Origin of the sequence: Pseudomonas sp. 2(2015), from assembly GCF_000955865.1 — a bacterium.
Classification (GTDB): domain Bacteria; phylum Pseudomonadota; class Gammaproteobacteria; order Pseudomonadales; family Pseudomonadaceae; genus Aquipseudomonas.
This window is the reverse complement of record NZ_JYOF01000021.1, coordinates 1-57,007: the sequence shown is the minus strand read 5'-3', so window position 1 is coordinate 57,007 and position 57,007 is coordinate 1. Positions and strand designations below refer to the sequence as shown.

General features: G+C 63.9%; 49 protein-coding genes and 1 pseudogene. 26 read left to right on the top strand and 24 right to left on the bottom strand.

Translation table 11 applies throughout. From position 1 onward, the window contains the following. Window positions 1-12 precede the first annotated feature (12 nt). The 3 genes from UB48_RS23665 to UB48_RS23655 are packed head-to-tail and all read right to left on the bottom strand — an operon-like array spanning window position 13 to window position 6,143. A complete protein-coding gene (locus UB48_RS23665; protein ID WP_045201380.1) occupies window positions 13-3,687 on the bottom strand; it encodes a translocation/assembly module TamB domain-containing protein in 3,675 nt (1,224 codons plus the stop codon). Beyond that, window positions 3,684-5,426: an autotransporter assembly complex family protein gene (locus UB48_RS23660; protein ID WP_045201379.1), complete on the bottom strand. Its 1,743-nt coding sequence runs from the start codon at window positions 5,424-5,426 to the stop codon at window positions 3,684-3,686. Before UB48_RS23660 ends, UB48_RS23665 begins: the two co-directional genes overlap by 4 nt. Window positions 5,427-5,483: 57 nt before the next feature. After that, window positions 5,484-6,143, bottom strand: coding sequence for an N-acetyltransferase (locus UB48_RS23655; RefSeq protein ID WP_045201378.1), 660 nt, complete (start codon window positions 6,141-6,143; stop codon window positions 5,484-5,486). A 162-nt stretch (window positions 6,144-6,305) separates the two neighbouring features. Between UB48_RS23655 and xthA the strand changes: the two genes are divergently transcribed. From xthA to UB48_RS23640, 3 genes are all read left to right on the top strand, one after another. Further along, entirely contained in the window at window positions 6,306-7,118 is an 813-nt protein-coding gene (gene xthA / locus UB48_RS23650; RefSeq protein WP_045201377.1) for an exodeoxyribonuclease III, read from the top strand. Window positions 7,119-7,283: 165 nt separating this feature from the next. Beyond that, complete coding sequence (locus UB48_RS23645; RefSeq protein WP_045201376.1) at window positions 7,284-8,600, top strand: substrate-binding domain-containing protein; 1,317 nt, start codon at window positions 7,284-7,286, stop codon at window positions 8,598-8,600. A 165-nt stretch (window positions 8,601-8,765) separates the two neighbouring features. Further along, the gene (locus UB48_RS23640) at window positions 8,766-9,788 is read left to right on the top strand and encodes a TerC family protein (RefSeq protein ID WP_045201375.1); all 1,023 of its coding nucleotides are present in this window, start codon (window positions 8,766-8,768) and stop codon (window positions 9,786-9,788) included. Here the strand turns inward: UB48_RS23640 and UB48_RS23635 are convergent. Further along, window positions 9,782-11,011 carry an acyl-CoA dehydrogenase gene (locus tag UB48_RS23635; RefSeq protein ID WP_045201374.1) on the bottom strand — a complete coding sequence of 410 codons (1,230 nt, stop codon included), beginning with the start codon at window positions 11,009-11,011 and terminating at the stop codon, window positions 9,782-9,784. The two genes, UB48_RS23640 and UB48_RS23635, sit on opposite strands and share 7 nt — an antisense overlap. 138 nt (window positions 11,012-11,149) lie before the next feature. On the opposite strand from UB48_RS23635, the gene UB48_RS23630 reads away from it, so the two are divergent. From UB48_RS23630 to UB48_RS23620, 3 genes are all read left to right on the top strand, one after another. Beyond that, a complete protein-coding gene (locus tag UB48_RS23630; protein WP_045201373.1) occupies window positions 11,150-12,079 on the top strand; it encodes a LysR family transcriptional regulator in 930 nt (309 codons plus the stop codon). A 94-nt stretch (window positions 12,080-12,173) separates the two neighbouring features. After that, complete coding sequence (locus tag UB48_RS23625) at window positions 12,174-12,575, top strand: MerR family DNA-binding transcriptional regulator (protein WP_010226535.1); 402 nt, start codon at window positions 12,174-12,176, stop codon at window positions 12,573-12,575. Window positions 12,576-12,594: 19 nt separating this feature from the next. Continuing rightward, entirely contained in the window at window positions 12,595-13,494 is a 900-nt protein-coding gene (locus tag UB48_RS23620) for a hydroxymethylglutaryl-CoA lyase (protein WP_045201372.1), read from the top strand. A 537-nt stretch (window positions 13,495-14,031) separates the two neighbouring features. Here the strand turns inward: UB48_RS23620 and UB48_RS23615 are convergent. Then, the gene (locus UB48_RS23615; RefSeq protein ID WP_045201371.1) at window positions 14,032-14,556 is read right to left on the bottom strand and encodes an MgtC/SapB family protein; all 525 of its coding nucleotides are present in this window, start codon (window positions 14,554-14,556) and stop codon (window positions 14,032-14,034) included. 142 nt (window positions 14,557-14,698) lie between these two features. On the opposite strand from UB48_RS23615, the gene UB48_RS23610 reads away from it, so the two are divergent. From UB48_RS23610 to UB48_RS23585, 5 genes are all read left to right on the top strand, one after another. Continuing rightward, entirely contained in the window at window positions 14,699-14,938 is a 240-nt protein-coding gene (locus UB48_RS23610; protein ID WP_045201370.1) for a DUF3203 family protein, read from the top strand. Between the two features lie 121 nt (window positions 14,939-15,059). Further along, the gene (gene ccoG / locus UB48_RS23605) at window positions 15,060-16,472 is read left to right on the top strand and encodes a cytochrome c oxidase accessory protein CcoG (protein WP_045201369.1); all 1,413 of its coding nucleotides are present in this window, start codon (window positions 15,060-15,062) and stop codon (window positions 16,470-16,472) included. 41 nt (window positions 16,473-16,513) lie between these two features. Next, a complete protein-coding gene (mapR, locus tag UB48_RS23600) occupies window positions 16,514-17,923 on the top strand; it encodes a GntR family transcriptional regulator MpaR (protein WP_045201498.1) in 1,410 nt (469 codons plus the stop codon). A 66-nt stretch (window positions 17,924-17,989) separates the two neighbouring features. Next, window positions 17,990-19,948, top strand: a complete 1,959-nt coding sequence (locus tag UB48_RS28245) for a PoNe immunity protein domain-containing protein (protein WP_275560650.1) — start codon at window positions 17,990-17,992, stop codon at window positions 19,946-19,948. A gap of 82 nt (window positions 19,949-20,030) precedes the next feature. Next, the gene (locus tag UB48_RS23585) at window positions 20,031-22,124 is read left to right on the top strand and encodes a PAS domain-containing sensor histidine kinase (RefSeq protein ID WP_045201368.1); all 2,094 of its coding nucleotides are present in this window, start codon (window positions 20,031-20,033) and stop codon (window positions 22,122-22,124) included. Here the strand turns inward: UB48_RS23585 and UB48_RS23580 are convergent, their stop codons facing one another. Both UB48_RS23580 and UB48_RS23575 read right to left on the bottom strand, forming a co-directional pair. Beyond that, window positions 22,125-22,871, bottom strand: coding sequence for an SDR family oxidoreductase (locus UB48_RS23580; RefSeq protein ID WP_045201367.1), 747 nt, complete (start codon window positions 22,869-22,871; stop codon window positions 22,125-22,127). A 71-nt stretch (window positions 22,872-22,942) separates the two neighbouring features. Further along, entirely contained in the window at window positions 22,943-24,118 is a 1,176-nt protein-coding gene (locus UB48_RS23575; RefSeq protein ID WP_256326750.1) for a sterol desaturase family protein, read from the bottom strand. Between the two features lie 156 nt (window positions 24,119-24,274). Here UB48_RS23575 and UB48_RS23570 point away from each other — a divergent pair, with 156 nt between their 5' ends. The 4 genes from UB48_RS23570 to UB48_RS23555 are packed head-to-tail and all read left to right on the top strand — an operon-like array spanning window position 24,275 to window position 27,731. Then, window positions 24,275-25,984, top strand: coding sequence for a copper resistance system multicopper oxidase (locus UB48_RS23570; protein WP_045201365.1), 1,710 nt, complete (start codon window positions 24,275-24,277; stop codon window positions 25,982-25,984). Continuing rightward, entirely contained in the window at window positions 25,977-26,843 is an 867-nt protein-coding gene (locus tag UB48_RS23565) for a copper resistance protein B (RefSeq protein WP_045201364.1), read from the top strand. Before UB48_RS23570 ends, UB48_RS23565 begins: the two co-directional genes overlap by 8 nt. 14 nt (window positions 26,844-26,857) lie before the next feature. Next, a complete protein-coding gene (locus UB48_RS23560; protein WP_045201363.1) occupies window positions 26,858-27,286 on the top strand; it encodes a DUF411 domain-containing protein in 429 nt (142 codons plus the stop codon). A gap of 10 nt (window positions 27,287-27,296) precedes the next feature. Beyond that, window positions 27,297-27,731 carry a YqaA family protein gene (locus tag UB48_RS23555; protein WP_045201362.1) on the top strand — a complete coding sequence of 145 codons (435 nt, stop codon included), beginning with the start codon at window positions 27,297-27,299 and terminating at the stop codon, window positions 27,729-27,731. On the opposite strand, the gene UB48_RS23550 is transcribed toward UB48_RS23555, so the two are convergent. The 6 genes from UB48_RS23550 to UB48_RS23525 all read right to left on the bottom strand — a co-directional run bounded on the left by UB48_RS23550 (window position 27,728) and on the right by UB48_RS23525 (window position 33,289). After that, the gene (locus tag UB48_RS23550; protein WP_045201361.1) at window positions 27,728-28,312 is read right to left on the bottom strand and encodes a DinB family protein; all 585 of its coding nucleotides are present in this window, start codon (window positions 28,310-28,312) and stop codon (window positions 27,728-27,730) included. The two genes, UB48_RS23555 and UB48_RS23550, sit on opposite strands and share 4 nt — an antisense overlap. A 10-nt stretch (window positions 28,313-28,322) precedes the next feature. Beyond that, window positions 28,323-29,441, bottom strand: coding sequence for a cell division protein ZapE (zapE, locus tag UB48_RS23545; protein WP_045201360.1), 1,119 nt, complete (start codon window positions 29,439-29,441; stop codon window positions 28,323-28,325). Between the two features lie 168 nt (window positions 29,442-29,609). Then, window positions 29,610-30,758, bottom strand: a complete 1,149-nt coding sequence (locus UB48_RS23540) for a PQQ-dependent sugar dehydrogenase (RefSeq protein WP_045201359.1) — start codon at window positions 30,756-30,758, stop codon at window positions 29,610-29,612. A gap of 30 nt (window positions 30,759-30,788) precedes the next feature. After that, the gene (locus UB48_RS23535) at window positions 30,789-31,103 is read right to left on the bottom strand and encodes a hypothetical protein (RefSeq protein WP_082075502.1); all 315 of its coding nucleotides are present in this window, start codon (window positions 31,101-31,103) and stop codon (window positions 30,789-30,791) included. A 125-nt stretch (window positions 31,104-31,228) separates the two neighbouring features. Continuing rightward, window positions 31,229-32,188, bottom strand: a complete 960-nt coding sequence (speB, locus tag UB48_RS23530; protein ID WP_045201358.1) for an agmatinase — start codon at window positions 32,186-32,188, stop codon at window positions 31,229-31,231. 21 nt (window positions 32,189-32,209) lie between these two features. After that, window positions 32,210-33,289, bottom strand: a complete 1,080-nt coding sequence (locus UB48_RS23525) for an extracellular solute-binding protein (protein WP_045201357.1) — start codon at window positions 33,287-33,289, stop codon at window positions 32,210-32,212. 100 nt (window positions 33,290-33,389) lie between these two features. On the opposite strand from UB48_RS23525, the gene UB48_RS23520 reads away from it, so the two are divergent. Then, on the top strand, window positions 33,390-34,280 hold the full coding sequence (locus tag UB48_RS23520; protein WP_045201356.1) for a LysR family transcriptional regulator: 891 nt from the start codon (window positions 33,390-33,392) through the stop codon (window positions 34,278-34,280). Between the two features lies 1 nt (window position 34,281). Here UB48_RS23520 and UB48_RS23515 read toward each other — a convergent pair whose 3' ends face one another. The 3 genes and pseudogenes from UB48_RS23515 to UB48_RS23505 all read right to left on the bottom strand — a co-directional run. After that, the gene (locus tag UB48_RS23515) at window positions 34,282-36,717 is read right to left on the bottom strand and encodes a TonB-dependent receptor (protein WP_045201355.1); all 2,436 of its coding nucleotides are present in this window, start codon (window positions 36,715-36,717) and stop codon (window positions 34,282-34,284) included. Window positions 36,718-36,916: 199 nt separating this feature from the next. Continuing rightward, window positions 36,917-37,795: a FecR domain-containing protein gene (locus UB48_RS23510; protein ID WP_045201354.1), complete on the bottom strand. Its 879-nt coding sequence runs from the start codon at window positions 37,793-37,795 to the stop codon at window positions 36,917-36,919. 7 nt (window positions 37,796-37,802) lie between these two features. Further along, window positions 37,803-38,306 (bottom strand): annotated as a pseudogene (locus tag UB48_RS23505) (RNA polymerase sigma factor); the annotation flags it as partial. Between the two features lie 129 nt (window positions 38,307-38,435). Between UB48_RS23505 and UB48_RS23500 the strand changes: the two are divergent. Beyond that, a complete protein-coding gene (locus UB48_RS23500) occupies window positions 38,436-38,912 on the top strand; it encodes an LEA type 2 family protein (RefSeq protein ID WP_045201353.1) in 477 nt (158 codons plus the stop codon). Between the two features lie 21 nt (window positions 38,913-38,933). Here UB48_RS23500 and UB48_RS23495 read toward each other — a convergent pair whose 3' ends face one another. Then, entirely contained in the window at window positions 38,934-39,188 is a 255-nt protein-coding gene (locus UB48_RS23495; protein WP_045201352.1) for a hypothetical protein, read from the bottom strand. Between the two features lie 131 nt (window positions 39,189-39,319). Here UB48_RS23495 and UB48_RS23490 point away from each other — a divergent pair, with 131 nt between their 5' ends. Continuing rightward, complete coding sequence (locus tag UB48_RS23490) at window positions 39,320-39,640, top strand: YqjD family protein (RefSeq protein ID WP_045201351.1); 321 nt, start codon at window positions 39,320-39,322, stop codon at window positions 39,638-39,640. A 54-nt stretch (window positions 39,641-39,694) separates the two neighbouring features. Here the strand turns inward: UB48_RS23490 and UB48_RS23485 are convergent, their stop codons facing one another. Next, entirely contained in the window at window positions 39,695-40,309 is a 615-nt protein-coding gene (locus UB48_RS23485) for a response regulator transcription factor (RefSeq protein ID WP_045201350.1), read from the bottom strand. A 1-nt stretch (window position 40,310) separates the two neighbouring features. Further along, window positions 40,311-42,110 (bottom strand): PAS domain S-box protein, encoded by a 1,800-nt coding sequence (locus tag UB48_RS23480; RefSeq protein ID WP_052676561.1) that lies wholly within the window; start codon window positions 42,108-42,110, stop codon window positions 40,311-40,313. A 193-nt stretch (window positions 42,111-42,303) separates the two neighbouring features. Here UB48_RS23480 and UB48_RS23475 point away from each other — a divergent pair, with 193 nt between their 5' ends. The 3 genes from UB48_RS23475 (at window position 42,304) to UB48_RS23465 (ending at window position 46,915) form a co-directional block, all read left to right on the top strand. Next, the gene (locus UB48_RS23475) at window positions 42,304-43,926 is read left to right on the top strand and encodes an acyl-CoA synthetase (RefSeq protein ID WP_045201348.1); all 1,623 of its coding nucleotides are present in this window, start codon (window positions 42,304-42,306) and stop codon (window positions 43,924-43,926) included. 24 nt (window positions 43,927-43,950) lie between these two features. After that, window positions 43,951-45,720, top strand: coding sequence for an acyl-CoA dehydrogenase C-terminal domain-containing protein (locus UB48_RS23470; RefSeq protein WP_045201347.1), 1,770 nt, complete (start codon window positions 43,951-43,953; stop codon window positions 45,718-45,720). Between the two features lie 190 nt (window positions 45,721-45,910). Next, entirely contained in the window at window positions 45,911-46,915 is a 1,005-nt protein-coding gene (locus tag UB48_RS23465; protein WP_045201346.1) for a FecR family protein, read from the top strand. Window positions 46,916-46,941: 26 nt separating this feature from the next. On the opposite strand, the gene UB48_RS23460 is transcribed toward UB48_RS23465, so the two are convergent. After that, complete coding sequence (locus tag UB48_RS23460) at window positions 46,942-48,261, bottom strand: Na+/H+ antiporter family protein (RefSeq protein WP_045201345.1); 1,320 nt, start codon at window positions 48,259-48,261, stop codon at window positions 46,942-46,944. A 269-nt stretch (window positions 48,262-48,530) separates the two neighbouring features. Here UB48_RS23460 and UB48_RS23455 point away from each other — a divergent pair, with 269 nt between their 5' ends. The 3 genes from UB48_RS23455 (at window position 48,531) to UB48_RS23445 (ending at window position 52,650) form a co-directional block, all read left to right on the top strand. Continuing rightward, window positions 48,531-50,678, top strand: a complete 2,148-nt coding sequence (locus UB48_RS23455; protein ID WP_045201344.1) for a methyl-accepting chemotaxis protein — start codon at window positions 48,531-48,533, stop codon at window positions 50,676-50,678. 137 nt (window positions 50,679-50,815) lie between these two features. Beyond that, the gene (locus tag UB48_RS23450; protein ID WP_045201343.1) at window positions 50,816-51,802 is read left to right on the top strand and encodes an ABC transporter substrate-binding protein; all 987 of its coding nucleotides are present in this window, start codon (window positions 50,816-50,818) and stop codon (window positions 51,800-51,802) included. Next, window positions 51,799-52,650, top strand: a complete 852-nt coding sequence (locus tag UB48_RS23445; protein ID WP_045201342.1) for a proline/glycine betaine ABC transporter permease — start codon at window positions 51,799-51,801, stop codon at window positions 52,648-52,650. Before UB48_RS23450 ends, UB48_RS23445 begins: the two co-directional genes overlap by 4 nt. Before the next feature lie 5 nt (window positions 52,651-52,655). Here UB48_RS23445 and UB48_RS23440 read toward each other — a convergent pair whose 3' ends face one another. Genes UB48_RS23440 through UB48_RS23425 form a run of 4 tightly spaced genes read right to left on the bottom strand, consistent with a single transcriptional unit; the run spans window position 52,656 to window position 55,262 of the window. Next, entirely contained in the window at window positions 52,656-53,975 is a 1,320-nt protein-coding gene (locus UB48_RS23440; RefSeq protein WP_045201341.1) for a sensor histidine kinase, read from the bottom strand. Next, window positions 53,972-54,640 carry a response regulator transcription factor gene (locus tag UB48_RS23435; RefSeq protein ID WP_045201340.1) on the bottom strand — a complete coding sequence of 223 codons (669 nt, stop codon included), beginning with the start codon at window positions 54,638-54,640 and terminating at the stop codon, window positions 53,972-53,974. The genes UB48_RS23440 and UB48_RS23435 overlap by 4 nt, the downstream gene beginning before the upstream one ends. Then, window positions 54,640-54,954 carry a PepSY domain-containing protein gene (locus tag UB48_RS23430; protein ID WP_045201339.1) on the bottom strand — a complete coding sequence of 105 codons (315 nt, stop codon included), beginning with the start codon at window positions 54,952-54,954 and terminating at the stop codon, window positions 54,640-54,642. Before UB48_RS23430 ends, UB48_RS23435 begins: the two co-directional genes overlap by 1 nt. Next, a complete protein-coding gene (locus UB48_RS23425; protein WP_045201338.1) occupies window positions 54,954-55,262 on the bottom strand; it encodes a PepSY domain-containing protein in 309 nt (102 codons plus the stop codon). Before UB48_RS23425 ends, UB48_RS23430 begins: the two co-directional genes overlap by 1 nt. Before the next feature lie 159 nt (window positions 55,263-55,421). On the opposite strand from UB48_RS23425, the gene UB48_RS23420 reads away from it, so the two are divergent. After that, window positions 55,422-56,504: a patatin-like phospholipase family protein gene (locus UB48_RS23420; protein ID WP_045201337.1), complete on the top strand. Its 1,083-nt coding sequence runs from the start codon at window positions 55,422-55,424 to the stop codon at window positions 56,502-56,504. A gap of 49 nt (window positions 56,505-56,553) precedes the next feature. Beyond that, window positions 56,554-56,910 (top strand): 6-carboxytetrahydropterin synthase QueD, encoded by a 357-nt coding sequence (gene queD, locus UB48_RS23415; protein WP_010226613.1) that lies wholly within the window; start codon window positions 56,554-56,556, stop codon window positions 56,908-56,910. Window positions 56,911-57,007: the final 97 nt, after the last annotated feature.

The following is a 57,007-nucleotide window of genomic DNA, read 5'->3' as shown; positions in this document are numbered from 1 at the left end:
TCATTGGCGCCTCTAGAAATCACGTTTGTAAAAGATATCCAGGGAACTGGCCAGGCCACTGGCCGCCTCCAGGTAAACCTTCTTGCTGAGCTTGTAGCGCAAGGCGATGGTGTTGGCCGGCTCGAACACACCCACCCCGTAACGCAGGCTCAAGCGCTCGGTCAGGTTGCCGCTGGCGACCACCGCCGTGTTGTTGCCGCTGCCCTGGGTGTCGAGCTGGAAGTCATCGATGCCCAGGCTCGAGGCCAGGCTGCCGGTGATCCCGGCACTGCCCGCCAGGCCCAGGCCGAGCGCCGCTTCGGCGAGCATGTTGTTATCTTCGCCAGTGGTGCCCAGCGGCCGGCCGAGCACCAGGTAGGACAAGGCCTGCTCCTGGCTCATGGCCGGCTCCGAGAACACCTGGGTGGTGGGCTGCTCGGCGCTGCCGCTCAAGCGGATGCCGGCAATCACGTCATCGGTCTTGCGAATTGCCTCGATGTCCAGGTACGGCTGATCGATAGGGCCGGCAAACAGCAAGCGCGCACGGCGGATGGTCAGGCGCTGGCCATAGGCACGGTAGCGACCATCGGCCAGGCTCAGTTCGCCGCGGGTATCGAGGTTGTCGCCGATATGCACGTGCCCGAGCAGGTTGGCGGTAAGGCCAAAGCCGCTGAACGAGAGCTTGTCCTGGCCCACCTGCACGTCGATATCCATGGCCATGGCCATCGGCGCTTTGCCCTCCTCGGTCTGGTGACCGAGGATCACCGTGTCATCGGAGACCTTGACCGTCGACGGCGGCAGTTCACGCACGGTGATCTTGCCCTTGGGCACCAGCACCTTGCCAGTCACCGCAAGCTTGTCGTCAATCAGGCTGATTTTCAGGTCCGGGGCCACTTCGAGGGCCGCATAGGGTTCGACGTTGACCGGCAGGCGCTGGCCCTGCAGCGCCAGGTTTACAGCCAGGGCCTGGCCCCAGCCGATCTGCCCGTTCAGGCTGCCCTGGCCGCTTTCGCCGCTTTTCCAGCTGCCGTTGAGCTGGACCTGTTCGCCGGCGATCAACGCTTGCAGTTGCAGGTCCTGAAGGCTGATCGGCAGCTCGGCACCGCTGATTTCGCCATGTACAAGGTTCAGGCTGCCATTGACCTGAGGCGCCAGCAAAGTGCCAGACAGGCGCCCGCTGCCATTGAGCTGGCCATTCAAACGCTCGACCATCGGCGCAAACGGACGGCCGATGGCCAGGTCCAGGCCGCTGAGGCGGAAGTCACCGCTCAACGGTTTGTTCTTTGCCAACGGGTCAAGCCGGGTATTGACCGCCAGCTCGCCGAGCTTGTCACCGTGAAAGTCCAGGCGGGTATCGATGCGCCGCGGGCCCAGGGTGCTTTGCAGGCGCAGGGTCTGGTAGGGGAAGTCCAGCCATTGGTCCTTTTCACGCACGCGCAAGGTGCCGCCGCTGGCATCGATGAGGATGGTGCCCTTGGGCCCGCTGGCCGGCACATCGAGGTTGATGTCGGCATTGAGCAGGCCCTGCCAGGCAAAATCCTTGGGCAGCCACTGCGCCAGGCTCTGCAGCGGGAACTGCTTGAGGTGATAGCGCAGGCGTGGCTCGGGCGCCAGGCGCTGGTCTTCGCCGCACAGGCTGGCCTGGCCGGAACGCCAGCAATGGGCGCCGAACTCCACCTGGCCGCTGGCCAGGCGCTGCAGTTTTGCCGGCGCCTGCAGGCGCCAGTCCTGGCCACCGGCCTGGATTTCGCCGCTTGCCAGGCGCCCGCGCCAGTTGCCCTTGTCCAGTTGCCCATCCAGGCCCAGGTCAAGCTTGAGCTGCGGCCCGTCCAGGGCCAGTTGCAGCTTTTGCTGACGAACATCACCGCTGCCCTTGGCCGTGAGCATCCCCAGGCTGGTATCGCCCAGGCGAATACTGCCGGCCTCAAGGTCGATGAGTGCACGTTGGGCGTTGTCCAGACGTGCATCCAGGCTCAGTCGCTGCACGCGATTGTCAGCCTGGGCCAGTTGCTGGCCCTGCAGAACGAAGCTGCCTTGGGGGGCCTGCAAGGTACCGGCAACCTCCAGGCGGCCCTTGACCTGGCCTTGCAGCTGCGGCCAGAGCTGGCCCAGGCGTGGCAGGTTGATATCGATCTGACCGGCCAGACGCTGTTGCAGGCTGCCACTGCCATTGATGTGGTTGTCGCCCAGGCGGATGTCCAGGGTGCCCAGGGTCCATTGCTGCCCTGCCCCTTGCGCCAGCGCTTTGAGCACAGCGGGCTGGCCACGCAGTCGACCCTTGAGGTCAAGCTCGGCATCCAGACGCAACTCGCCGTTTTTCATCTCGCCCTTGCTGCGCAAGGGGCCAGCCAGGGTGCCGGGCAACTCGGCCAGCCAGTACGCCGGGTTCAGCGCCGACAGCTCCAGCGCGGCATCCCAGGCCACGCCATCGGCAAACTGCACGCCGACACTGCCGGTGGCCTTGCCTTGGCCCGCGCTCAGTTGAAGCTGCGCCAGGCTGACTTGCTTGAGGTCGCCCTTGAACGGGCTACTGAGGCTGAAGGTGCCTGCCGGGCCGTCCAGGTCGCCGTTGAATTCGCCCTGGTAGTTGCCATCGCGGTATTGCACCTGGCCGGTGAAGCGGCGCAGGGAAACTTCCGGTGCCGGGTTCATGGGATACAGGCGCAGCCAGGGAAAATCCAGCCAGTCGATGCTGGCGTCTGCGCTCAGGCCTTGCTGCCAGTCGGCCTTGGCCTTGAGCTTGAGCGCCTGCTCGGCGCTGGCACTGAGGTCCAGGGCGCTGACTTCTGCACCCTTGGCATCAACCCGGCCTTGCAGCTTGAGCGCCACCGGGCCCTGTTCGGCAGGCAGGCTGGCTGAACCGAGCAGTTGATAGCCGTTTTGCAGGTTGCCCTTGGCGCTCAGTTGCAACTGGTTCAGTTGCAAGGTGTCGGGCAGCGCGGCCGAAGGTTTGAACGCCTCGCTGCTGATCTGCAGTTGCGCTGGCAGATTCTGCGCCAGTGCCTGCAGCTCGCCGCTCAGGCGCGCTTGCAGATAACCGCTGCTGTCAGCCGTGAGCTTGAGGGTTTTCTGCAGGTCGCCGTCGACCTGCAACGCCAGTTGCCAGGGTTGCCCGTCGACACTGGGCAACTGCAGTTGCCCCTGGGCCTGCAACGGCCAATCGGCTTCGGGCTTGAGCAGGCCCTGCAGGTTCAGCTTGAGATCATCGCGTTGCAGTTGCAGGCTGTCGATCTGTAGCCCGCCGGTGGTCCAGTGCGCGGCCAGTTGCAACTGGCTGAGCTGTTCGTTGCCATCCAGGCGTAGCTGGCCGATGCGCACACTGCCAAGCTCAATGGCCAGCGGCAGCTTGAGTTGCGGCAGTTGCAACGGCCCGCTGTCGGGCTTCGGCTCGCCGGGAGTAAAGGCCAGGTTGACCTGATCGGTTTCCAGCCGCTCGATGCACAGGGTCATACGCAGCAGGCAGGCCGGCGACCAGGCCAATGCCGGCGCGACCAGCTCGACGCGATCGCCGCCTTGTTCCCACAGCAAGCGCTCGGCCTGCCACTGCCCGGCCAGGCGGCCCTGAAAGTTATCCAGTTGCAGCCCCGGCACCAGCCCCAGTGCCCAGCGGCTGCCGGCCTGAGTACCGAGCACCAGGCCGACACCCAGCACCAGCAACAGCAGCAAGGCCAGCAGGCCAAGAACGATGAATTTGATAACCCGACTCACAGTTCCGGCCCCATGGAGAAGTGCAAACGCAAACCGCCGTCGTCGTCCAGCGCGCGGGCCAGATCCAGACGCAGCGGCCCGACCGGAGACACCCAGCGCACACCAATACCGACACCGGTCTTGAGGCTGGGAAGCTCCAGATTGTTGAATGAGTTGCCCTGGTCGACGAAGGTCGCCACCCGCCATTTCTCGGCAACCGAATACTGGTACTCGGCGCTGGCGGCCACCAGGTAACGGCCGCCGATGCGATCGCCATCGGAGTTCTTTGGCGACAGGGTCTGATAATCGTAGCCCCGCACGCTCTGGTCACCACCGGCGAAGAAGCGCAGCGACGGCGGAACGGAATTCTTGTAGCTGTTGGTGGCGCTACCGCCGAACTGCACACGGCCGAGGAAGCGATGGTTCTGGCCGAGGGTGGTCAAGCCCTTGAGCAACACATTGGCGTGCAGCAGGTTGGTGTCGGACACCAGCCCCTCCTTGGCTGCCTGTACATCGAACTGCAAGCGGTACCCGTTGTGCGGGTCGATACGGTTGTCACTGCGCAGGTAGGAATAGCTGATGCCGGGCATCAGCAGGTTGCTCAGGCCCGAGTCGTCACCGAGCTTGTACTCTTCGCGCTGGTACTTGAGCGAAATGACCCGCTGCCAGCCGCTGGGCAGTTTGCTGTGCCATTCCGGGCCGACCGTGAGCAGCTTGCTCACGGTGTCGGTGCCGGCGATTTCTTCATTCTGGTAGCCGCCGGCAAAACGCAGTTTGTCGGTCAGCGGCGGGTCGAGCGGAATGTCGTACCACAGGCCGACGTTCTGCCGCGGCGCCGACAGCTCGGTCTCCCAGCCATAACTATGGCCTTGCGGGTTGACCCAGTGGCGGGTCCAGTTGGCCTTGCCGCGCGGCCCGACGTCGGTCGAAAAACCCAGGCCCAGGCCCATGGTCCGTGGCTTGCGGGTGTCGAGTTGGACAGCCACCGGGATGCTCTGCTCGACCGCGGCAGTGGGCGCGGCATCGACCCGTACGCCTTCGAAGTAGCCGCTCGATTGCAGGGCGTTGTTGAGCTCGGCGATCAGCTCGGAATCGTAGGGGGTGTCGGCCTTGAACGGCACCATGCGTTGCAGCAGGTCTTCATCGAGCGGTGTATCGCCGGCGAAGCTGACCTTGCCCAGGCGGTAGCGCGGGCCGCTGGCGTAGATCAGCTCGATGTCGGCGACACCGGCCTGGGGATCGACCGCCAGGCGCTGGCGAACGAAATGGCCGCTGAAAAAGCCATAGCGCGAGGCCTGGTTCTGGATCAGGCGCTTGGCGTCTTCGTAATGGCCATGGTTGAGCACCGCGCCTGAGCGCAGCGCCTTGCTGTCGGGAATGCGAAAGGCCTTGAGCTCGCTGGCCGGGCCGTCGATTCGGATGGTCACATCACGCAGGTGCACCGGCTCGCCGGGATCGATGCTCAATACCAGTTGCGGGCCCTTGTCGGCCTTGGCCGCTGGCTTGACCTCGCTATCAATCTGCGCCTGGTAATAGCCCAGGGCCTGGGAGGCCTTGCGCGCCTGCTCGACTGCGCCGCGGCTGAAGCGCAGCAGCGCCTCTTCATCGCGTTTACCAAGGCTGCCGATATAGCCTTCGACATTGGCCTTGAGTTCGTTATTGGCAGGTTTGACCCGGACCACCAGCTCGCTTTGCGCATACGCGCCGATGCTGGCAACCCATAGAATCAAACCGCAGGTGAATCGTCCTGAATACGTCATAGGCGCGGATGCTACCAGAGCTTGGCGGCAGCATGGAGCCCGAGGTATTCCTCGTTGTTATGCAATTGAGGCCGAAGCCTGTTGCGACGACTGCGGATTGGGGTGAAAGAACACGTGTTCGTGAACCGGTCCTACAGCGATCTCGCCAATTTCCTGATAGCCCTGTCGATGATAGAACGCCAGGTAGTGCTCGTTGCCGGTGTCCAGCACCACCCCCTCGGAATGCTCATCCACGGCACACCAATCGTGCACAGCCTGTAACAATTGTTCGCCGTAGTGCTTGCCCTGAAACTGCGGATGGATCCCCAGCAGTGGCAACACATGCACCGCATCACTGGGCAGACAGGCCATCAGTGCGGCCTGGTAGTCCAAATAGCGGCGGGTGCAGCGAAAGCCGGTGCTGAGCACCATGCGCATGCGCCAGGCCCAGCTTTCGGTGATGCCCAGGCGTCGCTGCGGCGGGGCGATCAAGGCGATGCCGACCAGCCGGTCTTCAACCAACAGGCCGATGGCGGGCAGGTCCTGGAGAAAATGCTGGTTGACCAGCTCGCGCACCGTGGCGCGTATGCGCTGGTCGAACCCCGGACGCCGGGCCTCGAACAGAAAGGCAAAGGTCGGTTCGTGGCGATAGGCGTGATACAGCAGGGAGCGCGCCTCGCGGCTGTAGCCGCCATCGAGCAGACGGACTTCAGCCGGTGCGGCAGTCGATTCGGGCATGCTGGCAAACCTCCGGAAATGGGCATTCATTGCCTTTGAGGTGTTCGCGGTGCCAACGTTCACCTCGTGGCACAGGTTAGCAACCTATCGAGTGGCTCGCCACGCTGGCCGGCGCCGCCGATGTCGGCTAGCATCCTGGGTTTTACCAGGATTGTGCTGCCCATGAAGATCGTCTCGTTCAACATCAATGGCCTGCGCGCCCGGCCCCACCAGTTGGCGGCGTTGATCGAAAAGCACCAGCCCGACGTCATCGGCCTGCAGGAAACCAAGGTCAGCGACGAGCAGTTCCCGCTCGCCGACGTCCAGGCCCTGGGTTATCACGTGCACTTTCATGGCCAGAAGGGCCACTACGGCGTCGCCCTGCTCTCGCGCCAGGCGCCACTGAGCCTGCACAAGGGCTTCAGCAGCGATGAAGAAGACGCCCAACGGCGCTTCATCTGGGGCACCTTTGCCGATGCCGATGGCACGCCGATCACCATCATGAACGGCTACTTCCCCCAGGGCGAAAGCCGCGACCACCCGACCAAGTTCCCGGCCAAGCAGCGTTTCTACAGCGATCTGCAGGCACTGCTGGAAACCCAGTTCCAGAACGACCAGCCGTTGCTGGTGATGGGTGATGTAAACATTTCGCCAGAAGACTGCGACATCGGCATCGGCGCCGACAACGCCAAGCGCTGGCTGAAGACCGGTAAATGCAGCTTCCTGCCGGAAGAGCGCGAGTGGATGGCGCGCCTGAAAAACTGGGGCCTGGTCGACAGCTTCCGCCACCTGCACCCGGAAGTCGCCGACCGTTTCAGCTGGTTCGACTACCGCAGCCGCGGCTTTGAAGACGAGCCCAAGCGCGGCCTGCGCATCGACCTGATCATGGCCTCCCAGGCGCTGCTGCCGCGGATCAAGGACGCCGGCGTCGACTATGACTTGCGCGGCATGGAAAAGCCTTCGGACCATGCGCCGATCTGGCTTGAATTGACCTGATAAACGCTCCCACAGGCTTTGTAGGAGCGGGCTTGCCCCGCGATGCGATCTGGCAGACAGCATGCTATCGCGGGGCAAGCCCGCTCCTGCCACAGCCTGTCATCCCCCGGTCACATGGCTGTCTTAATCTCCCGGCACACCCTTTGCCCATGAGTGCCAGACGGCATGTTGCGCCACCTCTCCCTGCTTGTGCTTTGCCTGCTCCCGCTGATTGGCGCCGCTGACCCGCAGGCGCAATTGCGTATTCAGGGTTCCAACACTATCGGCGCCGCGCTGGCACCGGCGCTGGTCTCAGGTTTGCTCGCGCAACAAGGCGCCAGCGCCATCAGCATCGTCAGCAGCGACGCCGCCAACGAGCTTCAGGTCCGTGCCCTGGACAGCAACGGCCAGGCCTTGCGCATCGACGTCGCCGCCCACGGTTCCAGTACTGGCTTCACTGCACTCAAATCCGGCCAAGCGGAGCTGGCGGCTTCCTCACGTCCGATCAAGCCAGCCGAACTGAACGAGCTGCAAGCGCTGGGCGACCTTAATAGTGCCGCCGCCGAGCAGATCATTGCCCTGGACGGCGTCGCGGTGATCGTCCACCCCGACAACCCGCTGCCGCAATTGACCACCACCCAGCTGGCGCAGATCTTCTGCGGGCAGATCGACCGCTGGGAGCAACTGGGCATCGGCAGCGGCCCGATCAACCTGTACGCCCGCGATGACCGCTCCGGCACCTTCGAGACCTTCAAAGCGCTAGTCCTCGACCCGGCACGGCAAGCCCTGGCCGACCACACCAAACGTTTCGAATCGGCGGAGCAACTGGCCAGCCAGGTGCTCGGCGATCGCCAGGCCATCGGCTTCAGCAGCCTGGCCACGGTGCACGGCGCCAAGGTCGTGGCGATTGCCGACGGTGAGTCCCAGGCCATGCTGCCGACAGCGGCGCTGGTGGCCAGCGAAGACTATCCGCTGTCGCGCCGGTTGTTCTTTTACTTGCCCCCCGGCCAGGCCAACCCCCTGGCCCGCGCCCTGGTCGAGTTCGCCCAAAGCCCCCAGGGCCAGGCCATTGTCACCGGCAGCGGCTTCGTCGGCCAGCAGGTGCAGAGCATCAAGGTTCAGCCCCGTACCGACATGCCGCGCCGCTACCTGGGCCTTGCCAATGATGCCCGGCGCCTGTCGGTCAACTTTCGCTTCCAGGAGGGTAACGCCAGCCTCGACAACAAGGCCCTGCGCGATGTGCAGCGGGTAGTCCAGTACCTGCAGGCGCAGCACAAGCTGAGCAACAGGGTGGTGCTGGTGGGCTTTGGTGATGCCAAGGATGACCCGCAGCGCGCCGCCCTGCTCTCGCGGCTGCGGGCCATGGCAGTGCGCCGGGAACTGGCTCGTAGTGGTGTCGAGTTGCGCGAAATAATCGGCCTGGGTGACGAACTGCCAGTGGCGGCGAACACCGCCGAACAAGGGCGGATCCGCAATCGGCGGGTCGAGGTGTGGGTCTACTGAGCCACTGCCTGCCAGGCGGGGCAATCAATTGTTACAGCCTCGATTGGGCGCCCTGGTTCTCCGGGTCTAGGCTTGTCCCTAGTGACGCCGGGCCCCTCTGACGGCTGCCAAGCCGCCATGTCGGAGTCACTGTTGCTCAGCAACGTCGACATTAAGGAGGGGCTCATGGCAGCTCTACAGGTATTTCTCGACAACGACTTCCTCGGCACCAGCCTGTGGTTCTGGCTGGCCTTTCTCGGCATCGTCCTGACCCTGCTGGTACTGGACCTGGGCGTGCTGCACCGCAAGCTGCACGAAATCGAAATGCGCGAGAGCCTGCTGCTGTATGGCGGCTATTTCAGCGTCGGGGTGCTGTTCGGCGTGTGGGTGTGGTTCGAGCTGGGCGCGCAGAAGGCCCTGGAGTTCTACACCGGCTTTCTCATCGAGCAGTCGTTGTCGATGGACAACGTGTTCGTCATGGCGATGATCTTCAGCTTCTTCGCCATCCCTCGCCGCTATCAGCACCGGGTGCTGTTCTGGGGGATTCTCGGCGTGGTGGTGCTGCGGGCGATCATGATCGGCCTGGGCAGTGCGCTGGTGCAGGAGTTCGAGTGGATCCTCTACGTGTTCGGCGCCTTCCTGCTGTTCACCGGGGTAAAGATGCTGTTCTCCAGCGAAGATTCCCACCCGGACCTGGCCAACAACCCGGTGCTGAAGTTCGTCCGGCGTCATATGCGGGTAACCGACGAGATCCACGGCCCGCGCTTTTTCGTGCACATCACCCCGCCCGGGCAGAGCAAGGCACTGCGCTATGCCACGCCGTTGTTCCTGGCCCTGGTGCTGATCGAGCTGGCCGACCTGGTGTTCGCCGTCGACAGCGTGCCGGCGATCTTTGCCATCACCCAGGACCCGTTCATTGTCTACACCTCGAACATCTTCGCGATTCTCGGGTTAAGGGCGCTGTACTTTGCCCTGGCGGCGCTGATGCACCGCTTCATCTACCTCAAGTACGCGCTGGCGCTGGTGCTGGTGTTCATTGGCGGCAAGATCTTCTACCACGGCCTGATTGGCGCCGTGCCGCCGATGCTGTCACTGGCGGTGACCATTGCCCTGCTCAGCGGTGGCGTGCTGGTTTCACTGTTCTCGACCCGTGCACAGGGCAAGCCCGCCGCCGACAAGGAGGCGGACTTGCACGGCAAGCATCAATGACTGCTACGGAGCATTTCCTTGGGCACGTACTTGCCGATCTCGTACTTGCCGATCGCCGCGCGGTGCACTTCGTCCGGGCCGTCGGCCAGGCGCAGGGTGCGCTGCATGGCGTACATGTAGGCCAGCGGGAAGTCGCCCGAGACACCGGCGCCGCCATGGATCTGGATCGCCCGGTCGATAACCTTCAGCGCCACGTTCGGCGCCACCACCTTGATCTGGGCGATTTCGCTGCGGGCGACCTTGTTACCGACGGTGTCCATCATGTAGGCAGCCTTGAGGGTCAGCAGCCGGGCCATGTCGATTTCCATCCGCGAATCGGCAATCTTGTCGACGTTGCCCCCCAGGCGCGCCAGAGGCCGGCCGAAGGCGGTACGTTCCACCGAGCGCTTGCACATCAGCTCAAGGGCCCGCTCGGCCATGCCGATCGAACGCATGCAGTGGTGGATGCGCCCCGGGCCCAGGCGCCCCTGGGCGATCTCGAAACCGCGGCCCTCTCCGAGCAGCACGTTCTCGTAAGGCACGCGCACGTTCTCGAACAGCACTTCGGCGTGGCCATGGGGCGCGTCGTCGTAGCCGAACACCGGCAGCGGCCGGACGATCTTTACCCCGGGGGTATCGGTAGGCACGAGGATCATCGAGTGCTGCTGGTGCCGCGGGCCTTGCGGGTTGCTCAGGCCCATGAAGATCATGATCTTGCAGCGCGGGTCGCAGGCGCCGGAGGTCCACCACTTGCGGCCGTTGATCACCCACTCGTCACCGTCACGCACGGCGCGGGCGGCCATGTTGGTGGCGTCGGACGAGGCCACGTCCGGCTCGGTCATGGCGAATGCCGAGCGGATGTCACCGCGCAGCAACGGTTCGAGCCACTGGCGCTTCTGCTCTTCGTTGGCATAACGCACCAGCACTTCCATGTTGCCGGTGTCCGGCGCCGAGCAGTTGAACGGCTCGGGGCCGAGCAACGAGCGGCCCATGATCTCGGCCAGGGGGGCATATTCGAGGTTGGTCAGGCCCGCGCCCAGCTCCGACTCCGGCAAAAACAGGTTCCACAAACCCTCGGCCTTGGCCTTGGCCTTGAGCTCTTCCATGATCGCGGTCGGCTGCCAGCGATCGCCTTCGGCAACCTGGCGCTCGAACACCGCTTCGGCGGGATAGACATAGGCATCCATGAACGCCGTGACACGTTCACGCAGCGCCTGGACCTTGGGTGAATAGGCGAAATCCATGGGCAGTACCTTCAGTGGAAAAGGGATCTGTTATCGATCCTAGATCAGCCGGTAAAATCCACCTAGTCTATTCTCGGCGTGTATAAACATTCATAACCGATATATGATCCACGGATAACACCAACAAGAGCAGCGCCCATGAACCTGAGCAAGGTCGACCTGAATCTGTTTATCGTCTTCGATGCCATCTACACCGAAGCCAACCTGACCCGGGCCGGGCAGATCGTCGGCATTACCCAGCCGGCGGTGTCCAACGCCTTGGCGCGCCTGCGCGAAACCTTCAACGACCCGCTGTTCGTGCGCACCGCCCAGGGCATGGTGCCCACGCCCATGGCGCAGAACATCATCGGCCCGGTGCGCAATGCCCTGTCGCTGCTGCGCGTGTCGGTGCAAGAGAGCCGCATCTTCAACCCGCTGCAGGCCAGCAAGACCTTTCGTATCAGCATGACCGACCTCACCGAGGCGGTGATCCTGCCGCTGCTGTTCCAGCGCCTGCGACGCCTGGCGCCGGCGGTGGTGATCGAAAGCTTCTTGTGCAAGCGCCGGGAAACCACCAAGGAACTGGCCGCCGGGCGCCTGGACTTTGCCGTCGATGCGCCGCTCAACACCGACCCGCAAGTGCGCCACGTCAAGCTGATGCAAGACCGCTATGTGTGCGCCATGCGCCAGGGCCACCCGCTGTTCAAGGACAAGCTCAGCCTCGACGACTACCTGGGCATGACCCACATCCATATCTCCAGCCGCCGCAATGGCCTGGGCTATGTCGACCTGGCCCTGGGCAAGATGGGCGTGCAGCGCAAGATCGCCCTGCGCTCCCAGCATTACCTGATGGCCTCGCAAGTACTGCAGCAGACCGACATGGTCATGACCGTGCCGGAGCGCTTCGCCCGCCGCCACCAGCTCAACCATGTCAACCTGCCGGTGGACGTGCCGCCGCTGGAAACCCACCTGTACTGGCACGAAAGCACCGACCAGGACCCGGCCAACCGCTGGATGCGCGAACAGATCATCGAGCTGTGTCAGGGCGTGGTGGCGCAGGATGAGCGGGCGGCCATGGCTGAGGTGTAGGGAGCTATGGCGGGGCAGGCCCCAGCAATCCTTGCTTGACGTATACGTCAACCTGCAATTAGCTTAGCTCCATGCCCTTTTCCCGAGCCAAGCAATGAGCAGCCAGACCTACAGCATCTCCGACCTGTCCCGCGAGCTGGACATCACCACCCGGGCCATTCGCTTCTATGAAGAACAGGGCCTGCTCAGCCCGGAGCGTCGCGGCCTGGAGCGGGTCTATTCGGCTCGCGACAAGGTCAGCCTGAAGCTGATCCTGCGCGGCAAGCGCATTGGTTTTTCCCTGGCCGAGTGCCGTGAACTGATCGAGCTGTATGACCCGTCCAGCGGCAACCTCAAGCAACTGCACAGCATGCTGGCGAAGATCGCCGAACGCCGCGCCCAGCTTGAACAGCAACTGCTCGACATCCAGCAGATGCAACTGGAGCTGGACACTGCCGAAGAGCGCTGCGAGCAAGCCCTGGCCGCGACCTTGAACAACCAGAAAAACAGCCATTGAGCCCTGAGGAATCCTGCCCATGTCATTGCCTGAAAAAGTCCGCCTGGTCGAAGTCGGCCCGCGCGACGGCCTGCAAAACGAAGCCCAGCCCATCAGCGTGGCCGACAAGGTTCGCCTGGTCGATGACCTGAGTGCGGCAGGCCTTTCTTATATAGAAGTGGGCAGCTTCGTTTCCCCCAAGTGGGTACCACAGATGGCCGGCTCCGCCGAAGTGTTTGCCAATATCCAGCAGCGCAACGGGGTGACCTACGCCGCGTTGGCGCCGAACCTGCGCGGTTTTGAAGATGCCCTGGCGGCCGGGGTCAAGGAAGTGGCCGTCTTTGCCGCCGCCTCCGAGGCGTTCTCCCAGCGCAACATCAACTGCTCGATCAGCGACAGCCTGCAGCGCTTCGTGCCGATCATCGAAGCGGCGCGTCAGCACGGGGTGCGGGTGCGCGGTTATGTCTCGTGCGTGCTGGGTTGCCCCTATGAAGGCAAGGTCAGCGCCGAGCAGGTGGCCCCGGTGGCCCGCGAGCTGTTCGACATGGGCTGCTATGAAGTGTCGCTGGGCGACACCATCGGCACCGGCACCCCCGGGGCAACCCGGCGCCTGTTCGAAGTGGTCGGCGCCCAGGTGCCACGCGCCCAGCTGGCCGGACACTTTCATGACACCTACGGCCAGGCCCTGGCCAACGTCTATGCCAGCCTGCTTGAAGGCATCAGTGTGTTCGACAGCTCTGTTGCGGGCCTCGGCGGCTGCCCCTATGCCAAAGGCGCCAGCGGTAACGTTGCCAGCGAAGACGTGCTGTACATGCTCCAGGGCCTCGGTATCGACACCGGTATCGACCTGCAGCGCTTGATTGCCGCGGGCTTGCGTATCAGTGAAGTGCTGGGCCGCGCCAGCGGCTCGCGGGTGGCTCGCGCCCGTCAGGCACAGTAATCACAAGCGGTAACAGGCTGATCTGCGTGCGGGTGTTACCGCCCCCGCACTTTTCAGGGAAATTCCGGGTAACACGGAAACAAATCGACAGAATTTCCCGAGGAGATTTTTCCGCAAAATCTTCAAGCCATTGATTTTATTGGGTTTTAAAAAGTTGGCACGGCACCTGCTATATCTCAGGTACAAGAACAATAAAAAGTGCGACACACCCAATAAAAATAAGACGAAACGACTCTGACATAACAAGAACAACACGACAGAGGCGCAGCTAACAGATTTTTTTGGAGAGGATGTGCTTTCCAGGGGCTTGCCCCGCAACCGGACACAGAACAATAAAACTACCCCAAGGTAGCGCAGGTCACGGTTGGATCAGCAATGATGAAGGTAGATCAGCGCTCAAAAAAATACGTTTGCTCTTGATCCCGGATGGGGATCGCCAAAGATACAGAGGCAACGGTCGCCAAAAACAACAACAGGCCGCCCTCCAATAACAAAAAAAGAGCACGCAACAATCTTTGAGGGGAGCCTAGGCTCCCCTCAGTGCTTCCTGCCCTCCTCGTTTTCGTCCTCGTCGTCCTTCTCGAAGCGATTGACCACCAGCGGCATCACCCCCAATACCAGCAACGCCAGCACCGTGCTGACCACCGCCGTGGCCTCCCGGCCCATGCCCGCCGCCACACCGATCGCCGCGGTCATCCACAAGCCCGCAGCCGTGGTCAGGCCCTTGACGTGCCCGGCATCCTGGTCGTGGCCCTTGAGAATGGTGCCGGCACCCAAAAAGCCGATACCGGCGACGATGCCCTGCACCACCCGGCTCAGCGCTGCATCGTCGGCCCCGGCCATGCGCGGCACCAGCACGAACAGCGCCGCGCCGAGGGCCACCAGCATATGGGTGCGCACCCCGGCGGCCTTGCCCTTGAGTTCGCGCTCAAAACCGAGAATGGCGCCCAGCAGCGCCGCCATGACCAGGCGCACGGTCACCTGGGTAAGCTGCTTGGCATCGGTGATGTCGGCAAATTCCGCCACCAGGGTGATCCAGACTTGATGCCACCAGGCGTCCATGGGCTGTGTCCATGCAATAGGGATTAATCGATGGACAACGCCACTGGCGGCAAGTGCGCTGCCGACCGCTGATCGGTTGCTGCCAGCATCCCCTGCACCCGTGCGGTCCCACACATAGGACCCGAGTAAAGAGGACACAGCCATGCCTATTGAAATCGACACCACTAACCAGCGCTGCACCCTGATCAGCGATGACATGCACATCCAGGGCGAGGCCACTCAGGTGCGAATCGTCACCGACGAGGCCTTGCGAATGTCGGTTGCCGAGCTCGAAGGCAAGCGCGTGCCAATCACCGAACAGGAAGCCGATGCCCTCACTGTAGCGGGTGCGGTGGATGGTCGCAGGCACCTCAAGGAGACCGAGCAAGGCTCGATAATCTGAGGCCTACGGAGTTTCCAAGGTAAATCTGATACGGTTTTTATCCAGATACCTGAGCCTGTTATGCAAACAGATGGGGCGCCATAGTGCTCTGGCCTGATCGAGGCCTGATGAGCGACGAACCATGAGCGATAGAATCCCCGTCCAGATCGTTGAAATTGCTGAGCCTTCCACCTTCAAGAAGAAGCCTGCCAGCAGTGACCGACAGATCCACACCCGTAGTTTCACCGGCTTGTTTCGTAACCTGCGCCTGGCTGGCGCGGGTTTTCTGTTTTTGCTGTTCTTTGGCACCGTCTGGCTGAACTGGGGCGGTCGTCAGGCCGTGCTTTGGGACCTGGCCGACAGCAAGTTCCATATCTTCGGCGCCACCTTCTGGCCGCAGGACTTCATCCTGCTCTCGGCGTTGTTGATCATCTGCGCCTTCGGCCTGTTTGCCATCACCGTGCTCGCCGGCCGGGTCTGGTGCGGTTACACCTGCCCGCAAAGTTCCTGGACCTGGATTTTCATGTGGTGCGAGAAGGTCACCGAAGGTGAGCGCAACCAGCGCATCAAGCTCGATGCCGCGCCCTGGAGCCTGAACAAACTGGCCCGGCGTTCGGCCAAGCACACCCTGTGGCTGGCCATCAGCCTGCTGACCGGGCTGACCTTCGTCGGCTACTTCACGCCGATCCGGCCGCTGGCCGAAGAACTGTTCACCCTGCAACTGGGCGGTGTCAGTCTGTTCTGGATTCTGTTCTTCACCGGCGCCACCTACATCAACGCCGGCTGGCTGCGTGAAGCGGTGTGCATGCACATGTGCCCGTACGCCCGGTTCCAGAGCGTGATGTTCGACAAGGACACCCTGACCGTCGCCTACGACCCGGCCCGTGGTGAATCCCGCGGCCCGCGCAAGAAGGAAGTCGACCACAAGGCCAAGGGCCTGGGCGACTGCATCGACTGCCATATGTGCGTGCAGGTGTGCCCGACCGGCATCGACATCCGCGACGGCCTGCAGATGGAGTGCATCGGCTGCGCCGCCTGTATCGACGCCTGTGACTCGATCATGGACAAAATGGGCTACGCCCGCGGCCTGGTCGGCTACAAGTCCGAACACACCCTGCAAGGCGGCACCACCAACTGGCTGCGCCCGCGCCTGCTCGGCTACGTCACCGCCCTGGTGGTGATGATCGGCGCCCTGGTGATCGCCCTGCAGCAGCGGCCGATGGTGTCGATGGACGTGATCAAGGACCGTGGCCTGTTCCGTGAGAACAACGCCGGGCAGATCGAGAACATCTACACCCTCAAGGTCATCAACAAGACCCAGCAATCCCAGCACTACCGCCTGCGCCTGCTCGATGCCGAAGGCTTCGAACTGCACGGCAGGACCGAATTCAGCCTGGCGGCCGGGGAAATGAGCGACTTGCCGGTGTCGGTAGCGATGTTGGCCGATCGCCCGCAAAGCAGCTCCCAGGACATCAGCTTCGAACTGATCGATACGGACGAACCCGGTGTGCGCAGCGTCGCCCACAGCCGTTTTGTTGCGCCTTTGAACCGCTGATCCCATACACTGCCCGAGCATCCGAAACCTTTCGAGCCATGATGAAACGCTACGAGAAATTCGCCGACGACATTGCCGAACTGATCCGCTCCGGGGTCCTCGGCCCCGGCCAGCGCGTGCCGTCGGTGCGTTATGCCAGCCAGACCCACGGCGTCAGCCCGTCCACGGTGTTCCAGGCCTACTACCTGCTGGAGCGCCGCGGGCTGATCCGCGCCCGGCCGCGCTCGGGGTACTTCGTCAACGCCCACGCGCCGCGCCAGTTCAGCGAGCCGCAGATCATCGAGCAAGCCAGCGAGTCCACCGAGGTGGATGTCAGCGAGCTGGTGTTCTCGATCCTCGACTCGATCAAGGACCCGCAAACCGTGGCCTTCGGCTCGGCTTTTCCCAGCCCTCACCTGTTCCCGCTGCCGCGCCTGGCCCGCTCCATGGCCAGCGCCAGCCGCGAGATGGACCCGCGCATGGTGGTCACCGACCTGTCGCCGGGCAACCCGCAGCTACGCCGGCAAATTGCCCTGCGCTACATGGTCGGCGGCCTGATGCTGCCCATGGAGGAGCTGCTGATCACCAACGGCGCGCTGGAGGCCCTGAACCTGTGCCTGCAGGCGGTGACCGAGCCCGGCGACCTGGTGGCCATCGAGGCGCCGGCGTTCTATGCCTGCCTGCAGATCCTCGAGCGGCTCAAGCTCAAGGCGGTGGAAATCCCCGTGCACCCGCGCGAAGGCATCGACCTCGGGGTGCTGGCGCAAACCCTGGCCAAGCACCCGGTGAAGGCCGTGTGGTGCATGACCAACTTCCAGAACCCGGTGGGCGCGAGCATGCCGGAAGAGAAGAAGCAGCAGCTTGTGGAGCTCTTGCGCGAACATCAAGTGCCGCTGATCGAGGACGACGTCTATGCCGAGCTGTATTACGCCCAGCAAGCGCCGAAACCGGCCAAGGCCTTCGACACCGACGGCCTGGTGATGCACTGCGGCTCGTTCGCCAAGAGCCTGGCCCCCGGCTACCGCATCGGCTGGGTGGCGGCCGGGCGTTACGCGCAGAAGATCGAACGGCTGAAACTGATGACCTCGCTGTGCGCCTCGATGCCGGCCCAGGCGGCGATTGCCGACTACCTGCAGCACGGCGGCTACGACCGGCACCTGCGCAGGCTGCGCTATGCCCTGGAAGAGCAACAGGCGGCGATGCTCGCGGCCATTGCCCGGTATTTTCCGGCGCAGACCCGGGTCAGCCATCCGGCCGGTGGCTACTTCCTGTGGCTGGAGCTGCCTGAACAGATGGACTCGCTCAAGCTGTTCCAGATGGCGTTGGCGCAAGGCATCAGCATCGCCCCCGGGCCGATCTTTTCGCCGACCCGGCGCTTTCGCAACTGCATCCGCCTCAACTACGGCAGCCCCTGGACCGAGCAGTCGGAAAAGGCCATGGAAACCCTGGGCAAGATCGTCCGCTCGTTCTGATCGGCGGTTGTACTTCGAGCGCGCTTGCGGCACCCTGCGCGCTCGAATTTCCCAGGGATGGATGGCATGCACAAGCGACAGCATTTTCTTACGCCGCAGCGTTACGAGCGCTTCCTCGAACACGACGAAGAAAGCCGTGCATTCCTGCGCGACAATCGCCTGCAAGCCGACTCCGACGAGCAAGAGGCAGTGTTCAGCGGCAAGAGCCTCAAGGGCCTGGCGCTGGACAAACTGCTGATCAGCTATACCGCCGGCGTTGACATCGACGCCCTGCCCGCCTTGCTCGAAGCGCTGGTCGCCGAGTACGAGCAACTGCAACGCAAGATGGCCGTGTACACCGAGCAAGCCGACGTCGCCCCGCTGAATCTGGGCGATAGTGAAGAACACCACGAATGCATGCAGGTCATCAGCCTGTGCATTCTGCTCGATCGCCAGGACCTGCTCGAGCGCTTCGTCACGCTGATGGACAACGGCGGCTATGCCGAAGAAGACACCCTCTATGAAGACCTGCTGAGTCGGGTCCTGCCCGACCGTTACGACGTCGATGCGTGGTACCAGGACTACGCCACGCCGTTGGTGCAAACCATCTATGCCACCAGCCCCGAGCAAGCGGCCAGCCGCCTGCAGGACTACTGCGAGCAGTGGTACGAGCACTTTGAGCACGCCAGCTGGTACGACACCCATGGCGACGATATCAGCGGTTACGTCGGCTACTGGTCATTCGAGGCCGCGGCAGTGGCCCTGCTCTACGGCATCGATACCCGCGAACTGCTGCACGTGATCTTCCCCCATGAGCTGCTCGCGCACGCGCGCAGCCTGCCCGCCTACCAGGGCATTCGCTGGGAGTGCCTGGGCGACGCTGAAGACGATCAGGAGGAGGACGAAGAAGAGCTGATCGACGAAGACGACGAAGACGACGAAGACGACGAAGACGACAGCGACGAAGACTTTGCCTACGACATCAAGGCCGCCGGCGTCACCTTGTCCGACGCCATCGATGCCGGCAGCATCCCGCACCTGGCCCAGGCCCTGAGTGCCTACGACACCGTCGAAGCGATCCTGGCCCTGAACCTGGCGGCCGACCAGCAGGAGGAAGACGAGGCTTTCTTCGACCTCGCCCTGGCCCTGCTTGGCTGGGTCCCAGGCCCTGGCCACGGGCTCAAACGGGTATTGCGCCTGGTCAATCGCGACCCGCAAAAGCATGCCGAGCAGCTTTATGACCTGCTGCGCCACGTACTGCTCAACTGCAAACTGAAGACCAGCCCGGATGCCCTGCTCGAAGAGAGCCTGGACGCCGAGCTGCTACGCAGCGAGCTTGCGCAAATCATCGCTGCGGTCAGCGCCAGTGCGACCTTCCTGGCCCTCGACGCGCAGCGCCAGGCCCTGGTGCTGAGCGACCTGGAACAGGCTGGTGAACACCTTGACGACCTGATCGAACGCATCGACGAACGCCTGATGCCCTGGCTTGCCGTGCAGCGCAACAGCTCGGCGCAAGCCTCGGGCAGCAGCACCCGCGTGCCGGCGCAAACCAGCAAACCGCAGTCGCGGCGTGTCGATAACCTGCGCGAGCACGGAACGCTCAATACCCACCCAGCGGCCAGTGATGGCGGCAAACTCAGCCGCGAGCAAATCAACCCGGCAGCCACCAGCAACTGGCTGGAGCTGAGCCTGGACGACGGCAAGCTCGGCGGTGTACCCGGCGCGGCCTACAAGGTGATCTTCGCCGACGGCAGCATTGCCGAAGGCTTTTTGAACAACCTCGGTCATACTCGCCTGGAGGGCGTACCTTTCGGCCCGGCCAAGGTGTATTACGGTGAAGACCCGCGCCCCTACCCGCGCCAGCCGATCAAGGCCCTGGCCAGCAGCGCGGCGCTGATCGACCGCGACCTGCGCAGCCTGGGCTTCATCCCGGCGAAACTCGACCGCGACGACCTGTACGCCGAAACCACCGGGCGCATTGCCCCCTACTGCGAACTCAACGCCCTCTGGTGGGAATGGGCCAGCGCGCGCTATCACGGCCACTGAAGCGCTTGACCTGGGGCCGCGCAGTTGTTGAGTGCTGCGCGGGACGCTACATTTGCCACTATCCCCAGGCCGGAACACGCGCATGCCGTCGAGCGAACTGCAGTCCCTGCGCCAGCAACTTGAGCAGTTGCAGCAGCAGAACAATCTGCTCACAGCCCAGCTCGCCGAGCGCAGCCGCGCCGGGCCTGCACCTGACCAGCAGGCCCTGGCCGATACCCAGCAGCGTTATCGCTTTCTGTTCGAGGCCATGGACGAAGGCTTTTGCATCATCGAGTTCTTCGACGGCCCCCATGGCCCGCTCAGTGACTACGTGCATATCGAAGCCAACGCCGCCTACGCCAAGCATGCCGGGATCGACAATGTGGTCGGGCAGAAGCTGCGAGAGATGGTGCCCGATGAGGCCGATGGATGGATTGCCCGCTATGGACCGGTGCTGCACAGCGGCAATCCGATCCGCTTCGAGCAGGAGCTGGTAGCCACCGGCCGCCACCTGGACATCTGCGCCTTTCGCCTGGAGCCGGCCAGCCGCAAGCAGGTCGCCGTGCTGTTCCAGGATGTCACCGCGCGCAAACGTGCCGAATCCGAACTCAAGCGCCTCAACCAGGAGCTTGAACTGCGGGTGGCCCAGGCGCTGGCAGAGCGCAAGATCCTCACCGATGTGGTCGAGGCGACCCTGGCGCAAATCCAGGTGGTCGATCTGGACATACGCTGGCTGGCTATCAACCGCGCCGCGCGTGACGAATTCCAGCGAATTTTCGAGCAGATACCCAGCGTCGGCGACAGCCTGCCGACACTCATGGCCAGCCGAGCCGAAGACTGCGCCCGGGGCCTGCAACTATGGCATCGGGCACTCAAAGGTGAGGCATTCGTCGAGGTTGCCGAATTTGGCGAGGGCGAGCAGCATCGCCACTACGAACTGCGGTTCAGCCCGCTGCATGACAGCAACGGGCAACTGATCGGCGCTTACCTGTTCGCCTACGACATCAGCGAGCGGATCGGCGAGCAAAAACGCCTGCGCAAGACTGAAGAAGCCCTGCGCCAGGCGCAGAAAATGGAAGCGGTCGGCCAGCTCACCGGCGGCATCGCCCATGACTTCAACAACCTGCTGACCGGCATCAGCGGCTCGCTCGAACTGTCGCGCAACCTGCTCGGGCGCGGGCGCCATGAACAGATCGCCCCCTACCTGCGCACCGCCCAGGATGTGTGCAACCGCGCCGCATCCCTGGTTCACCGGCTGCTGGCCTTTTCCCGGCGCCAGACCCTGGAACCGCGCACCATCGACGTCAATCGCCTGGTCGGCGGCATGCTTGAGCTGATCCGCCGCAGCGTCGGCCCGCACATCGACATCGAGGTGTTTACCTCTAGCGCATCCTGCCGAGCCAACATCGACGCCTCGCAACTGGAAAACGCCCTGCTCAACCTGTGCATCAACGCCCGCGACGCCATGCCGGGCGGGGGCCGGATCAGCATCGAGACCCGTCATCTGCCGGCCGATGAGCAAGTCGCCGCGCACCTGGACCTCAAGCCCGGTGACTACCTGGCCTTAAGCGTCAGCGATAACGGCAGCGGCATGCCGCCCCAGGTACTGGCGCGCGCCTTCGATCCGTTCTTCACCACCAAGCCGGTGGGCCAGGGGACGGGCCTGGGGCTGTCGATGGTCTATGGTTTCGTCCGTCAGTCCGGTGGCCAGGTGCGGGTGTATTCGGAACCTGGCCAGGGCACCAGCGTGCACCTGTACCTGCCGCGCCTGGACAGCGCCAGCCTGCCGCTTAGCGAAGCGAAACCAACGGCCCGCCCGCAACGTGAACTGCGCGACATGACGGTGATGCTGGTCGATGACGAAGCAACCATTCGCATGCTGGTCGGCGAAGTGCTCGAGGAACTGGGTTGCGCCAGGATAGAATTCGCCGACGGCCACAGCGCCCTGGCGGCATTGCAAAATGGCGCCGGCGTCGACTTGTTGATCAGCGATGTCGGCATGCCCGGCGGCATGAACGGCCAGCAACTGGTGGCCGCCGCCCGCCAATTGCGGCCCGGATTGAAAGTGTTGTTCATCACCGGCTACGCCGAGCAGGCGGTGCTCGGCAGCGGCGTGTTCGAGCCCACTACCCGGGTGCTGACCAAGCCGTTCAGCCTCGACACCCTGGCCCAGCGTATCGAGGAAATGATCGGCTGATCAGCGCCCGCCGCCCAGGTCCAGAAAGCTGCCGGTGGAATACGAGGCCTGGTCTGACAGCAGCCAGAGGATCGCCTCGGCGACTTCCTCGGCCTGCCCGCCGCGGCCCATGGGGATGCCCGGCGCAAGCTTGCTGACCCGCTGCGGGTCGCCGCTGAGGGCGTGGAAGTCGGTAAAGATGTAACCCGGGCGCACGGCATTGACCCGTACCCCTTCGCCGGCCACTTCCTTGGCCAGGCCGACGGTGAAGGTATCCAGCGCGCCCTTGGAGGCGGCATAGTCGACGTATTCGTTAGGCGAGCCCAGGCGCGCGGCCACCGACGAGACGTTGACGATGCTGCCGCCCTGCCCGCCATGGCGGGTCGACATACGCTGCAGCGCGTGCTTGGCGCACAGCATCGGCCCGACCACGTTGGTCTTCATCAGCTTGAGCAGGCGAAACTCCGACACCTCTTCGACCCGACTCTGGTGGCCGATGGTGCCGGCGTTGTTGACCAGCGCAGTGACCGGGCCCAGCTCGGCATCGACGCGCTGGAACAGCTGGACGATCTCGTCCTCGACACTGACGTCGGCCTTCACCGCAATGGCCTCGGCACCCAGTTCACGGACCTCGGCCAGCACCCGCTGGGCGGCTTCGTCGTCACGCAGGTAATTGATGCAGATACGGTAACCGGCGCGCGCGGCCAGGCGTGCGGTGGCGGCGCCAATGCCGCGGCTGGCGCCGGTGATCACGATAACCTTGTCCATGGATACTCCTTGCCCCCAATGGCGTTGACCCCTCAAGGCTAACGCAGTCAGGGGCCGGGCACAAAGCCGCTTCAGGCAGCCGGTGGCGGTACCGGTGCCTTGGGTTCGGCCTTGCGCAGCGGGTACAGGTGCTGGCGCACGATACCTTCAGGCAGGTCCTTGCCGAACACGCCGTATCGCGCCGGCCATTCCTTGGGCGGCAGCTTGAAGGTGCCGAACAGCATGTCCACCAGCGGCGTATGGATCGCATAGTTCTTGTAGATGTAATCCTTGTGCCGGGCGTGGTGCCAGTGGTGATAGCGCGGCAGTACCAGCAGGTAGTTGAGCCAGCCGCCGTCGATACGCACGTTGGCATGGGCGAGCACCGCCTGCACACCGACCAGGATCACGTAAGCGTTCATCGCCTGGGGCGAAAAGCCCAGCAGGATCAGCGGCGCCAACACCCCGGTGCGGGTCAGAAGGATCTCGCAGAAATGAATGCGCGAACCGGCCAGCCAGTCCATGTGCGTGCTCGAATGATGCACGGCATGAAAGCGCCACATCCACGGCACCACGTGATACAAGCGGTGCAGCCAGTACTGGCCGAGGTCGGCGACGAACACCGCGAGCAAGAACTGCACCACGATCGGCAGGCTTTGCACCTTGGCCTGCAAGGTATCGGACAGCACCCAGCCGGCCAGCCAGCTGGACGAGGCGGTGACAAAGATGAGGATGAACTGCACCAGCATATGGCTGACGAAGAAGTAGCTGAGGTCGGTGCGCCAGTGCGGGCGCAGGATGTTTTGCTGCGGGTCCTTGGCGTAGAGTTTTTCCAGCGGGATGAAGATCACCGCCGATACCAGCAGAGCGAGTACAAACCAGTCCAGGCCCAGCGAGTACGGGGTCTGGCCGATGGTTTCGGTCTGGATGTTGGTGCCGCCGAGAAACATCGCCAGGCCTGCCGCACTGATGCCGGTAAAGCCCAGGCGCTTGCGCTTGTTGAGGAGGATGTTCAGGGTGCCCAGGGCGAAGGCCAGGATCAGCCCGATCAGCAGCGCGGTACGGGCAAAGTGCACGCTATAGACCTTGCGAAACTCGGCAAAGGTCAGCCACTGCGGAAACAGGAAGCACAACACCGCCAGCAGGCTGAGCAGCCCCAGGGCGGCCGAGAGGTAGCCGCTGATACGCCCCTGGCCGAGCTTGAACGGGTCGTGGCCGTGGCGTTTGAAATAGGCCTTGATTGCCTGCATGAATCGCTGATCCTTCATAGTGGTGGGCTCCGTGCGGCGCGGAGTATACCGACCTGCGGCCACAAGTGAACGCGTACCTGCCGGGCCAGCTGACAAATCTGTAATGCGCTGCTCAGTTTGCTGACAGTCAGCACTGGCTAAGGTCGTGCCATCCCCGCCCCTGGAATGGCAGCCATGCTTCGACACCCGACCCGCCGCACCTTCGTCAAGGGCTTCGCCGCCGGCAGCGCCCTGGCCGGCCTCGGCCTCTGGCGCTTGCCGGCATTTGCTGCGCCCCCTGTGTTTGCCAATGAGCTGAGCGGCGAGCACTTCGAGCTGTTCATCGGCCAGACCCCGGTCAACGTTACCGGCCGCCCGCGTACGGCGCTGACCATCAACAACAGCCTGCCCGGCCCGACCCTGCGCTGGCGGGAGGGCGACAGCGTGACCCTGCGGGTGCGCAACCGCCTGAACGAGTCGACCTCGCTGCACTGGCACGGGATCATCCTCCCGGCCAACATGGATGGTGTGCCGGGCCTGAGCTTTGCCGGCATCGAGCCCGGTGGCGAATACCTTTACCGATTCACTCTGGAGCAGAGCGGCACCTACTGGTACCACAGCCATTGCGGCCTGCAGGAACAGGCCGGGGTCTACGGCGCGATCGTCATCGAACCCAGGCAGCCCGAAGCCCATCGCTACCAGCGCGACTACGTGCTGCTGCTCAGCGACTGGAGCGACCAGGCTCCCGAGGCGCTGATGGCGACCCTGAAAAAGCAGTCCGACGCCTTCAACTACCACAAGCGCACCGTTGGCGACTTCATCGACGATGTCGCCAGAGATGGCTGGCAGCAAACCGTCGCCGAACGCAAGGCCTGGGCGGCCATGCGCATGAGCCCCACCGACCTTGCCGACATCAGCGCCGCTACCTACACCTACCTGCTCAACGGCCAGCCGCCGAATGGCAACTTCACCTGCCTGTTCCAGCCCGGCGACACTGTGCGCCTGCGCCTGATCAACGGCTCGGCGATGAGCTATTTCGACTTTCGCATTCCGGGCCTTAAGCTGACGGTGATCGCCGCCGATGGCCAGCCGGTGGAGCCAGTCGAGGTCGATGAACTGCGCATCGCCGTGGCCGAAACCTATGACGTGCTGGTGCGGGTCGGCGACCTGCCCGCCTATACCCTGTACGCGCAGAGCATGGACCGCAGCGGCTACGCCCGCGGTACCCTGGCGCGCAGCAACGGGCTGAGCGCCGAGGTGCCAGAGCCGGACCCACGCCCCATCCTGACCATGGCCGATATGGGCCACGGCGCCATGGCCGGGATGGGCGCCATGGACCACAGCCAGATGGCCGGCATGGACCATTCGAAAATGACCGGCATGCAGCAACACCCAGCCAGCGAAAGCGGCAACCCGCTGGTGGACATGCAGACCATGAACCCCAGGCCCAACCTCGCCGACCCAGGGATTGGCCTGCGCAACAACGGCCGCCGGGTGCTGACCTACGCCGACCTGAAAAGCACCTTCGCCGACCCCGATGGCCGCGAGCCGTCCCGGGAAATCGAACTGCACCTGACCGGACACATGGAGCGCTTCGCCTGGTCGTTCAACGGCATCAAGTTCTCCGACGCCGAGCCGCTGCGCCTGACCTACGGCGAGCGCCTGCGCATCACCCTGGTCAACGACACGATGATGGCCCACCCGATCCACCTGCATGGCCTGTGGAGTGACCTGGAAGACGAACACGGGCGCTTTCAGGTGCGTAAGCACACCCTCGACATCCCGCCGGGCAGCCGCCGTAGCTACCGGGTCAGCGCCGACGCCCTGGGCCGCTGGGCCTATCATTGCCACCTGCTCTACCACATGGAGATGGGCATGTTCCGCGAGGTACGCGTCGATGAATAAGCCCATTGTTCGGCCGCTGTTCGGCGGCCTCGCCCTGCTCGCCCTGCTGGCCAGTGAAGAGACCCGTGCCGAGGCGATGGATCACGCCGCCATGGGCCACGGTGCCATGCCCCAGCAAGGCATGAACCACAGCATGGCGTCCGATTCGCCGCGCACACCGTTACGGCCGATCACCGACGCCGACCGCCAGGCGGCCTTCCCGCCCCTGCCTGGTCATCAGGTCCACGACCAGCAGACCAACTGGGCCGTGACGGTCGAGCAACTGGAGTACCAGAACTTCGACAACAGCAGCGCCCTGAAGTGGGACGCCAACGCCTGGATCGGCGGCGATGTCGACCGCCTGTGGCTGCGCAGCGAAGGCGAACGCGAACAGGGCGTGACCCACAAGGCCGAACTGCAGGCGCTCTGGGGCCATGCCATCAGCCCCTGGTGGGAGCTGGTCGGTGGCCTGCGCCAGGACTTCAAGCCGGCCACTGGCCAGACCTGGGCCGCCTTCGGCATCCAGGGCACGCCGCTGTACGGGCTGGAGCTGCAAGCCACCCTGTATGCCGGCGAACGTCAGCAAACCGCGCTGCGCCTGGAGAGCAGTTACGCTATCCTGCTGAGCAATCGCTGGATCCTCGAACCGTCGCTGGAGGCCAATTTCTATGGCCGCAACGACGCCACCCGGGACCAGGGCAGTGGCCTTGCCGACAGCGAGATTGGCCTGCGCCTGCGCTACGAAATCACCCGTGGCGTTGCCCCGTACCTGGGCATCAGCGTCAACCGGGCCTACGGCAACAACGCCGAGCAAATCCGTGATGAGCACGGCGACATCGGCCAGACCCGCCTGGTCGCTGGAGTTCGCCTGCGTTTCTAGAAGTGGAGAAGTACATGCTGAGCAAGAAAATCGTCGCCTTCGGCCTGCTGGCCCTGAGCACCCTGGCCCAGGCCGGGCCGACCATCGATGTCTACCGTGACCCCAACTGCGGTTGCTGCAAGGACTGGATCAAGCACCTGCACGACAACGGCTACACGGTCAACGACCATGTCGAGCCGAACATGAGCGCGCTCAAGCAGCGCCTGGGCGTCGAGCCGCGCCTGGCCTCGTGCCATACCGGGGTGATCGACGGCAAGTTCGTCGAAGGCCATGTGCCGGCCGAGCAGATCAAGCTGCTGAGCAAGCGTCCCGACCTCAAGGGCCTGGCCGTACCGGGCATGCCCATGGGCTCGCCGGGCATGGAAATGGGCGACCACAAGGACGCCTACCAGGTCATCGGTCTGACCCTTGAGGGCAAGGACGAAGTGGTCGCCAACTACTGATCCGGCCTTGATGCTCAGCTATTGGGCGCTGTTTCTCAGCGCCTTCGGCGCAGCCACCTTGCTGCCGCTGCAATCGGAAGCGGTGCTGGTCGGCCTGCTGCTGCGCGAACCTGAGGCGCTGGTCAGCCTGTTGCTGATCGCCACCGCCGGCAACGTGCTCGGTTCGATCGTCAACTGGCTGCTGGGCCGCGGCATCGAGCACCTGCGCGACAAGCGCTGGTTCCCGTTCAAGTCCGAGCAACTGGCAAAGGCCCAGCAACGCTACCAGCGCTATGGCCAGTGGTCGCTGCTGCTGAGCTGGATGCCGGTGATCGGCGACCCGTTGACGCTGATTGCCGGGATCATGCGCGAGCCGTTCTGGCGCTTTTTAGTGCTGGTCACCCTCGCCAAAGCCGGCCGCTACCTGGTGCTGGCGCTGCTGACGCTGGGCTGGATGCAGCACTAACGCCCCCAGATCTGCGCTTCGGTCCAGCCCAGTTCGGCAAAGTCCTGGGCGCGCAGGTGCGCTTCATCCTCACAAAAGAATTCATCCAGTTGCGGTGGGCGCACCGCGGTGTCGCTGAGCATCGCGTGCACCTGGCCACGGTGGTGGATCTGGTGCTCGAACAGGTGCGAGAGCAGGCGCAGGCGTTGTTCGCGCTGCACCCAGTCGGGGCGCACGATGTTCACATAGCGCTGCAACTGGTCGTCACGTAACTGGCTGCAGTAAGCGATCAGGCGGTGATCGGCCTGCAACTGTTCGGCGTGCAGTTCCAGGCAGGTTGAGTATGGCTCCTCGGGCTCGAAGAAGCGCTCGCTGTCCGGGTCGGGCGCTTCGCCGCGCTGCTCGCACTCCAGGGCCTGCAAATAGAACCAATCGACCGTAAGAATATGGTTGAGGGTGGCCTTGATCGACGGGAAGAAGCTCGCCCGCGGGGCGACGAACTCATCCTGGCTCAGTTGCCTGCAGGCCTTGTACACCCGGTGGTTGGCCCAGCCGTTCTGGTAGGCCATGGTCAGCAGGTGGCGCGAAAGAGGCTCGGCCATGATCGATTCCTCAGCAGAAGCGTTGCAGTTGCATCTCCCGCAAGCGGCTGAGCGTACGCCGGAACGGGAACTCCAGATACCCTTCAGTGTAGAGCGCTTCCAGGGCGACCTCGGCTTCCAGGTACAGGGCGATCCGCCGGTCGTAGCATTCATCGACCAGGGCGATGAAGCGCCGCACGCTGTCGTCATGTACCGACAGTTGCGGCAACTCACGGTCCCCGGCGACCACCCGCCGGGCGCCGTCCTCGGTGCCGCGGGCAATCTTCGCCGGGCGCTGGCGGGCGCCGAGCGCCGGTACCTCGCCGAGCAGAATGGCCTGGAAGCGGTCGCACAGGGCCATGAAATCCATGGCGGCGAAGGGTTGCTCACACAGGTCGGCGTAGCGGCACCAGAGCACCGTCTCACAGCGTTGCACCACGCTGAGCTGGCGTGAGCCGATCAGCAAGGGTTGTTCAGTCGCCGCTTGCTCACCGCGCAGTTGCTCGAAGACCTGCGCCAGGGCTGCGGGCTGGCCTTTCTCGGTAATCCAGTAACGCTGTATCAGCGCGCCCGGATGCAGGCGATGGTCTTGCTCACCCGCCACCGCCACCACCTGCATATGCTGCTCGATGGCGGCAATCGCCGGCAGGAAGCGCTCGCGGTTGAAACCGTCGCTGTAGAGCTGCCCGGGCGGCTGGTTGGAGGTGGCCACGATCACCACCCCGGCCTCGAACAGCACCTGGAACAACCCGCCGAGAATGATCGCATCGCCGATGTCGTTGACGAACAACTCGTCAAAGCACAGCACGCGGATTTCTTCGGCCAGGGACAAGGCCAGGGCCTGCAAGGGCTCGGCGGTGCCATTGAGCTGGAACAGGCGCTGATGCACCCAGCGCATGAAGTGATGAAAATGCTGGCGCCGGGCCGGAACCTGCAGGCAGGCGTGGAACTGGTCCATGAGCCAGGTCTTGCCGCGCCCAACCGGCCCCCAGAGGTACACGCCCTGCGGGGTTTTGCCGCGTTGCAGGGCCTCGAAGCAGGTTTGCAGGGCGGTGGCGGCCTGCAACTGGGCCGGATCGCTGACAAACCCCTGGCTGGCAATGGCCTGCTGGTAGCGGGTCAGCGGGGACTGTTCGGTGAAGCAGGACATGCGCGGCGTCCGTCGCAAAAGGGGGCATTCTGCGGCTGCAGCGCAGTATGGGGCAAGCCCGCATCCTGTGGGAGCTGGCTTGCCAGCGATGGGGCCAGTACAGCCTGGATTACGACCGCTGCGCGCTCGATCGCAGGCAAGCCAGCTCCCACAGGGCTCGGTGCAACTCTAAAGATCCAGCCCGACTTTGAGCAGCGCCCCATCCGTCTCATCGGTAAGCAGGTACAGATACCCGTCCGGCCCTACCCGCACGTCGCGAATCCGCGCCTTGAGCTCGCCGAGCAGGCGCTCTTCATGCACCACCTTGTCGCCCTTGAGCTCCAGGCGAATCAGTTCCTGCGCCGCCAGGGCGCCGATGAACAGGCTGTGATCCCAGGGTTTGAAGCGCGGGTTGTCGTAGAACGCCATGCCGCTGATGGCCGGGGACTTCTCCCAGACATGGTGCGGGTCGAGCATGCCCTCGACATGCTCGCCCTTGGCCTCCGGGATCGGCATCAGCGAATAGTTGATGCCGTGGGTAGCGATCGGCCAGCCATAGTTCTTGCCGGGTTTGGGGATATTGATCTCATCGCCACCACGGGGCCCATGCTCGTTAGTCCACAGCTCGCCGGTCCAGGGGTTGAGCGCCGCGCCCTGCTGGTTGCGGTGGCCAAACGACCAGATTTCCGGGCGCACGTTGGCCTGGCCGACGAACGGGTTGTCCTTGGGCACCGTGCCATCCGGGAGGATGCGCACCACCTTGCCCTGCAGCTTGTCGAGGTCCTGGGCGGTCGGGCGCTGATTGTTCTCGCCCAGGGCGATGAACAGGTAGCCGTCGCGGTCGAACACCAGGCGCGAGCCAAAATGGTTGCCGCTGGAGAGCTTGGGCTGCTGGCGGAAGATCACATTGAAGTCTTCAAGCTTGGCGCTGTCGGCCGACAAGCGCCCGCGGCCCACCGCGGTACCGGCCGTGCCGCCCTCCCCACCACCTTCGGCATACGACAGGTAGACCATCCGGTCCTGCTTGAAGGTCGGTGACAACACCACGTCGAGCAAACCGCCCTGGCCCTTGGCCCAGACTTCGGGGACGCCGCCCAGCGGCGGCCCGACCTTGCCTTCGGGGCTGACAATGCGCAGGTTGCCGGCGCGCTCGGTCACCAGGATGCCCTGGCCGTCCGGCAAGAACGCCAGGGCCCAGGGATTGCGCAGGCCTTCGGCGAGGGTGCTGACCTTGACGCTGCCCTCCTCGCTCTTGAAGTCGCGCTCGGGCGCGGCATGGGCCAGCAGCGGCAGCAGCGCCGCGGTCATCAGGGTGGGTAGCCAGGTGCGTGGGGACATCAGCGATTCCTTCCAGGGAGGGCCTGTGATTCAGGGTGCGGGCGCGCGCGGCGGCCGGCTGGGTTCCAGGCGCGGGGTGGTCTGTTCGCGGCGGATGTTTTCGCCATTGCCGATACCACGGTTCTCGAGGGTCGGCGGGCGCGGGTTGGGCTGGGTCGACGGGCCGCGCAGCGGCGGCGTGGCCGGCACGCTGCCCTGGCGGCTGTTGGGGTTGGCGCGCATGATCGGGCTGTTGTAGGGGTTATTGTTGCTGGCCGCCAGCTGCAACGGCGCGGCAACAGACGCCGCCTGCAGCGGCGAGCTCAAGAGCAGGGCCATGGCCAGGCCCGTCAGCGATCGGTTCACGGTATTCACCTCCGGCAACACACGGCGCCGAAAACCAGCGCGCCCAAGCGTTGGATAGCCTAAGGCGCGACAGGTTCGCCGGGAAACCTCGATTTGCCCCGCAGGTGATTCATTTTGTTACCGGATCAGCCATCGACCTTATGCTTCGCGGCGTACAGGCAAAGCATTTCCATGGCCAGGGTGGCCCCGGCCAGGGCGGTGATATCGGCATGGTCATAGGCCGGAGCGACTTCCACCAGGTCCATGCCCACCAGGTTGATGCCGCGCAGCCCACCGAGGATTTCCAGCGCCTGCACCGTGGTCAGGCCGCCACACACCGGGGTGCCGGTGCCGGGCGCGTAGGCCGGGTCCAGGCAGTCGATGTCGAAAGTCAGGTACACCGGTTGCTCGCCAACCCGCTGGCGAATCGCTTCGATGATTGCCTGGGTACCACGTTGATGCACCTGGCGGGCATCGAGCACGGCAAAGCCCTGGGTATCGTCATTGGTGGTGCGCAGGCCGATCTGCACCGAGCGCGCCGGGTCTACCAGGCCTTCGCGGGCGGCGTGCCAGAACATGGTGCCGTGATCGACACGCTGGCCCTCCTCGTCCGGCCAGGTGTCGCTGTGGGCATCAAAATGAATCAGCGCCAGCGGACCGTGTTTGCGTGCATGGGCCTTGAGCAGCGGGTAGCTGATGAAGTGGTCGCCGCCCAGGGTGAGCATGGCGCAGCCGGCTTCGAGAATCTGCTCGGCATGGGCCTGGATGCTCTCGGGCACGGTGTGCGGGCTGCCGTAGTCGAAGTTGCAGTCGCCGTAGTCGATTACCGCCAGGTGCTCGAAGGGGTCGAACTCCCACGGCCAGTGCCGGGCCCAGGCCTGCTGCACCGAGGCGGCACGAATCGCCCGCGGGCCGAAGCGCGCACCCGGGCGGTTACTGGTGGCGGTGTCGAACGGCACGCCGCTGACCACCACATCGACGCCGCGCAAATCGCGGCTGTAGCGCCGGCGCGAGAAGCTGGTGATACCGGCAAAGGTGTTTTCGGCGATGGTGCCGTAGAGGCTGTCGCGGGTAATGGCCTGGTCGTTGTCGGGGGCGAGGTCCATGGTCGGGCTCCTGGTTTGTTGTTATTGGCGGCTACGGAAGGTGGTCCACAGGCGGGTGCGCTGGCGCATGTCGGCGAGGCTCATGCTGCGGTCGGCAAACAGCCGCGCGCGTATTTCGGCCGAGGGGTAGATGTCCGGGTCGCCGCGCACCGCTTCATCCACCAGAGGCGTGGCGGCCTGGTTGGCATTGGCGAAGAACAGCGTGTTGGTCAGTGGCGCCACCGAATCGGGGCGCAACATGAAGGCGATGAAGGCGCGGGCCGCTTCTGGGTGCGGCGCGTCCTTGGGCACGACCAGGTTGTCCTGCCAGATCAGCGTGCCTTCGCGGGGGATGCGGTAGATCACCTGGTACGGCTTGCCGGCCTTGTGCGCCTGGTCGGCGGCCATGGCTGCATCACCGTTGTAGGTCAGCGCCAGGCACACGCTGCCGTTGGCCAGGTCGTTGATCTGCCGGCCGTTGGCGACGTAGCTGATCGACGGCTGCAGTTGCTTGAGCAGCGCCTGGGCGGCCGCCAGGTCGTCCTTGTCACGGCTGTAGGGATCCTTGCCAAGGTAATGCAGGGCGACGCCGATCACCTCCTGAGGCGAGTCGGACATGGCAATCCCGCAATCCTTGAGCTTGCTGGCGTACTCGGGCTTGAACAACAGGTCGAGGCTGTCCAGCGGCACATCACCCAGGCGTTGGCGCACCGCCTCAAGGTTCATGCCAAGGCCCAGGGTGCCCCAGGTGTAGGGCACGGCGTACTGGTTGCCAGGGTCGACCTCGGCCAGCTTGGCCAGCAGGTCCGGATCGAGGTTGGCGTAGCCGGGCATGGCCTGGGCCTGCAGCGGTTGCAAGGCGCCGGCAGCCAGGGCGCGGGCCAAAAGGCTCGAAGATGGCACCACCACGTCATAGCCACTGCCGCCGGTGAGCAACTTGGTTTCCAGCACTTCGGTGGTGTCGAAGGTGTCGTAGCGCACCTTGTAGCCGGTTTCTTGCTCGAAGCGCTGCAAGGTCTCGGGCGCGACGTAGTCGGCCCAGCTGTACAGGTTGAGGACTTTTTCCTCGGCCTGCACCGGCAAGGCCAGGGCCAGGGACAACAACCACAGGGATGTACGCATGTCGGGCACCTTTGTCAGTGGATGCCGCCAGCATGCCTGCCGGGTTACATTACTAAAATGGCAAGTCAGTTAACCTGACATTCATCAGGAGCAATGTTTGATGCTGGGACAACTGCACGACCTCGACCTGCACCTGCTGCGGCTGTTCGTCACTGTAGTCGAGGCCGGCGGCTTCAGCGCCGCCCAGGGCGTGCTGGGTTTGAGCCAGCCGAGCATCAGCCAGCAGATGGCGCGCCTGGAAACCCGCCTGGGCTATCGCCTGTGCCGCCGCGGCAAGGGCGGCTTTGGCCTGACCGCAAAGGGTGAAGTGCTGCTCAAGGCCACCCGCGAACTGCTGGTGCAGATCGAGGCGTTTCGGCATCAGGCCAACGGCGTCGCCGGACGCTTGCTCGGCGAGGTGCGCATCGGCATTTCCGAGGCCCAGGAAAGTACCGTGACCTTGCGCCTGGCGCGGGCCATCGAGCGTTTTCGCCAGCGTGACGAGGCGGTGCGCCTGGAGTTGGTCAGCGCCATGCCAGCCGACCTTGAGCGCCAGCTGTTGCAGCAGCGTCTGGACCTGGCCATCGGCTATTTTTCCGGCAAGCAGGCAGCGTTCGATTACACGCCGTTGTTCGAAGAAAACCAGCGCCTGTACTGCGCCAGCCATCATCCGCTGGCCGGGCAAACCGAGGTCAGCCTGGCGGCCTTGCAACAGGCCGACCAGGTCGAACACCCCTACCGCTTCCAGAGCCGCCAGGAACCCTTTGACGGCACCAGCGGCGCGGCCCGTTCCGAGCAGGTCGAAGGCGCGCTGGCCTTCATCCTCTCCGGCCGGCACATCGGTTATCTGCCCTGCCACTACGCCGAGCCCTGGGTCGCGCGCGGCCTGTTGCAGGCTCTGGACCCGGCGCTGGATTTCGCCGTGCCGTTCGTGCTGGTGCGCCACCGCGCCCAGGTGGCCAGTGATGCCGAGCAGGCCTTCGCAGCCGACCTGCTGGCCGCCTTCGCCTGACTCAGTAGGCCAGCGACCAGGTCAGGGTGTAGGTGCGGCCACGGCCCTGGTAGTCATAGAGATAGGCCGGGCCATAGGTCGGCGAATAGAACAGCGTCGCGCGCTGGCCCCAGACGGTGCTGTACTGCTTGTCGAGCAGGTTCTGGATACCGGCGCTGAAGGTGCCGAAACCGGTGTCCTGGCTACCCAGCAGGTCGAAGGTGGTGTAGCCGCTGATCGTGTGATCGGCATCGTCCTTGAGGGTGAAGGCGTGGTTTGCCTGCAAACGGGCGCTGCGGCCATCGCCCTTCCAGCCGACGAAAGCGGTGGACTTGGACAGCGACGCATAGCGGGCATCGCGCTTGATCCAGTCGCCGTCTTTGTCTTGCTCTTGCGAGCGCACCAGGTGCAGGGTGCTACCGGCCTCCCAGCCGCTTTCGAAGTGGCGGGTCAGCGCGCCTTCAAAGCCGAAGTCGCGGCTTTTCTGCTCTTCGACATTGATGGTCAAAGTGGCCATGTCGGTGGTGATGATCTTGTCCGACCAGATGTAGTACACCGCGGCCTGGGCGTCCCAGTCGAGGTCGGCGTAGCGCCAGCCCAGTTCCACCTGGCGGCTCTTGATCCCGGCCAGCGGGTTGTCCTCGACGCTCAGGCCCGGCTTGCCGTAGTACTTGGCCGGGTCCGGCAGGTCGAAGCCTTCACCGTAGTTGCTCCAGAGCTGATGGCCGTTCTTGAAGTCGTAGATGGCGCCGAAGTTGAACAGGTTGACCTGGTAGTCGTTGTTGCCGCCGGGCACGTTCTTGAAGTCGCCGACATCGACGTCCATCTGCTGGCGCCGGGCGCCACCGGAAAAGGTCAGGTTATCGGTCGCCTTCCAGTCCAGCTGGGCATAGGCCGAGATGCCGTCGACCCGGTAGCTGGGGTAGCGTGCTGCCTTGCTGGCTTCATCCAGGTCCAGGCCACCGCTTTCGGACGACGTCAGGGCGTTGAAGGTGGTCTGGTCGGCGTTGAAACGCTCACGGTCCAGGTCCACGCCGTAGGTCAGCTTGAGGCTGTCCCACTGCTTGGCAAACAGCGCCTTGAGGCTGCTGACCTCGAAGTTCTGCTGCGAGGCGGCAAAGTACACGCCTTTGGAGCCCGCCGGTTTGCCGGTGTTGTAGTACGGGAACGGGTAGAAGTTGTCGTCTTCCTTGCGGTACGAGGCCTGCAGGTAGAAGTCCTGGCCGAGCACATCGCTGTGGTGGTAGTTGGCGTTGAGCAGCAGGCGCTTGGTGCGCGGCTCAAGATCGGTGGAGTAGCCGCCGCGCAGTTCGGCGTCTTCCAGATCCGACGGGCCGTTGTAGTTCAGGTTGGGAAAGTAGATACCGGTGCTGCCGTGGTTGCCCGAGTCGTAGTACTGGGCCAGCAGGTCGAGGCTCTGCTCGTCGTTGAACTTCAGGCCCAGGCTGCCAAGCACGTCGATGGTGCGGTTGTACTGCAGGTCGGTCTGGGTGTTGTCGATGAAGATCTGCTCGCCGGCGCCGTCGTAGAAGGCTTCGTTCTGCTCGGCAGACACACCCAGGCGCGCATTGATGCGCTCGTTGCCGCCGCTGATCGACTGGGCGATGCGGGTCGACAGGTCGTCGCTGTTGTTGAAGCCGCTGCTGGCACCCAGCTGGGTTTCAAAGCGCGCCGGGCCTGCTTCGCCCTTCTTGGTGACGATATTGATGATGCCGCCGGTGGCGCCGCCGCCGTAGATGGCACTGGCCCCGGAGAGCACTTCGACGCGCTCGACGTTGAACGGCGAGATGCTGTCAAACTGGCGCGACAAACCCCGCGAGCTGTTCTGGCTGACGCCGTCGATCATCACCAGGACATTGCGCCCGCGCATGTTCTGCCCGTAGTTGGTACGCCCTTCCGGCGCCAGGTCCAGACCCGGGACCAGCTTGCCGATAGCTTCCTTGAGGCTGACGCCGCTGTCGATCTGCTCACGCAGTTGCTGCTGGTCGACCACCCAGACAGTACCGGGGATTTCGCTGATCGAAGTGCTGGTACGCGAGGCGACGCTGACTTCGATGGGCTTGAGGCTGACGCTTTGCGCTGCCGCGCTCTTGCGCAGGATCACCGTATTCTGCGCGCTGAACTGCCAGCTCATGCCGCTGCCGGCCAGCAGGCTCTGCAAGGCCTGGGCAATGCTGTAACGGCCCTGGAGCGCCGGGCTTTGCCGGCCCGCCACATCCTGGCTGGTGAACAACAGGTGCAGGCCGGCCTGGTCGGCGAAGGCGGTCAGTGCCTGGTCGAGGTTCTGCGCAGGCAAGTCCAGGGATACTTCACGCTCCTGTTGGGTGCTGGCGGCTTTTACCGGGTCGGCGGCGTGCACCTGCAGGGTGCCGAGCAACGCGGCGACGGCGGTCGAGGCTAGCAGGACGTGTTTGAAATAACCGGTGGAACGGGCGATTGGCTTGAGCGGACCCTTCACTGTTTTCTTCCAGGCAAATGGTTGTAAATGAGAATGGATTGCTGATCAGTCTCACTACGACGATTGGGCGAAGAAGAACTTGCAGTGGCAATTCGAAAATATTTTTTGCGCAGTTACGACCCTATCGCTGGCAAGCCAGCTCCCACAGGTACGGTGCATGCAATACCTGTGGGAGCTGGCTTGCCAGCGATGAGGCCCGTCAGTTCACCACCGCCAGCCAGGGCAGGTAGGTAACTTTCAGCGCATAGCGCTGTTCAAGGGTGCGCAACAAGCCTTCAGGGTCGTTCAGGTCAAACACCCCGCTGACCTGCAGCGCCGCCAGTTGCTGATCCGACAGCACGATGCGCCCGTGCTGATAACGCTCAAGTTCGGCCAGCACTTCGCGCAGCGGCTTGCCGTTGAAGATCAGCTTGCCGCGCTGCCAGGCGGTTTGCGCGCGGGCGTCGGGCGAGGTTTCCAGCACCTGCCCGCCTACCTGCGCCTGGCCCTGGGCTACCACCACGCGATTGCGCACGCCATCACGGCGCACACTGAACACCGCAGCGCTGCCCTGCACCGGCTCGGCGCCAGCATCGACCACGAACGGCCGCGGGTCGGCAGCAGGCTCGAACAAGGCCTCGCCGGCCTTGAGCAGCACGCGGCGCTCACCACTGCTGAATTCCACCGACAGCGCACTGCCACTGTTGAGGGTGACCTGCGAGCCATCGGCAAGGGTGATGCGCTGCTGCTGGCCCACCCCGGTGTGGTAGTCGGCAAGCAGGGCCGGCGCCTGCTGCACGCCGCCGTAGCCGACCAGTGCCAACACCAGCGAGGCGGCCACGGCCGAGCCCCAGCGCCGCCAACGTGGCGCCGGCGCGGCTACTTCTGCCGCCGCCCGGGTCTGCCCCAGGTCTGCCCACAGTGCCTCGGCTTCACCCGCAGCCTCGGCATGCGCCGGGCTCAGCGCACACCAGCGCTGGTAGCGTTGGCGGTCAGCGGCGCTGGCGTTGCCCGAATGCAGCAGCACCTGCCAGTCGAGGGCATCATCGGACAAATCGCTGATCGGTTGCGGCGCAGGCATGGCGTAGGCGTCAGTCATGGTTGTGTTTGAGCCAGTCGCGGCAATGGCGCAGGGCCTGGCCGATGTATTTTGCCACCATGCTCTCGGAAACGCCCAGCCGTTGTGCAATCTGCGCCTGGGTCAGGCCTTCGACGCGGTTGAGCAGCAAGGCCTGACGGGCGTTGGCCGACAGTTGCAGCAAGGCTTCATCGAGCAGCTCCAGGCGCTCACTGGCGAGCAACGCAGCTTCCGGTGCCGGCGCCGGGCATGGCACCTGACGCGCCGCTTCGCTGTCGTCGAGGCTGCTGCTCATGCGTTGTTCGCGGCGCAAGGTATCGATGGCCAGGTTGCCGGCCACGCGAAAGATGAAGCTGCGTGCATGCAGCACGGGCAGGTCCTGCTGCTCGATCTTCACCAGTTTCAGGTAGGTTTCCTGGGCGACGTCGGCGGCCCGCTGGCGGTCGCTCATGCGCCGGGTCAGGAACTGCAGCAGGTCATCGTAATGTTCCTGGAAGCTTGCAAGCAGCCCGGACACGGGAGACGTCAACATGAAGGATTCGATGGCCAGTGGGAAGAATTAGCGGACGTTAATGAGAACAAGTATCTTTCATAACGTACAGGACTTTCAACGCCGCTGTGCATTTGCCACACTCGGGGCTGTTTTCGCTGGAGCTATGCCGTGACCCGATACTTACGCCTGTGCCTGGCCCTGCTGTTGATCGGCGGTTTGAACGCCTGCGCCCTGTTGCAGCCCCGCGACCCGGTGAACATCAGCGTGATCGGCATCGAGCCCCTGCCCGGCCAGGACCTGGAACTGCGCATGGCGGTGAAGATCCGTGTGCAGAACCCCAACGAAACCGCAATCGACTACAACGGCATCGCCCTCAACCTTGAGGTCAATGGCCAGCCGCTGGCGGCCGGTGTCAGCGATCGCAGTGGCAGCATCGGGCGTTTCAGCGAGCAGGTACTGGTAGTGCCGGTGAGCATCACCGCGTTCTCGGTGCTGCGCCAGGCCGTGGGCCTGAGCCAGGTGCGCAGCCTCGATGGCCTGCCGTACACGGTGCGCGGCAAGCTGGCCGGTGGCGCCTTCGGGACCCGGCGCTTCAGTGACAGCGGCCGGCTCAACCTGCCACAGCCAGCCAAAGCCACCTGGTGATGGCGTGATGGGCCCGGGGGCTTACTTGGCCGCGGCCATCAGCTTGTTGACTTCACTGCGGACCATGTTGGCGTACTCGGGCGGCGACATGCCGTCCAGCTCTGCCCGCACCCATTCGGCCCACTTGCCCTTGCGCCGCGGCTTTTCGGCGATGATTCGCGCCGCATCGGCCTTGGCCTTGCCCAGGTTGGTCTGCCAGAGCTCGAACAGGCGTGCTTTCTCGTCCTCGATCTGCGCCCGTTCGGCGAAGCTCTTGTTGGCCAGATTGAAACTCATGAGGGGTGTCCTGCCGCTAGAAAATAGGCGCTATCTTACACTGTAGCCGCCGATGCCCGGCAAACCGCTGCAACTTTCAGCGCCCGCCGGCATCCACTGTTCAATGCCCATCAACTGACGAGGAAGCACCCATGGCCAGGAAAACCACCGTGCAAAGCGATGCCGAGCAAATCAAGGACCAGGCGTTCAGTGAGCTGCAGGCGTTGATCGAGGAGTCGGAAAAACTGCTCAGCGAAAGCGCCGCGCTGGTTGGCGAAGAAGCCGAAACCCTGCGCGCCCAGGTCGGACTGAAACTGAAACAGGCCCGCGACGCGGTCACTGGCGTGCGCAGCAAGGCGCAGCCGGTGGTCGAGGCCACCCAGGACTACATCGGCGGCCATCCGTGGCAGACGGTGGCGATTTCGGCAGGCTTTGGCCTGGTGGTCGGTTTGCTGCTGGGGCGCAGGCCATAAACGCATCGCAGGTCCTGCTCGCTCCTGTAAGAGCAGGCAGGACCTGCGATGAACTCAACGCAAACTCAACGGCTGCACCAGCCCACAGGCAATCGCCATGCCCACCAGCGCCGGCAAATGCTCGGCCTGCATGCGCTTCATGACCCGCGAGCGATAGAGGTCGACGGTCTTCACGCTGACCTGCAACTGCTCGGCAATTTCCCGATTGGTATAGCCCTGCACCAACGGCAGGAACACATCGCGCTCACGGGGCGTCAGGCTATCGACACGTGCCTGCACCGCTTCCAGCGGCCCGGCATGACGCGCCTGGCCAAGGGCGGCCTGAACGCTGTCGAGCAGTAGTTGGTCGTTGTAGGGTTTCTCGATGAAATCGCAGGCCCCGGCCTTGAAGGCGCGCACCACGATCGGCACATCGGCATGGCCGCTGACGAAGATTACCGGCAAATCGATGCCGCGGGCGCGCAGCGCTTCCTGCACGCTCAAACCGCCCATGCCCGGCATGCGCACATCCAGCAGCACGCACGCCGGCCGATGGCTGTCGCAAGCGTCAAGAAAGGTCTGGCCACTGGTGAACGGCAGCGCCTGTAAGCCCACCGACTCGAGCAACCACAGGGTCGAATCGAGCATGCCCTGGTCATCGTCGACCACATACACCCGCGGTTCCTGCATATCACTCCCCACTGTTGGCCACCGGCGCCAGCCGGCAGCACAAGATCAATCCGCCCGCCTCACCAGGCTGGGCCTGCAAGGTGCCACCAAAGCCTTCGATGATACTGCGGCTCATGCTCAAGCCCAGCCCCAAGCCGTCCGCCTTGCTGGTGTTGAACGGCGTGAAGATACCGTCCAGGCGCTCGGCCGCCACCCCCGGGCCCTGGTCGCTGACGCGGATCGCCAGCCAACCGGCCTCAAGCTGGGCGCTGAGCAGGATACCCGAGGCCCGGCCGTTGTGCTGTTCGCGATTGGCATCGATGGCGTTGCGCAACAGGTTGAGCAGCACCTGCTCGAGCAGCACCCGGTCGGCGTACACCGCGGGCAGCCCGGCGACCACACGTTGCTCGATGCTCACCTGGTCACGGCTGGCCTCCCAGTCGCACAGGCGCACCGCCTCGGCCACGACATCGGCAATCGCCAGGGCCTGCAAGCGCCGCGGTTCCTTGCGCAGGAAGGCGCGCAAGCGCTTGATCACCTCGGCGGCATGGGTCGCCTGTTCGTTGATGCGCTGCAAGCCCTGGGCGACCCGTTGCGCCGCCTGTGGGTCGCGCTCAACGGCTTGCAGGTAGCGCAGGCTGGCGCTGGCGTAATTGACCACCGCCGCCAGCGGCTGGTTGATTTCATGGGCGATCCCCGAGGCCAGCTCACCGAGGGTGATCAGCCGGGCGCTGTGGGCCAGTTCGTCCTGATGGCGGCGCTGCTGGCTTTCGCGCAGTTCCCGCTCGGTCATGTCGCGAGCCACCAGCGAGTAGTAGCGCTCGCCACCGGCAGCGCGATGGGCCAGCAGCACCAGCGATACCGGGAACGCCGCGCCGCCCTGATGCGGCACCAGCCGCGCCTCGGCCTGCCACACGCTCTGCTGCTCGGCGCGCTGCCAGCCTTCGCTGTGCAGGCGTTGCTGCAGCGCTGGGTCGAGCAAGGCCTGCAAGCCGGGCAGCGGCTCGACTCCCTGCAGCCCCAGGGCCCGGCGCGCCGAACGGTTGAGGTAGCTGAGGCGGCCGTCGCGGTCACTGAACAGCACCAGGTCAGTGTTGGCTTCGACCACTTCGGCCAGGCGCCGGCGGTTTTCCTGGGCCTCGATGCGCACGCTGATGTCGCGCGAGACGCTGACAATTTCTACCACCGCGCCAGTGTAGGTTTCGCGGATGGCGCGGCTGGCGATCTCGAACCACAGGTAACGGCCATCACGGTGGCGCACCCGCCAGGTCATGGTCTGGTAGCCGTCCTGCTCCAGCGCCTGGGACGCCTGCAACAGCGCTTGCCGGCGATCCTGCGGGTGAAACAGCGACTGCACCGGCACCCCGCGCAGCTCCTCTGGCCAGTAACCGAGCAGGCGCAAGGCGGCAGGCGAAGCATCGATAAAGCGGCCATCGGGCGTGTGCCGGGAAATCAGGTCGGTGGTGTTCTCGGTGATCAACCGGTACAGGCGCCGGGCCTGGCTGGCGTCGCGCTCGCCCTGGCGCTCCGGGGTGGCGTCGCGGCAACGCGCCAGCACTTGCTGGCCGGCGTCATCGGGGATGAAGGTCCAGAGCAGAATCTGCCCGGCCACCTGCGCCTCGACCTCGCTGATCGCCCGCCCCTGCTCCAGGCAAGCGCGTACCAGGGCCCGGTAGTTGCTCGGTAGCCAGCGCTCGACGTCACGCTCGGGGCCCATCAAGGCCTGCAAGGCTGGATTGCTGGTCAGCAGACGAGCCTCGGCATCCAGCAACAGGCTCGGTTGCGGGTCCTTGGCCAGCAGCAGGGAAAACGAAGTATCCAAAAACGGTGCCTCTGGGCTTTTATAGTATTTATACCATATTGCTATAGTCTATCTTCCAGTTACCATAGCCATTCGCGTAAAACTTGCGACAGCGGAAGGGCCTGCCCTTCACGACACCTGAACAGAGCTAACAATCAGCCATCGGGGGTTTCAGTTCGCCAATGGGCGGCTGCCTCCTGCACAGGACGACCTCATGTCGATTTTCTCCCAGGGCCTGGCGCCCGCCCCTGTCAATCATGTTGCCTTGAGCCCCTTGAGTTTCATCGAGCGTACCGCCGCCGTCTATGGCCAGTACCCGGCAGTGATTCATGGCGCGATCCGCCGTAACTGGCAACAGACCTATGAACGTTCGCGCCGCCTGGCCAGCGCCCTGGCCGGGCGCGGTATCGGCCAGGGCGATACGGTGGCGGTGATGCTGCCGAACATTCCGGCCATGCTTGAAGCGCACTTTGGCGTGCCGATGATCGGCGCCGTGCTCAACGCCCTCAACGTGCGCCTGGATGCCGAAGCGATTGCCTTCATGCTCGAGCACGGCGAAGCCAAGGTGCTGATCACTGACCGCGAATTTCACAAGGTCATCGAAGCGGCCCTGGCGCTGATGAAATACCCGCCGCTGGTGATCGATGTCGATGACCCGGAATACGGCGAAGGCCAGGCGGTCAGCGACCTCGACTACGAGGCGTTTCTGGCTGAAGGCGACCCCGAGTTCGCCTGGCACTGGCCCGAGGACGAATGGCAGGCGATCTCGCTGAACTACACCTCCGGTACCACCGGCAATCCCAAGGGCGTGGTCTACCACCACCGCGGCGCTTACCTCAATGCCCTGGGCAACCAGATGACCTGGGCCATGGGCAACCATCCGGTGTACCTGTGGACGTTGCCGATGTTCCACTGCAACGGCTGGTGCTACCCCTGGACCGTCACCGCCCTGGCCGGCACTCATGTGTTCCTGCGCCGGGTCGACCCGCAGAAGATTCTTACCCTGATCCGCGAGCACCAGGTCAGCCACCTGTGCGGCGCGCCGATCGTGCTCAATGCGCTGATCAACATGCCCGAGTCGGCCAAGGCAGCGATCGATCACCCGGTCAATGCCATGGTTGCCGGTGCGGCGCCACCGGCCAAGGTCATTGGTGCGGTGGAAGAAATGGGCATCAAAGTCACCCACGTCTATGGCCTGACCGAAGTCTATGGCCCGGTGACCGTCTGCGCCTGGCACGCCGAGTGGGATGAGCAACCGCTGGCTGAACGGGCGCGGATCAAATCGCGCCAGGGCGTGCGTTACCCGACCCTCGAAGGCCTGATGGTCGCCGACCCGCAAACCCTGGAGCCGGTGCAACGCGACGGCAACACCCTGGGCGAGATCTTCATGCGTGGCAACACGGTAATGAAGGGCTACCTGAAAAACCCCGAAGCCACCAGCGAGGCCTTCCGGGGTGGCTGGTTCCACACCGGCGACCTGGCCGTTTGGCATGCCGACGGTTACGTCGAGATCAAGGACCGGCTCAAGGACATCATCATTTCCGGTGGCGAGAACATCTCTACCATTGAAGTCGAAGACACCCTGTACAAACACCCGGCAGTCCTCGAAGCCGCCGTGGTCGCCCGCCCGGATGAAAAGTGGGGTGAAACCCCTTGCGCCTACATCACCCTCAAGGCCGGCTGCGAGGCCACCCGCGAAGCCGAGATCATCGCCTTTTGCCGCGAGCACCTGGCCGGCTTCAAGCTACCGAAGACCGTGGTATTCAGCGAGTTGCCGAAGACCTCCACCGGCAAGATCCAGAAGTACCTGTTGCGCGACTGGGCCAAGGCGCTCTGACCCCCTTTGACAGCGAGAACTGCCATGCCTGAATTCAATGCTCCCCTGCGCGACATGCGCTTTGTCCTTCATGAAGTGTTCCATGGCCCGGCGCTGTGGGCGCGCCTGCCGACCCTGGCCGAGCGGGTCGATGCCGACACCGCCGATGCCATCCTCGAAGAGGCGGCAAAAATCACCAGCCAGCTGATTGCCCCGCTCAACCGCAGCGGCGATGAACAGGGCGTGGCCTTCGAGGCCGGTGGCGTGCGCACCCCGGACGGCTTTCGCCAGGCCTGGCAAACCTACCGCGACGGTGGCTGGGTGGGCCTGGCCGGTAATCCTGAGTTTGGCGGCCTGGGCATGCCGAAGATGCTCGCGGTGCAGTTCGAAGAAATGCTCTATGCCGCCAACTGCAGCTTCAGCCTGTACTCGGCCCTGAGCGCCGGCTGCTGCCTGGCGATCGACGCCCACGCCAGTGAAGCACTCAAGGCCAGTTACCTGCCGGCGCTGTACAGCGGCCAATGGGCCGGCACCATGTGCCTGACCGAGCCCCATGCCGGCACTGACCTGGGGATCATTCGCAGCAAGGCCGAGCCCCAGGCCGATGGCAGCTACAAGGTCAGCGGCACCAAAATTTTCATCACCGGCGGCGACCAGGACCTGACCGAGAACATCATCCACCTGGTGCTGGCCAAGCTGCCGGATGCGCCGGCCGGGCCCAAGGGCATCTCGCTGTTCCTGGTGCCCAAGCGCCTGGTCAATGCCGACGGCAGCCTGGGCGCCAGCAACGCGGTGAGCTGCGGTTCGCTCGAGCACAAAATGGGCATCAAGGCCTCGGCCACCTGCGTGATGAACTTCGACGGCGCCAGCGGCTACCTGATCGGTGAACCCAATCGCGGCCTGGCGGCGATGTTCACGATGATGAATTACGAGCGCCTGTCGATTGGCATCCAGGGCATTGGCTGCGCCGAGGCCTCGTACCAGAACGCCGCCCGCTATGCCTGTGAGCGCCTGCAAAGCCGCGCGGCCAGCGGCGCCCAGAACAAGCAGCAGATTGCCGACCCGATCATCGTCCACCCGGATGTGCGGCGCATGTTGCTGACCATGCGCGCCCTCACCGAAGGCGGGCGCGCCTTCGCCACCTATGTCGGCCAGCAACTGGATATCGCCAAGTACGCCGAAGACGCCGATGAACGCAACGCGGCGCAACGCCAGGTGGCCTTGCTGACGCCGGTGGCCAAGGCCTTTTTCACCGACAACGGCCTGGAAAGCTGCGTGCTCGGCCAGCAGGTGTTCGGCGGCCACGGCTACATTCGCGAATGGGGCCAGGAGCAGCTGGTGCGGGATGTGCGCATCGCGCAGATCTACGAAGGCACCAACGGTATCCAGGCCCTGGACCTGCTCGGGCGCAAGGTGGTGGCCGATGGCGGCCAGGCGCTGGCGGCCTTTGCCGCGCAGATTCGCCAGTTCAGCGAAACTGAGCCGCCGTTCCGCCAGCCGCTGCTCAAGGCCCTGGGCGAGCTCGAAGACCTCAGCCAGTGGCTGTGCGAGCAAGCGCGCCATGACCCGAATGCCATCGGCGCGGCCTCTGTGGAGTACCTGCAGCTGTTCGGCTACGTTGCCTACGCCTACATGTGGTCACGCATGGCAGCGGTCGCCCGCGATTCGCTGGTTCAGGACCCTGCCTTCTACGGTGCCAAGTTGGCCAGCGCCGGGTTCTTTTTCGAACGCCTGCTGCCACGCACCCTGTCGCTGCACGCGAGCATTCGCGCCGGCAGTGCTTCATTGTTCGAGCTGGATGCCGCGCAGTTCTGAAAACAACCTGCGCCGCTGCTCAGTGGCGCAGGCCTACCTTTCGTCTGTGATTTTGTAGGTAATCATTGTCAGATCCGCGGTTTTACGGGGTTTTGACGGTAAAAAATCTTACAACTGATAGTCATTCGCCATTATCTCGGTTCTCGCCCGCCTACCCTGCAAGGTAGAATGGACAAAACCGGGAGTTTCAATGAACCACACCAGTCTCAGCGACGCCGAACACGATGCCATCACCGATGCCGCCGCACAGTGGTGCCTGCGCCTGCAAGCTGAAGACTGTACCGCCGCCGAGCGACGCGCGTTCGAGCAATGGCTGAAAGCCCACCCGCTGCACCTGCAGGAATATCAGGCGATGGTCGAGATCTGGCAAACCGCCGATCACTTGCCACGCAGTTTCCCGGACAACGTCGTAGCGCTGCCTCGACCGCAGCGCAGCCAATGGCAACGGTTGGCCAGCGCCGCAGCCATCGCCCTGGTCGCCCTGCCAGCCGGCGCCTGGATCGGTTGGGAACAAGGCTGGCTGCCCAATAGCTACCAGTCCCTGGAGACCGGCGAGCGGGTCAATCGCGTAGTGCTCAGTGATGGCAGTGAAGTCGAACTCAACCTCAATACCGAACTGCGCTTCACCAACTACAAGGATGAGCGCCGGGTAACCCTGGTCAGGGGCGAGGCGTTCTTCAAGGTCCGTCACGACAGCCAGCACCCGTTCGTGGTGCACGCGGCCAATGGCTGGACGCGGGTCACCGGCACCCAGTTCAACGTGTGGAAGTACGATGACCAGGTCAAAGTCACGCTGGTCGAAGGCTCGGTGCTGGTCAGCAGTGACGGCAACGCCAGCGACAGCAGCTATCGCCTTGGCCCGGGCATGCAGGCCAGCTACAAGGCCGGCGACTATGAGCCACGTCTGGACCAGACCGCCAACCAGGACAACAGCCTGGCCTGGCGTACGGGCAAGCTGATCCTCGACAACCAGAGCCTGGCCCAGGCCCTGCCGATGATCAACCGCTACCTGGAAAAACCGCTGCTGCTGGCCGATACCGGTACCGGCAGCATCCGCATCAGCGGCATCTACAACACCAGCGAGATCAAGCGCCTGGTCAGCACCCTGCCCAAGGTGCTGCCGGTGTACCTGACCCAGAACAAGAACGGCAACATGGTGCTCAACCGCATCTCGCCGCCGCCCGCCAAAGGCTGAGCCTTGCGCTCAGCCCTCGCCCTGCCCTAGAGCATCATCGCCGCCAGCCAACCGAATGCCAGCAACGGCAGGTTGTAGTGGATGAAAGTCGGTACAACCGTGTCCCAGATATGATGATGCTGGCCGTCGACGTTCAGGCCCGAGGTCGGCCCCAGGGTCGAGTCCGAGGCAGGTGATCCGGCATCGCCCAGAGCACCGGCGGTACCGACGATGCACACCGTGGCCACAGGATCAAAGCCCAGCTGTACGCACAGCGGCACGAAGATCGCTGCCAGGATCGGCACGGTGGAGAACGACGAGCCGATGCCCATGGTCACCAGCAGGCCCACCAGCAGCATCAGCAGTGCGCCGACGCCCTTGCTGTGGTTGATCCAGGACGCCGAAGTCTCGACCAGGGTCTTGACCTCGCCGGTGGCTTTCATCACCTCGGCAAAGCCCGAAGCGGCGATCATGATGAAGCCGATCATGGCCATCATCTTCATGCCTTCGGTAAACAGGTCGTCGGTGTCTTTCCAGCGCACGATGCCCGACACCGAGAAGATCAGAAAGCCGGCCATGGCACCGATAATCATCGAGTCCAGCCACAGCTGGATGATGAACGCTGCAGCAATGGCAACGCCCGCTACCAGCAGGGTCAGCGGGTTGTAGCTGACCGCCACCTGCTCGACCTGTTCGATTTTCTCCAGGTTGTACACGCGCTTTTTGCGGTAGCTGATGAACACCGCCACCAGCAAGCCGAAGAGCATGCCCGCAGCCGGGATGGCCATGGCATGGGTAACGTTGACGCCGCTGACATCCACACCGCTGCGGCTGACGTTGGCCAGAAGGATTTCATTGAGGAAGATATTGCCGAAACCCACTGGCAGGAACATGTACGGGGTGATCAGGCCGAAGGTCATCACACAGGCCACCAGGCGCCGGTCGATCTGCAGCTTGGTCAGCACGTACAGCAGGGGCGGCACCAGCAACGGAATGAAGGCAATGTGGATGGGCAGGATGTTCTGCGAGGAAATCGCCACCACCAGCAGCAGGCCGATCAGTAACCACTTGACCTTGCCGCCTTCGCCATGGCCTTGGCGATCGACCATGGCCAGGGCGCGGTCGGCCAGGGCGTGGGCCATGCCCGACTTGGCGATGGCCACGGCGAAGGCGCCGAGCAAGGCGTACGACAACGCCACCGTAGCACCGCCACCCAGCCCGCCATTGAACGCCTTGAGCGTGCCTTCGATGCCCAGGCCACCCACCAGGCCACCGGCCAGGGCGCCGATGATCAGGGCAATCACCACATGCACACGGGACAGGCTCAATATCAGCATGATGCCGACCGCGGCAATTACTGCATTCATTCTGTAACCTCTAGAAACCAGACAAAAAGCGACCGATCCGGCGACAGACTGCCCGCGAGCAGTGGCCGAACGACAGGTATTTTTATGGGAGGGCGCACACTTTGAAGCAGCCCCCCGCACTTGTCAAAAAAAGGCCTTGGCGACCTGCGACAACGTGTCGCTTGAATAGACGAAAACGACGCATTTCAATTGAACGTTTGAATAAAGAAAACGGCATCGCGGCCGACATAGTCGGCAGCCTCAATCTTTCAGGATCAAAGGACTTCGCCATGTCGTTCAGACAACTTTCCATTCAGTGGAAGATCACCCTGCTGGCCGGCCTGTGCCTGGCCGGCATCGTCACCCTGCTGGTGGGACTCTCGCTGTATCGCATGGAGCACAGCACGCAACTGGTCAAGGCCAGCAGCATGCAGATGCTCACCGAAGCGGCCCAGGGGCGCATTGAATCCCAGGGTGAAGTCCAGGCACTGAACATCCGTCGCCAGTTCATGGACGCCTACCAGTATGGCGCCGGCTTCTCGCGCCAGGTGCTGTTTTTGCGCGAGCAGGCCGAAAAACGCTTCCTCGATGCCTTCGACCTGCGCGAAGACATGACCCGCCAGGTGCGCGCGGCCCTGCAGGCCAACCCCGAGCTGCTCGGCCTGTCGCTGGTGTTCGAGCCCAACGCGCTGGACAACAAGGACGCGTTGTTCGTCGACCAGAAAGACCTGGGCAGCAACGAGAAAGGCCGCTTCGCCCTGTACTGGTCGCAACCGACCCCGGGCCAGCTGACCTCGATGGCGCTGCCCGAACGCGACATGAATGACACCAGCATCGGCCCCAGCGGCGAGCCGGCCAACACCTGGTCGGTGTGCCCGCGCACCACCGGCAAGGTCTGTGTGATCGAGCCCTACTTCTATGAGATCAACGGCCAGCAGGTGCTGATGACCAGCATCGTGTTCCCGCTGAAGGCGGCCGACAAAGTCATCGCCACCCTGTCCATCGACATCAATCTCAACAGCCTGCAGGCCATGAGCCAACAGGCCAGCCGCAACCTGTACCAGGGCCAGACCCAGGTCGGCATCCTCAGCCCCGTGGGGCTGCTGGCCGGCTACAGCCCGGACGCCAGCAAGCTGGCCCAGCGCTTTGACCAGGTCGACAGCGAAAAAGGCGCCGAACTGATCCGCCTGCTCGGCGACAGCACGCCGCTGCACAGCATCCACCATAACCAGCGCCTGAAAGTGCTGGCCTCGTTTGCGCCAATACCTGGCGGCAAGCCCTGGGGCGTGCTGCTCGACGTGCCGGAAAGCGCCCTGACCGGCCCGGCCGAAGCCCTCAAGCAAGAGCTCGACCAGCGCAACACCAGCGGCACCCTGATGGAATTGGGCCTGGGCCTGCTGGCGGCCATCGTCGGCTTGTTGCTGATCTGGTTGATGGCGCGCACCGTGACCCGGCCGATCCTTGGCGTGGCGGCGATGCTCAAGGACATCGCCAGCGGCGAAGGCGACCTGACCCGGCGCCTGACTTACGACAAGCGCGACGAACTGGGCGAACTGGCCGGCTGGTTCAACCGTTTTCTCGACAAGCTGCAACCGACCATTGCCGAGGTCAAGCGCTCGGTCCAGGCCGCCCGCGATACCGCCGACCAGTCTTCGGCCATCGCCACCCAGACCAGCGCCGGCATGGAGCAGCAGTATCGCCAGGTCGACCAGGTGGCCACCGCTTCCCATGAGATGAGCGCCACCGCCCAGGACGTCGCCCGCAGCGCTGCGCAAGCCGCCCAGGCCGCCCGCGACGCCGACCAGGCGACCCGCCAGGGCCTGGCGGTGATCGACCGTACCACCAGCAGCATCGACACCCTGGCTGCCGACATGAACACCGCCATGAGCCAGGTCGAGGGCCTGGCCGAGAACAGCGAGAAGATCGGTTCGGTGCTGGAAGTAATCCGCTCGATTGCCGAGCAGACCAACCTGCTGGCCCTCAACGCCGCCATCGAGGCCGCGCGTGCCGGTGAAGCCGGCCGTGGTTTTGCCGTGGTTGCCGACGAGGTGCGCAATCTGGCGCGCCGGACCCAGGAGTCGGTAGAAGAAACCCGCCAGGTCATCGAACAGCTGCAAGCCGGTACCCGCGACGTGGTCGGCGCCATGGACAGCAGCCATCGCCAGGCCCAGGGCAGCGTCGAACAGGTCGGCCAGGCAGTCACCGCCCTGCAGCAGATCGGCAATGCGGTCACGGTGATCAGCGACATGAACCTGCAGATCGCCAGCGCCGCCGAAGAACAGAGCGCGGTGGCCGAAGAAATCAACAGCAACGTGGCGACCATTCGTGATGTCACCGAATCGCTGTCGGAACAGGCCAACGAATCGGCGCGGGTCAGCCAGTCGCTCAACAGCCTGGCCAACCAGCAGCAGGGGCTGATGGATCAGTTCCGGGTGTAACCTTGTGGGAGCTGGCTTGCCAGCGATCGAGCGCAACAGCATGCCGGCCCCATCGCTGGCAAGCCAGCTCCCACAAAAAGCTCACCTGCACGCTTCTACTACACTTGCCGGACTCCCTACCCTGCGAGCGAGGCACAATGAAGCCGATCACCACCTTGCTGGCCAGCGCCTTCCTGGCGCTGGGCCTGATCACCTCAAGCGACGCCGCCGATAAATCCACGCCCATTCGCTTTGGCGACATCACCTGGGAAAGCGGCAGCCTCACCACCGAAATCCTGCGGCTGATTGTCGAAAAAGGCTACGGCTACCCCACCGATACCCTGCCCGGCAGCACCGTGAGCATGGAAGTGGCGCTGGCGCGCAACGACATCCAGGTCATCGGTGAGGAATGGGCCGGCCGCAGCCCGGCCTGGATCAAGGCCGAGCAGGCCGGCCAGGTGTTCAGCATCGGCGATACGGTGAAGAACGCCGATGAGGGCTGGTATGTGCCGGCCTACGTGATCAAGAACCGGGCACCAAAGCTGCGCTCGGTGACTGACCTCAAGCAGTACAAGGCCGTGTTCAAGGACCCTGAGTCCGCAGACAAGGGCCGCTTCCTCAACAGCCCCAGCGGCTGGACCTCCGAGACCGTCAACAGCCAGAAGCTCAAGGCCTACGGGCTGGACCAGGACTACGTGAACTTTCGCAGTGGCTCGGGCGCGGCGCTCGATGCTGAAATCACCTCGGCGATCCGCCGCGGCAAGCCTGTGTTGTTCTACTACTGGAGCCCTACCCCGCTGATGGGCCGCTACGATCTGGTGCGCCTGGAAGAACCCGCTTTCGATGCCCAGGCCTGGAAGACCCTGACCGATGCCAGCAACCCCAACCCGCAAGGCACGCGCTCACTGCCGGCAAAATTGTCGATTGGTGTTTCGGCGCCATTCAAAAAGGACTATCCCGAACTGGTCGAGTTCTTCGCCAAGGTCGACCTGCCCATCGACACCTTGAACAAGACCCTGGCGCAGATGAGCAAAAAGCGCGAGTCACCCAAGAATGCCGCGCTCAGGTTCATGCGCAACAACCCGCAGATCTGGAAAGCCTGGCTACCCGCCGAAGTGGCGAGCAAGGTCGAGGCCAGCCTGTGAGTGGAGGTTTTCCCGAAGCGCTGCACTACTCCTTTGCCGATGCCGTTAACCGTTTTGTCGATTGGTTGGTGCTGGCTTACGGCGACCAGCTGCGCAACGTTTCCGATGGCTTGCTGCAGGTGCTGGTCGGCTTCGAGAACCTGCTGCGCCTGGCGCCCTGGTGGCTGTTGCTGGTGATTGTCGCGCTGATGACCTGGCACGCCAGCCGCAGCATCACCCGCGCCCTGGTGCTCAGCGGCCTGTTGTTTCTGATCGGCGTGGTCGGCCTGTGGGACAAGCTCCTGCAGACCTGCGCACTGGTGCTGGTGAGCACCGGCCTGTGCGTATTGATCGGCGTCCCGCTCGGCATCCTCCTGGCCAGCCGACCGTTGGCGCGCAAGCTGCTGATGCCGGTGCTCGATGTCATGCAAACGCTGCCCAGCTTCGTCTACCTGATCCCGGTGCTGATGCTGTTCGGCCTGGGCAAGGTACCGGCGATCTTCGCCACCTTGATCTACGCCCTGCCGCCGTTGATCCGCCTGACCGAACTGGGCCTGAGCCAGATCGACCCGAGCCTGACCCAGGCGGCCCACGGCCTGGGCGCCAGTCGCTGGCAGCGGCTGCGGCGGGTGCAACTACCGCTGGCGCTGCCGAGCATCATGGCCGGGCTCAACCAGTCGGTGATGATGGCGCTGTCGATGGTGGTGGTCGCCTCGATGATTGGCGCGCGCGGCTTGGGCGAGGATGTGCTGGCAGGAATTCAGACGCTCAATGTCGGCAAGGGTGTGGAGGCCGGGTTGGCGATTGTGGCGCTGGCGATGGTGATTGACCGGATCAGTCAGGCGTATGGGCAACCGCGGCGGGGCTAGCGATGCTATCTGACCCTGCGCGGCAGCTCGATACTCACCCGCAAGCCACCCAGCGGGCTCTCAAGCAGACGCATCTGCCCGCCCCAGGCTTCGACGATATCGCGCACGATGCCCAGGCCCAGGCCATGGCCGTCAACCTGCTCGTCAAGCCGGGTACCGCGCTCAAGCACTTGTTCACGAGCCGCCTGCGGAATGCCGGGGCCGTCATCATCGATCCACAGGCAATAGCGTTGCGGCTGTTCTTCGATGCTCAACTGCACCTCGCTGTCGGCCCATTTGCAGGCGTTGTCCAGCAGGTTGCCCAGCAGTTCGAGCAGGTCTTCGCGGTCCCAGGGCAGGAGCAAACCGGGCGGCACCTGCCTGCTCAACTCCAGGCCTTCGCCATGGATCATGCCCAGGGTCGACAGCAGCCCGGGCAGCTCGGCATCGCAATCAAACTGCGCGCCCGGCAACGCATCGCCAGCCAGCCGCGCGCGATTGAGCTCACGGCTCAGGCGCTGCTGGATCTGCTCGAGCTGGTCGCGCAACTGGGCACGGACTTGAGGCAGGTCTTTGAGGCGTTCGCTGGAGGCCAGGCTGAGCAGCACCGCCAACGGTGTCTTCAGCGCATGCCCGAGGTTGCCCAGGGCATTGCGTGAACGACGCAGGCTGTCTTCGGTGTGGGCCAGCAAGTGGTTGATCTGTGCGACCAGGGGCTCAAGCTCGGTAGGCACCTGGGTATCGAGCTGCGAACGCTGGCCTTGCTGCAGTTGGGCGATCTGTTCGCGGGCGCGCTCCAGCGGCCGCAATGAGCGGGTCACGGTGATGCGTTGCAGTACCAGGATCAATAACAGTGCGACCAGGCCCAGCCCCAGGCCGATCTGCTGCATGCGCCTGAAGCCATCGCGCACCGGGGTATAGTCCTGGGCGACGCTGATGGAAATCGCCTGGCCCAGGCGCCGGTAATCGGCACGCAGCACCAACAGTTGCTGGCCTTCCGGCCCCAGCTCCAGGCCGGCGTGCAGCCCCGGGGTTTGCGGCGCCGGCATGTCCATGTCCCACAACGAACGCGAGCGCCAGTTGCCGCCGTCAAAATCGATGCGAAAGTAATAGCCGGAAAACGGCCGCTTATAGGCCGAGGAAATTCGCCGTTCATCCAGTTCAAGGCCGGTCTGCCCGCGTACCAGGGCTACCAGCAGGTTTTCGCTCTCCTTGCGCAGACCGGTCTCCAGGTAGCGCTGCAGGCCAGCCTCGAACAGCCACAGGCTGATCTGCGCCAGGGCCAGCCCGACCAGCACCAATACCGCAATCAGGCCAAGGCTCAGGCGTGCCTGAATCGACTTCACTCGCAGCTCCCGGCATAGCGATAACCCTGGCCACGGCGGGTTTCGATCACGCTACGGCCGAGCTTGCGGCGCAGGTGATTGACGTGCACTTCGAGAACGTTGGAATCGCGCTCGGTCTCACCGTCGTAGAGGTGTTCGGCGAGGTGGCTTTTCGACAGGATCTGTTGCGGGTGCAACATGAAGTAGCGCAACAGGCGAAACTCGGCAGCGGTGAGCTGGATGTCGACGCCGGCGCGGGTGACGCACTGGCGGCCTTCGTCCAGCTGCAGGCCGGCGGCTTCAAGGGTCGGCTGGTTGGCCAGGCCGCGGGCACGGCGTAGCAGCGACTGGATGCGCAGCTGTAGCTCTTCTGGATGAAACGGCTTGCTCAGGTAATCATCGGCACCGGCCTTGAGCCCCTCGATACGCTCGGCCCACGAGCCGCGCGCGGTGAGGATCAGCACCGGGGTCACCAGCCCCGATGCCCGCCACTGGGCCAGTACCTCAAGCCCCGGCAAGCCAGGCAAGCCGAGGTCGAGAATAATCAGGTCATAGGGTTCGCTGCTGCCCTGGTAGACCGCATCCCTGCCGTCGGCCAGCCAGTCGAGCGCATAGCCCTGGCGTTGCAGGCTCTGGGTCAGTTCATCCGCCAGCGGCACGTTGTCCTCGACCAGTAACAGGCGCATCAGTCATCTTCCTCGTCTTTGAGCAGCGCTCCATTGGTAGCGTCGAGCTTGATCTCGCGTACCACGCCTTCAGGGGTCAGCAATTCGACCTCGTACTCATACCTGTCGTGTTTCTCTTCCAGCTCCGCTTCCAGCAGTTTCGCCCCGGGGTAACGCCCCAGGGCGGACTGCAGCAGTTGCTCAAGCGGCAGGATCACGCCCTGCTGACGCAATTGCAGGGCTTCATCCTGATCGAGGTCGCGGGCCGAAGCCAGCGAGCAGAGGGCCAACAGCGCAATGAGAAATGCCTGTGCTGTTCGCATGCAAGGGCTCATCAGGTGTCCTGGGCGTCCTTGAGGACTTCACCGGTCTTGGCATCAAGATCAACGTCCCATTCGACGTTCTGGGCGTCACGCAGCTCGACTTTGTAGACATAGCGGCCGTAGACGTCCTCCAGTTCGGAATCCTTGATGGTAGCGCCTGGGTGCTTGGCCAGCGCCTTGGCGTTCAAGTCGTCCAGGGACATGATGGTCTTGGCCTGAACCAGCTTGACCACTTCATTGGTCGGAATGTCTTTAGCCAGCGCAACGTTGGCGCTCAGGGCAAGGGCAGCAGTGGCGAACAGGGCAGTCAAAGTTTTCATGGTGTCTCTCCGTTGAGATCAAAAATGTTTCTACGGGGCCTAGAGTACCCAACCGAACTTAATTGAAGCTGAAAACAACTGGCGACATGATAGCGCAGCCCTGCCCCACTTCCGGAGCGCTGTTCTTTATAATTACCGGCTCAAGACAGCGAGGCCCGTATGAGTGCAATCCATATCAAGTACCCGGCGCTGACGCTCAAGGCCGGCAATCGCGCCTTGCAGCGCATCCGCGAGCGTGGATTACAGGCTGCCGATGTGGGTGTGCTGCCGGGTGCAGCTGGGGGGCCCAAGGCCCTCGGCATACAAGGCCTGGACCTGGCGTTGTTCGGCCATTGGTTGCCCAGCGCACCCCGTGAGCGGGCGTTGATCGGCGCATCCATCGGCTCCTGGCGCTTTGCCAGCGCCTGCTTGCCCAACCCCGCCCAGGCCCTGCAGCGCCTGGGCCAGCTGTACACCGAACAGGACTTTGCCAAGGGCGTGACCCAGGCCGAAGTCAGCCGCAGCTGCGAGCGCATGCTCGATGAACTGCTCGAAAACCGCGACGCACAGATACTCGCAAGCCCGGGCTACCGCCTGAACATCATGGTGGTCAAAAGCCATGGCCTGCTTGCTGACGATCACCGCGGGCGCCTGGGCATGGGCCTGTCATCGGTCATCGCTGACAACCTGATTGGCCGTGCGCGCCTGTCGCGGCACTTCGAGCGAATCATCTTGCACGACGCCCGCAGCGCTCCGCCATTGCAGCCACTGACGGACTTCCCCTCGCGCTGCCTGCCACTGGATGTTGCGAATTTGCGCCATGGCCTGCTGGCCTCGGGGTCGATCCCGATGGTCATGCAAGGCGTACGCGATATTCCGGGTGTCGGTCAGGGGACCTATCGAGATGGCGGCTTGCTGGACTATCACCTCGACTTGCCCTACTCCGGCGACGACCTGGTGCTCTACCCGCACTTCACCGACAAGGTCATCCCCGGCTGGTTCGACAAGGCCCTGCCGTGGCGCCGTGGGGATACCCAGCGCTTGCGCAATGTGCTGCTGCTTGCGCCTTCGCCGCAGTACCTGGCCAGCCTGCCCTACGGCAAGCTGCCGGATCGTAGCGATTTCAAGCGCTTCATGGGCGATGCGGGCAGCCGTCAGCGTTATTGGCACAAGGCAATGGCTGAAAGCCAGCGCCTGGGCGACGAGCTGCTCGAACTGATAGAAACCGGCAAGCTGCACACGCATCTGCAACCACTGAAGTGACCATGCTGGTAAACTGGCAGCCAGCATTGGTTTACAGAGTCAAGATATCGTGGAAATTTTCAAAGAGTTTACGTTCGAATCGGCCCACCGCCTGCCTCACGTGCCTGAAGGGCACAAGTGCGGTCGCCTGCATGGCCATTCGTTCAAGGTTGCCCTGCACCTGACCGGCCCGCTCGATCCACATACCGGCTGGATCCGCGACTTCTCCGAGATCAAGGCGATCTTCAAGCCGCTGTACGAACAACTGGACCATAACTACCTGAACGACATTCCAGGCCTGGAGAATCCGACCAGCGAAGTGATCGCCAAGTGGATCTGGGACCAGGTCAAGCCGCTGCTGCCAGAGCTGTCCAAGGTGCGCATTCACGAGACCTGCACCAGTGGTTGCGAGTACTACGGCGACTGAGTCGGCGAAGGAAGCGAACAAACCACCCTGCGGGGTGGTTTTTTTTGGCTGGCATTTTATCCAGCTGGGCGCTGAAAAGACAAAACCCCTACCTGCA

Coding starts and splice junctions, on each gene's coding strand:
- UB48_RS23420 (WP_045201337.1), top strand. CDS start 55,422: ATGAGTGCAATCCATATCAAGTACCCGGCGCTGACGCTCAAGGCCGGC.
- UB48_RS23575 (WP_256326750.1), bottom strand. CDS start 24,118: ATGAAGGATCAGCGATTCATGCAGGCAATCAAGGCCTATTTCAAACGC.
- UB48_RS23565 (WP_045201364.1), top strand. CDS start 25,977: ATGAATAAGCCCATTGTTCGGCCGCTGTTCGGCGGCCTCGCCCTGCTC.
- UB48_RS23520 (WP_045201356.1), top strand. CDS start 33,390: ATGCTGGGACAACTGCACGACCTCGACCTGCACCTGCTGCGGCTGTTC.
- UB48_RS23470 (WP_045201347.1), top strand. CDS start 43,951: ATGCCTGAATTCAATGCTCCCCTGCGCGACATGCGCTTTGTCCTTCAT.
- UB48_RS23495 (WP_045201352.1), bottom strand. CDS start 39,188: ATGAGTTTCAATCTGGCCAACAAGAGCTTCGCCGAACGGGCGCAGATC.
- UB48_RS23610 (WP_045201370.1), top strand. CDS start 14,699: ATGCCTATTGAAATCGACACCACTAACCAGCGCTGCACCCTGATCAGC.
- UB48_RS23635 (WP_045201374.1), bottom strand. CDS start 11,011: ATGGATTTCGCCTATTCACCCAAGGTCCAGGCGCTGCGTGAACGTGTC.
- UB48_RS23655 (WP_045201378.1), bottom strand. CDS start 6,143: ATGCCCGAATCGACTGCCGCACCGGCTGAAGTCCGTCTGCTCGATGGC.
- UB48_RS23625 (WP_010226535.1), top strand. CDS start 12,174: ATGAGCAGCCAGACCTACAGCATCTCCGACCTGTCCCGCGAGCTGGAC.
- UB48_RS23435 (WP_045201340.1), bottom strand. CDS start 54,640: ATGCGCCTGTTACTGGTCGAGGACAACGTGCCGCTGGCGGATGAACTG.
- UB48_RS23580 (WP_045201367.1), bottom strand. CDS start 22,871: ATGGACAAGGTTATCGTGATCACCGGCGCCAGCCGCGGCATTGGCGCC.
- speB (WP_045201358.1), bottom strand. CDS start 32,188: ATGGACCTCGCCCCCGACAACGACCAGGCCATTACCCGCGACAGCCTC.
- UB48_RS23585 (WP_045201368.1), top strand. CDS start 20,031: ATGCCGTCGAGCGAACTGCAGTCCCTGCGCCAGCAACTTGAGCAGTTG.
- zapE (WP_045201360.1), bottom strand. CDS start 29,441: ATGTCCTGCTTCACCGAACAGTCCCCGCTGACCCGCTACCAGCAGGCC.
- UB48_RS23460 (WP_045201345.1), bottom strand. CDS start 48,261: ATGAATGCAGTAATTGCCGCGGTCGGCATCATGCTGATATTGAGCCTG.
- UB48_RS23630 (WP_045201373.1), top strand. CDS start 11,150: ATGAACCTGAGCAAGGTCGACCTGAATCTGTTTATCGTCTTCGATGCC.
- UB48_RS23560 (WP_045201363.1), top strand. CDS start 26,858: ATGCTGAGCAAGAAAATCGTCGCCTTCGGCCTGCTGGCCCTGAGCACC.
- UB48_RS23455 (WP_045201344.1), top strand. CDS start 48,531: ATGTCGTTCAGACAACTTTCCATTCAGTGGAAGATCACCCTGCTGGCC.
- UB48_RS23490 (WP_045201351.1), top strand. CDS start 39,320: ATGGCCAGGAAAACCACCGTGCAAAGCGATGCCGAGCAAATCAAGGAC.
- UB48_RS23485 (WP_045201350.1), bottom strand. CDS start 40,309: ATGCAGGAACCGCGGGTGTATGTGGTCGACGATGACCAGGGCATGCTC.
- UB48_RS28245 (WP_275560650.1), top strand. CDS start 17,990: ATGCACAAGCGACAGCATTTTCTTACGCCGCAGCGTTACGAGCGCTTC.
- UB48_RS23450 (WP_045201343.1), top strand. CDS start 50,816: ATGAAGCCGATCACCACCTTGCTGGCCAGCGCCTTCCTGGCGCTGGGC.
- UB48_RS23425 (WP_045201338.1), bottom strand. CDS start 55,262: ATGAAAACTTTGACTGCCCTGTTCGCCACTGCTGCCCTTGCCCTGAGC.
- UB48_RS23645 (WP_045201376.1), top strand. CDS start 7,284: ATGTTGCGCCACCTCTCCCTGCTTGTGCTTTGCCTGCTCCCGCTGATT.
- UB48_RS23570 (WP_045201365.1), top strand. CDS start 24,275: ATGCTTCGACACCCGACCCGCCGCACCTTCGTCAAGGGCTTCGCCGCC.
- UB48_RS23555 (WP_045201362.1), top strand. CDS start 27,297: ATGCTCAGCTATTGGGCGCTGTTTCTCAGCGCCTTCGGCGCAGCCACC.
- ccoG (WP_045201369.1), top strand. CDS start 15,060: ATGAGCGATAGAATCCCCGTCCAGATCGTTGAAATTGCTGAGCCTTCC.
- xthA (WP_045201377.1), top strand. CDS start 6,306: ATGAAGATCGTCTCGTTCAACATCAATGGCCTGCGCGCCCGGCCCCAC.
- UB48_RS23615 (WP_045201371.1), bottom strand. CDS start 14,556: ATGGACGCCTGGTGGCATCAAGTCTGGATCACCCTGGTGGCGGAATTT.
- UB48_RS23540 (WP_045201359.1), bottom strand. CDS start 30,758: ATGTCCCCACGCACCTGGCTACCCACCCTGATGACCGCGGCGCTGCTG.
- UB48_RS23475 (WP_045201348.1), top strand. CDS start 42,304: ATGTCGATTTTCTCCCAGGGCCTGGCGCCCGCCCCTGTCAATCATGTT.
- UB48_RS23465 (WP_045201346.1), top strand. CDS start 45,911: ATGAACCACACCAGTCTCAGCGACGCCGAACACGATGCCATCACCGAT.
- UB48_RS23550 (WP_045201361.1), bottom strand. CDS start 28,312: ATGGCCGAGCCTCTTTCGCGCCACCTGCTGACCATGGCCTACCAGAAC.
- UB48_RS23430 (WP_045201339.1), bottom strand. CDS start 54,954: ATGAGCCCTTGCATGCGAACAGCACAGGCATTTCTCATTGCGCTGTTG.
- UB48_RS23620 (WP_045201372.1), top strand. CDS start 12,595: ATGTCATTGCCTGAAAAAGTCCGCCTGGTCGAAGTCGGCCCGCGCGAC.
- UB48_RS23525 (WP_045201357.1), bottom strand. CDS start 33,289: ATGCGTACATCCCTGTGGTTGTTGTCCCTGGCCCTGGCCTTGCCGGTG.
- mapR (WP_045201498.1), top strand. CDS start 16,514: ATGAAACGCTACGAGAAATTCGCCGACGACATTGCCGAACTGATCCGC.
- UB48_RS23660 (WP_045201379.1), bottom strand. CDS start 5,426: ATGACGTATTCAGGACGATTCACCTGCGGTTTGATTCTATGGGTTGCC.
- UB48_RS23640 (WP_045201375.1), top strand. CDS start 8,766: ATGGCAGCTCTACAGGTATTTCTCGACAACGACTTCCTCGGCACCAGC.
- UB48_RS23510 (WP_045201354.1), bottom strand. CDS start 37,795: ATGACTGACGCCTACGCCATGCCTGCGCCGCAACCGATCAGCGATTTG.